The following is a 57,671-nucleotide window of genomic DNA, read 5'->3' as shown; positions in this document are numbered from 1 at the left end:
ATGATGTTTGCCTGATCGGTATTGTTAATCAGTCCTCGGAATTTTTCTTTTCCGGGGCCGTACGCGTATACTGGCACTTCTTCGCCGGTATGATCGGCACTCGTCCAGCCGCTGTTAGATCGTGTGTTAAAAATCTTGATGATGGCTTTGTAGGCGCCTTTGCTTTTGTCAGCCTGTGCAGCGGCTTCAACACTTTTGATTTCATCAGAGGTGAATTTCAGATTTGTATAGCGGGTGAGCACATCTTTGACCGGTTTGCCTTCACTGATTTTTTTGGCCATAAATTCAGGTGTTTTTTTTGCGGCGAGAATCGGCTCCGCGTGCCAATTCTTTTGACCATTTGCGCCGATGGTAAAGCCGCCGGTTGTATGATCAGCAGTTGCAATGACAAGCGTGTGTTTATCTTTTCTTGCAAAATCAATCGCGGCTTTATAGGCCTGTTCAAAGTCTTTAACCTCGCTCATGGCTCCTACTGTATCATTGTCATGGGCCGCCCAGTCAATTTGGCTGCCTTCGACCATCAAGAAAAATCCTTTTTTATTTTGGTTCAGGCGGTCAATTGCTGAAACCGTCATGTCTTTGAGAGATGGTGTTTTGCTGTCACGGTCGAGCGCTTTAGCAAGCCCTCCGTCTGCGAAAAGACCGAGCACCTGCTGATCTTTATTTTTCTTCAGCGCTTGTTTTGTTGTCACATAGCTATAGCCGGCTTGTTTGAATTCCTTCATCAAATTTCTGTCCTCGCGGTTAAAATATGATTTTCCGCCGCCAAGCAAAACGTCTATTTTTTGTTTGCCTTTTATTTTGTCATCCATATAGCTGTTGGCGATTTGGTCCATGTTTTTCCGTGATTCATTGTGGGCGCCGTATGCGGCAGGGGTGGCGTGGTTAATTTCAGAAGTTGCGACGAGCCCGGTCGATTTTCCTTGCTGTTTGGCTTCTTCGAGCACAGATTTCACTTTTTTTCCGTTTTTATCGACGCCAATTGCATTGTTATATGTCTTAACACCTGTCGCTAATGCTGTTCCGGCGGCTGCTGAATCTGTAATATTATAGTCCGGGTCATCAGGATGCGTCATCATCATGCCTGTCAGGTTAGGGTCAAATTGGGTCAACTTCGGGTTATTCGGTGTTTCCCCGTTATTCTTCATGGAACGGTAGGCGTTTATGTAAGGCGTCCCCATGCCGTCACCGATCATCACAATGACATTTCTGATCTCGGCTTTGTCTTGTTTTTTTGCGCTGGCCTTTTCAGTCTGCTGCAGTTCTGCACCGGCAAATATGCCGGCTGTCAGCACGGAAACAGCTGCGATTGGCAGCAGTTTAGATTTTATATTTTGAAACAAATTCATTTTTTGCATGCCTCCTTTAATGTATTTGTTTATCATGTTAGGGGAATTTTGTTAAACACGGCTTTTGATCGTGTAAACATTAAGTAAAGCATTGTAAGGAAATGAAAACATCTGTTTCGTTATCTTGTCTTTTTTCAATCAAAGCATTCATTTTTTCAGAAAAATCTTTACCCCTCTGCCCTTGCGTGATATGTTTGTTTAAATAAAAAAACTGCGGATAACCGCAGCTTTCCTCGAGTATGCTTTATGTCTCACTTTTCCACTATGTGAGTTGACCCCCGAAAGTTTGTCATTTATTCCATTTATAATTGAAAATAACCCAATAAACATGACAAAAGGACGCGTTTTTTTGTCACCTTTGAAACGAAAATGAAATATTTTATACCCTTAAAAACTTTTTTTAAGAACGAATAAGTAAGAAATTAGTCACATGAAGTCAAGACTATTTCTGTTGGGAATCTATCCTTATAATAGAAACCAATAAGATTAATTTAAAAATAGAGATCCATATATAGAGAGAGATAAACATTGGGGAGGAAAATATGAAAAAGCAAATCATTACAGCTACGTCAGCAGTGGTTTTAGGATCGACACTATTTGCAGGAGCGGCATCTGCACAAAGCATCCAGGTGAAAAAAGGCGACACGTTATGGGGACTTTCAAGAAAATACGACACAACGATCGGTAAAATTAAATCAGAGAACAGCCTTCGTTCAGACATGATTTACGCAGGGCAGACTTTATCAATTAACGGCAAAACTTCAAGTTCAAAAAGCAGCAGTTCTTCCAGTTCTTCATCTTCTTCTACATATACAGTAAAGAGCGGAGACAGCCTTTGGAAAATTTCGAAAACATATGGCATGACAGTCAGTGAACTGAAAAAAATGAATGGCTTAAAGTCAGACTTGCTTCGTATCGGACAAGTCCTGAAACTGAAAGGGTCAACAAGCTCTAGCAGCTTTAGTTCATCGAAGGTATCAACGTCTTCAACTTCGACTTATAAAGTGAAGCGCGGGGACAGTCTGTCTAAAATCGCAAAGCAATACGGCACGACGGTTAGCAAGTTAAAAAGCTTAAACGGCTTAAAATCAGATGTAATCTATGTCAACCAAGTGTTGAAAGTGAAAGGAACAAGCACAAGCTCAAAAACTGTTTCTTCCGGCTCTTCATCATCTTCAAGCAGCAAAGCATCATCTACTACATCACTTCATGTAAGCAAGCTGGTTTCTGATGCAAAGGCGTTAAGCGGAACGCCATACAAATGGGGCGGAACAACGACTTCCGGCTTTGACTGCAGCGGATTTATCTGGTACGTGCTGAATAAACAAACAAGTGTGGGCAGAACAAGCACTGCGGGATACTGGAGTTCTATGAAGAGCATTTCCAGCCCGTCTGTCGGTGATTTTGTCTTCTTCACAACATATAAATCCGGCCCTTCTCACATGGGGATTTATGTCGGCAACAACAATTTCGTTCATGCAGGATCTAACGGTGTTCAAATCAGCAGCCTGGACAACAGCTACTGGAAGCCTCGTTATCTCGGTGCGAAAAGATTCTAATTTTAAAAGGAAACCCGTTCATTGGAACGGGTTTTTTCATTAGACGGAGAAACTCCGATTTGGTTGCTCCTAAAAATGAAAATGTGATAAAAAGTCTAAGAATTTTTTTTCTTTCTTATTTTCATAAAGGGCGATTGCATAAGCGCCGGCATAGGGAAGCTGTACAGATTGATAAGGGATTCTGATCATCTGTTTCTCTGCCAACTCACGCTTTACTGTCGATAAGGGCAGAAATGAAACCCCGAGCCCTTCCTTGATAAACCGTTTCGTTATATGTGTTTGAGTGACTTTCATTGTTCTCACAAATGGAAATGTCACTCTGACTTGACGGAGCAAGTCGTCCCAGTAATCAGGATGATTGTGGGTCAAAAGCAGGTATTGCTCCAGCACCTCTTTGGCATCAATTTCTTTGTCTGCCATGAAACGCTGATCGGGCGGGGCAACAAGGACTACCGGGTCTTTATATAAGCAGTGGCAGGTTAAAGAGGAAGACTGTACCTTTAAACAGCTCAGCCCGATATCTGCTTCCCCTGCTTTAATCAGTGACGCGATTTCCGCCGATTCAAAAATCGTCACTGCCATTTCTGTTTCTGTATTCATTGCTGTGTACCGCTTCATGACAGAAGGAAGCACTGTATCTGCGATAAGCGGAGAAACCGCGAGCTGTAAGGTTTGAGAGTAGCCTTGTCTCACTCTGTGAAGCTCTGCCATGCTGTTTTCGTAATCATCAAGCAGCCTGAGCGCATACGGCAAATAAGCCCTGCCTTCATCAGTCAGCTGGATCTGCCTGCCTTTTCGTTCGAACAGTTTGCAGCTGATTTCTTTTTCTAATTGCTTGATATGGACGGTTACAGTGGGCTGAGATAAAAAAAGCGTTTCCGCTGTTTTTCGGAAGTTTTCATATTTCGCAGCAGTCACGAAGGTGTGAAGCCATTTGAAATCCATTTCTATTCTCCCTCTGATTAATATTTTTAATTAATTCCCTTTAAAATATTCAATATTTTTTAAATATTATATTTACTATAATAACAGAAAAGGATAGGGGGAATACAAATGGTACATTACGGATTAAAGGGAATTACATGTGTGGAAACATCCATCAGCCATATTGACGGTGAAAAAGGCCGCTTGGTTTACAGAGGCCACCATGCGAAAGACATCGCACTGAATCACAGCTTTGAAGAAGCCGCTTATTTGATCTTGTTTGGAAAACTTCCTTCATCTGAAGAATTGCAGACATTTGAAGGGAAGCTTGCTGCGGAGCGGCATCTGCCGGAACACATCGAACGATTGATTCAGTCACTGCCAAACAACATGGACGACATGTCGGTGCTGAGAACGGTTGTTTCAGCATTGGGGGAAAATGCGTACACGTTCCATCCGAAAACAGAAGAAGCAATTCGTCTGATTGCCATCACGCCTTCCATCATTGCGTATAGAAAACGATGGGCGCGCGGTGAACAAGCAATTACACCATCTTCCCAGTACGGACATGTCGAAAACTACTATTATATGCTCACAGGTGAACAGCCTTCAGAGGCAAAAAAGAAAGCGCTTGAAACATATATGATTCTGGCCATGGAGCACGGCATGAACGCATCCACTTTTTCTGCACGGGTCACATTATCTACAGAGAGTGATTTAGTGTCAGCCGTCACTGCCGCTCTCGGCACGATGAAAGGCCCGCTGCACGGAGGCGCTCCCTCTGCGGTGACAAAAATGCTTGAAGACATTGGAGAAAAAGAACATGCTGAAGCATACCTGAAAGAAAAACTGGAACAAGGAGAGCGCCTGATGGGATTCGGCCACAGGGTGTACAAGACGAGGGACCCGCGGGCAGAAGCTTTGAGACAGAAAGCAGAAGAGGTGGCCGGCAATGACCGCGATCTTGATCTTGCGCTGCATGTAGAAGCAGAGGCAATTCGTTTGCTTGAAATCTACAAACCGGGACGCAAGCTGTACACAAATGTTGAGTTTTATGCGGCTGCTGTGATGAAGGCCATCGACTTTGACGATGAATTGTTTACACCAACCTTTTCAGCAAGCCGAATGGTAGGGTGGTGCGCCCATGTGCTGGAACAAGCAGAAAACAATATGATTTTCCGTCCGTCAGCGAAATATACAGGCACCATTCCTGAAGAAGTTCTTTCATAACATATTTTGCCGTTTATTCGCTTCTATGGCGTGGTAACGTTCAGTATCAACCACATGTCTAGGAGTGATGAATATGAACCCAATGGACAGACAAACAGAAGGGCAAGAGCCACAGCATCAGGACAGACAGCCGGGCATTGAGTCAGAAATGAATCCGCTGCCTCTGTCAGAGGACGAGGATTATCAAGGAAGCGGAAAGCTGAAAGGGAAAGTTGCCATCATTACCGGGGGAGACAGCGGCATAGGGAGAGCCGCAGCTATTGCGTTTGCTAAAGAAGGGGCTGATGTATCCATTCTTTACTTAGATGAGCATTCGGACGCAGAGGAAACGCGTAAACGGATCGAAAAGGAAAATGTCCGCTGCCTGCTTATCCCGGGAGATGTCGGGGACGAGAACCATTGTGAACAAGCTGTGCAGCAAACAGCGGATCACTTTGGCCAACTTGATATCTTGGTGAACAACGCTGCTGAACAGCATCCGCAGGACAGTATTCTCAATATTTCAACAGAACAGCTGGAAAAGACATTTCGCACAAACATTTTTTCCATTTTCCATATGACGAAGAAAGCTTTGCCTCACTTGAAAGAGGGAAGTGCCATCATTAATACGACATCGATTACCGCTTATGAAGGGGATACGGCGTTAATTGATTACTCCAGCTCAAAGGGTGCGATTGTCTCCTTTACGCGATCCATGGCGATGTCGCTTGCGGATAAAGGCATCAGAGTGAATGCGGTGGCGCCCGGTCCGATTTGGACGCCGCTTATTCCGGCGACATTCCCGGAAGAAAAAGTGAAACAGCACGGCTTGGACACGCCAATGGGAAGACCGGGGCAGCCGGTCGAGCATGCAGGTGCATATGTCCTGCTGGCGTCTGACGAATCGTCCTATATGACAGGGCAGACCATTCATGTAAATGGCGGCCGTTTTATTTCAACATAATCAACGAAAAACCAGCGTGATAGCTGGTTTTTTTATGTGAGGAGATATTTTAAGGTGAGAATTTGTCGACTTTTCTGACAATTAAGTTTTCATTTTTGTGATTTTATATATAATAAATATTGTTAGGAGAAAGGAATGATTCGTTCACCGGTACAAATAGAGTGGAAAAACAGAAAATTGGCCATTATCGCTCATGAATTCTGAAAATTCAAATAAAATATATAAAAATAGATAATTAGTCTAGGAGCTGAAGGGGAATGAAAGGGAGCGTATTTAGGAAGAAAAGCATTCAGGATTTAATCGCTGCGACGAGCGGTGAAAAATCTTTAAAAAGAGAATTAGGGGCATTCGATTTAACATTGCTTGGAATCGGCGCCATTATTGGCACAGGGATTTTTGTCCTGACGGGAACAGGTGCAGTCACGGCCGGCCCCGGGCTGACCATTTCATTTGTTGTGGCGGCGCTGGCTTGTTTATTCGCGGCCCTGTCTTACGCAGAATTTGCGTCAAGTGTGCCTGTTTCAGGTTCGGTGTATACATTCACGTATGCGACATTGGGAGAGCTTTTGGCCTTTATTATCGGGTGGGATTTAATTTTAGAGTACATGCTGGCGGTAAGTGCGGTGTCAGTCGGCTGGTCTGGTTATTTCCAATCGTTTTTATCAGGGCTCGGCATTCATCTTCCGGTTGCTTTAACAGCAGCACCGGGGGCGGTGGAGGGCACATTTACCATCTTTAATCTGCCTGCCTTTGTGATTGTGATGGCGATAACGTTTTTGCTTTATTTAGGCATCAAAGAATCAAAAAGAGTCAACAACATCATGGTGATCTTGAAAGTGCTGGTCGTTTTGCTGTTTATCGCGGTGGCAGCCGTTTATGTGAAGCCGCATAACTGGCAGCCGTTTATGCCGATGGGCTTTGGCGGCGTATTCAGCGCAGCGGCGCTCGTATTTTTTGCTTTTATCGGATTTGACGCTGTATCCTCTGCTGCGGAAGAGACAAAAAATCCTGCGAAGGATCTGCCTAAAGGCATAATATTCTCTTTATTGGTTTGCACGATTTTATATGTCACTGTATCAGCCATCATGACAGGGGTTATCCCGTTTGCACAGTTTGCGGGCGTGGATCATCCGGTTTCTCTTGTTCTCCAAAGCGCCGGGCAAAATTGGGTGGCAGGCATCATTGATATTGGCGCCGTTTTGGGAATGACAACAGTTATGCTCGTGATGCTTTATGGGCAGACACGCGTCATGTTTGCTATGTCGCGTGACGGACTGGTGCCGGGCTCACTTTCTAAGGTCCATCCAAAGCACAAAACACCTTATGTGGCCACTTGGTTCTTCGGCACAATGTCGGCGCTCCTCGGCTCACTTGTTCCGCTGGATGAACTTGCAAAACTGGTAAACATCGGAACACTGTCAGCGTTTGTGCTTATCTCTGTGGCAGTGATCGTTTTGAGAAAGAAACAGCCTGATCTACCGAGAGCCTTTACATGTCCGGGGGTTCCAGTGATCCCGGGTCTGGCGATTCTGTTCTGTCTGTTCTTAATTTTAAATCTTGGATGGGTGACGATTGTCCGCTTCCTTGTGTGGCTGTTAATCGGATTGGCAATCTATTTCTTGTATTCAAGAAAGCATTCAAAATTAAATCAATAATCTTGTGGTTAAGAGAGCGGTCATTCAGGACGCTCTCTCTTTTGTGTTCTTGGTAAATGAATCTATAGAAATGAAGACAAAAATAAGAGATAATATAGGGTGGAAAGGAAGTGACGTTTATTGTCTGAGCAAAAACCAGTCCAATGGGCTTCGAAAATCGGTTTCGTCATGGCAGCCGCCGGCTCGGCTATCGGCTTGGGCGCGATTTGGAAGTTCCCTTATGTAGCAGGGACCAATGGGGGAGGCGCCTTTTTTCTTATCTTCGTGTTATTTACCATTCTCTTAGGCTATCCGCTTTTAGTAGGAGAGTTTATTTTTGGAAGACGGAACCAGATGAATGCCATTGATGCATATAAAAAAGAAGCGCCGCGAACAGCTTGGTTTCTCACGGGATGGGTCGGTGTAGCCGCATGTTTCTTAGTGCTGTCGTTTTACAGTGTAATCGGAGGGTGGATTTTGCTGTATATCGTGAAAACAGCATCTGGTTCACTTTCCGGGCTTTCTCAAGAACAGTTTGGAACCCTGTTTGCTTCTATTATTCAAAATCCGGTGAGACGCTCGCGGCTCAGTTTGTTTTTATGGTGCTGACTGTCTTGGTCGTCGCCAGAGGGGTTCAAAAAGGGATTGAACGGGTCAGCGCGGTGATCATGCCGATTTTGTTTTTATTGTTTATTCTGCTCGTTCTTCGGTCGCTCACGCTTGATGGTGCGATGGAAGGCGTAACATTTTTGCTTGTGCCTCATTTCGGCAATTTGACTCCGGAATCTATATTATTCGCGCTGGGACAGGCCTTCTTTACGTTAACACTGGGGGTTTCGGTGATGGTGACTTACAGCTCTTATTTGCCGAAAACGCAAAATGTCCCTCGTTCGGCAGCCTCCATTGTCGTGATGAATATCATTGTGACACTCTTGGCGGGTCTGGCCATTTTTCCAGCGGTTTTTTCATTCGGTTTTCAGCCAAATGAAGGTCCGACATTGCTGTTTACAGTGCTTCCGGCCGTTTTTGAACAGCTTCCGTTCGGCACGTTGTTTTTTATCGGCTTTCTCGTTGCGTTTTTATTTGCAGCCTTAACCTCAGCGTTTTCGATGGTTGAAATTATTGTCGCCACAATCGGAAAAGGGGACGAAAAGAAGAGAAAAAAACTGTCATGGACAAGCGGGCTGTTGATCTTTTTGGTCGGAATCCCTTGTTGCTTGTCTTATGGCGTATTGAGCGATGTGAACATATTCGGTAAAACGTTTTTTGATATTGCCGATTTTACTGTCAGCAATGTTTTGATGCCATTAGGCGCTTTGTTAATTTCTCTTTTTATCCCGCTCAAAATTTCGAAGCGCGAGCTTTTAGCAGAAATGAGAAACGGATCAAATGCAGGTAAAGCATTCTTTTATACATGGTTTTATTTGCTTCGTTTTATCGTACCGCTGGCCATTATTATTGTATTCTTAAATTTAATCGGGATTTTATCATTTTAAACAACAGGCTCCGTTTCCGGGGCCTGTTTTCTTATTTAATAAGACGATATCAACGGTGCCCATGCCGTTTTCAGCTTTTGGATACCGAGCCTGATGTCCTCTTCTGACAAACCGCCATAACCGATTAAAACAGAAACAAATGGCGGCTGTCCTTTATAAGAGGGGGATACGGGATAGATGGTTACGCCATTGTCGGCAGCAGCACTAATCGCTTCTTCTTCACTTGCAGGAAACAAAAGCCGCAGGAGGATATGAAGACCGGAGTTTTTTCCGAGAACCTCAACGCTGTTCCCTAGTTCAGACCGTATGGCTTCTAACAGGACAGCGTGTTTTTTTCGGTATAAGGCTCTCATTCTGTTTACATGCTTTTGCCACTCTCCGCTTTCGATGAAGTCTGCCAGTGCCATTTGAGAGTGGGAAGAGACCGTTTGTTTCATTAAGTGAGCGTTTTTTCTGACCGATTCCATGAGTAGAGGGGGCAAGATCATGTAGCTGAGCCGCAAGGAAGGCAGCAGTGACTTTGAAAAAGTGCCGAGATATATGACTCTGCCATTTGGATCAAGACCCTGCAAAGACGGAATGGGCTGGCCGCTGTAGCGAAATTCCCCATCGTAATCATCTTCTATAATGAACGAGTTTGCTTCCTTTGCCCATGCCAGGAGCTCCTGTCTTCGGGTTATCGTCATAATGCTCCCGAGCGGAAACTGATGCGAAGGAGTCGTATACACGAGAGATGGATTCTGCGCTTTAAGCTCACCCGGCAGGACGCCTTCTTCATCAGAATAAATCGGAATGACATTCATGCGATTTGCTTCAAATAATCTTCTTGAACGGTGAAAACCTGGTTCTTCAAAACCGATTTTTGTGCCGTGCTTAAGCGTAAGACAAAGAATTTGCAGAAGCACGGTCGTTCCTGCGCCAATCATGATCTGGCCGGGCTCGCAAATGACACCCCTTGACAGCCTGACGAAACGGGTAATCATGCGCCTGAGTTCAGGCTCTCCTTGAGGGTCTCCAGAGGTGTGGCCGGAATAGCGGTCCAGACTTTTTACGATACTTTTTCTCCATGCGTTAAAGGGGAAGCGGGCCGGATCAACATTGCCTTGATGAAAGTCAATGGCAGGTGCGTTCTCTTCAGGTAAGACCTTCTGCATAGACTGCTGAAAATGGTCAGGAGCCGCTGGGAAATCTGCTTCTACTCCCGCCGCGAACCAGCCGATTTTTGGTTTGCTTTTGACATAGCCCTCAGCAGTTAATTGCTCGTATGCATGTTCAATTGTTGCCGTACTGACACCGAGCAAGACAGAGAGTCTGCGTTTTGACGGAAGTTTTGTTCCTTTCGTAATTCTCGCGTGTGAAATTTCTTGTTTGAAAAAGGTATAAAGCTGCTCATACAGCGGTGTTTTGCTTTTTTTATCAAGAAACGGCGTGATATCCATCTCGAGTCTCCTTTATATCTGGCATGGTCATGTTTTTTGATATTGGCTATTTGGTAAATGCCATTTATTAGCTATGATCATTGTAACGAAAGGAAAGGGGATTGAGAAGATGATTCATATGAAACAGTTAACCACGAAAGAAGAATGGGCTGAATCGTATCCGGTTATGAGTGAATTGAGAACAGAACTGGATGAAGAAACGTATTTACAAAGGCTTGACGCCTGTGTGCAGCAAGAATCGTATATGCTGTTTGCCTTATATGAGGATACGGCAATCAGGGCGCTGTGCGGCGCGCTGCCGAGGGTTTCCATTCACAAGGGAGAGCATTTATGGATTGCGGATCTTGTGACAACCGCGCCTTGCCGATCAAAGGGATACGGCAAATTACTTTTGGATTATGCCGCAGACTGGGCAAGAAAAGCCGGACTTGGCTTTGTCAGTCTTTCATCTGGCCTTCAGCGTAAAGACGCACACCGATTTTATATAGACAAAATGGGTTTTACGATAGAAAGCTACTTGTTTAGAAAGCCGCTGTAATCAAAAAAGACGCCTCTTCAGGCGTCTTTTTTTTAAAAGCCAAACTGTAAATTAGTATCTACAGATACAATGGTATACACACAAATAATCACAAAGAGATTCAGGATGACGCCGAGCAGGCCTGGTCCGGTGCGCCCTCTCTTGATGAAGAGTTCAATTATGCCAAACGGAACGGCGGCCATGGCGAACGGAAGCATTTGATAGGAATAAATTGTGACATTGCTGATAATCGCCAAATTCAGCAAGAGCAGGGACAGAATTGCTGTCCCGACTGAAATCCAGCCGAATACATTGTGTTCTTTAAAAATTCTTACCAGTTCCATAATTCCACCTCGCCGACATTCGCTGATTTTACAGATTTGTTCTTCAGCATCCGCTGGATTTCTTTGGTTGGGCCTGTAACGACCGAACCGTATACATTGACACCGTTTTTCTCTACATAATCCAATCGTTTAACCACATTCAGATCTTTTCGTTTTGAAATAACCTGCGCCCATTTTTCGTGCTTGGACATGAATGTCAAGGCGTTGATAAACTGATCGCCATTTGACTTGCCTTTTGTATTAAGCGCAGCCAAGAACTTTGAATCTTTCCCTGGATAGCCAAGCGGCTCTGCGTATACTTTCTCATTGTTGTTGTTCTCTGTTTCAATTGCATTCCACAAAAAGCTCACATCATACCCTTTGAACTTGTTATATATTTCTTTTGTCGGGTATGCACGGTCATATGAAAGGTAGACCTCGGAAACCGTTCCTTCGGGCAATGTCTTTAACGTTTGGTCAGCTTTTGCAGTGGATTGTTCAGACGCATTTGATGGGTGTGTAAAGTAATGGCCGGTTTTATGCACTTCTAAATCATAGTAGTTAACGACAGGCGCTTTCACTTTATTATAAAACATTTCAACTCGTTCATTCCCCACTGCGACTGTCTTCGTACCGATCTGCTTTTGCAACGGGAATTCGGTATTCATGCCAAACAGCTTCACTTGGCTTTTCAGTCCGGATGTATCGACAAGAACATTTGGCATGGTCAGGGCTACAGTGACTGCCGCGGTTTCCATAAACTCATTGCCGGTGCTTTGTTTTCCTCCCATTCCGTAATAGAGGTAGCTTCCCAGCGTACAAAGCGGCAAAATCATCAAGGTCGAAATAACGGCAAGGACAGAAATTCGTAAATAAGACTTGCGTTTCCCATAGGCTAAAATCGCTTTTTGTTTTTCTGGACTGATGCTGACATCCCAATCGTTATCGTCCTCTAGCTCGCTATCAATCAGTTCCTGATACACTTCGAGCTTCTCTAGTTCTTCCTCAAATGCGGTCATTTCCCGGTCGCTCATTTCCCCATTTTTATATTGATCAAAACGCTTTTTAAATTCTTCATTCATCATTAACACCTCTATTATAAAGTGCTTTCAGCCGCTGTCTGGCGCGAAATAAAACACTTTTAAAATTCGCCTCTGAAATATTCATAATATGGGATGCTTCTTTGTAATTTAGCTCTTTTAAATAATATAGCGTTAAGGCCTCCCGATAATTATCGGGGAGCTCGGACATATAACCAGTCAACACTTCCTTTATCTCTACCTGATGGGCAGGGCTCTGAACAGCACTTTGAAAGAGGCTTCCGATTAAGTCATCAGAAATGGTTACTTCTTTCTTATGCTTTCTGACGTAATCAATGAAGGCGTTTCGCGCCACTTGAAAAAGCCAGGGCTTTACTTTGCTGTGATCATAGGAGTGAATGTGTATGTATGCCCGCATAAAGGTTTCCTGCAGCAAGTCCTCGGCAAGATGCTTGTCTTTTGTCATGGAGAGCAGGAACCTGTAAACATCATTCATGTACATTTGATAAATTTCATCGATCGTCACTGCCTTTTCTCCCCTCTATGTTATACACGCATAAGAAAGGTTTAAAGTTGCACATTACATGCAAACGGCTTTTTATACCTCATCAAACACCATTCCTATATAGTACCTAAAAATGGCCGCGAAAGATAGTACCGAGAAATGTTTAACATGTTTTCCAGTGGGGAAAAGAGAGTGAAAAAAGAAGGAGTGGCACAATGGAATATACCAGTATAGCAGACACCGGAATAAAAGCCTCCAGAATCGGCCTAGGCACATGGGCGATTGGCGGAACCATGTGGGGAGGCACTGGCGAAAAACAATCAATCAAAACCATCCGCGCCGCTCTTGATCAGGGGATCACACTGATTGACACCGCTCCGGCCTACGGCTTCGGGCAGTCCGAGGAAACTGTAGGGAAGGCGATCAAGGAGCACGGCAAAAGAGATCAGGTGATTCTCGCAACGAAAACGGCTCTGGACTGGAAGAACAACCAGCTGTTCCGCCATGCGAACAGAGCGAGAATCATAGAGGAAGTCGACGCTTCTTTGAAACGGCTTCAAACGGATTATATTGATCTTTATCAGGTGCATTGGCCCGATCCGCTTGTGCCAATTGAAGAAACGGCGGAAGTCATGAAGGAATTATATGATGCCGGCAAAATCCGGGCGATTGGCGTCAGTAACTTTTCAGTTGAACAAATGGATACATTTCGCGCCATTGCACCGCTTCAAACGATTCAGCCTCCATATAATCTGTTTGAAAGAGAAATTGAAGAGAATGTTCTTCCATATGCGAAAGACAAACAGATCACAACGTTATTATACGGCAGTTTATGCAGAGGGCTGCTAACAGGTAAAATGACCGAAGAGTACACGTTTGAGGGCGACGATCTGCGAAATCATGATCCAAAATTCCAGCAGCCCCGTTTTAAAGAGTATCTTTCTGCTGTTCATCAGTTGGATGAGCTGGCGAAGACACGTTATGGAAAATCAGTGATTCACTTGGCCGTCAGATGGATCTTAGATCAGCCGGGAGCGGATATCGCTCTTTGGGGGGCGAGAAAGCCTGAGCAGGTTGATGCGGTATCGGAGATTACAGGCTGGAAGCTGAGCAGTGAAGATCATAAAGACATCAATACGATATTGGAAAATACGATTTCAGCCCCGGTTGGGCCCGAGTTTATGGCACCCCCGACCAGGGAGGAAATATAACAAAAGCTGAGGGCGATCCTCAGCTTTTTGGCGTTTTAACCAGAGAAATCTTAAAAATTAGTACCAGGTAATAAAAAATATTGTTATAATAGATAGCAGAAAGAATCATTGATTACGACAAAGGAAGTGCGATATGTATAAGTTTTGTGCAAATGCTTTAAAAGTTATTCTTTCTCTTCGCGGAGGAGTGAAGGTGTATAACAAAGAAAACCTTCCGGCCGATTCAGGTTTTGTCATCGCGTGTACACACTCCGGCTGGGTTGATGTGATCACACTCGGAGTCGGGATTCTTCCTTATCAAATACACTACATGGCGAAAAAAGAGCTTTTTCAAAATAAATGGATCGGTTCGTTCTTGAAGAACATTAATGCCTTTCCGGTAGATCGTGAAAATCCCGGACCAAGCAGTATTAAAACCCCGATTAAGCTGTTGAAAGAAGGAGAGATCGTCGGTATCTTCCCGAGCGGAACAAGGACCTCTGAGGACGTGCCTTTAAAAAGAGGCGCGGTGACAATTGCCCAAATGGGGAAAGCGCCGCTCGTTCCCGCTGCATATAAAGGGCCTTCAAGCGGAAAGGGATTATTCAAAAAAGAAAAAATGAAGCTCATTATCGGTGAGCCGCTTCAGCAGGCTGATTTTGCCCACCTGCCGTCAAAAGAAAGACTTGCAGCCATGACAGAGGCTTTAAATAACAGTATTAAAGAGCTTGAAAACAAGCTGGAACAGCTATAATCCACCAGTGCCCGCACTCACCGAATTCCCGATTGTTTATAAGTTCCTTGGCAATTAGCTATACTATATAAGGAATTAATTATTGGGAAAGGTTACGGAAAATGATGAAAATTATCGTAGTAGGGGCTGGAATTCTAGGAGCGTCAACAGCGTATCAGTTAGCCAAAATGGGGGCTGAGGTTCTTGTCATAGATCGGAAAGATAAGGGACAGGCCACCCATGCAGCGAAAGGCATTATTTGTCCATGGCTGTCACCGAGGCGGAATCAGGCGTGGTATAAACTGGCAAAGGCAGGAGCGCACTTTTACCCCTGTTTCATAGAGGAGCTTAGAAAAGCAGGCGAGATAGAAACGGGTTATGCTCCGGTTGGTGCTCTTAGTATTCATCACGAGAAAGAAAAGATTGAAAAGATTGAAAAACGGGTGCAAGAACGCAAACAAGACGCCCCGGAAATCGGAGACATTTCTTTTCTATCTGAATTCAAAACCGCCGGCATGTTTCCATTGCTGGCTAAACGGTACCATTCAATTCATATAAGCGGAGCCGCCCGAGTGGATGGCGAGATGCTGAGAGATGCATTATTGCGTGCTGCTCAAAGAATGGGCGCCGTTTATTTAACAGGCGATGCCAAGCTTCAATATCATTCGAAACGAGTGACAGGCGTAACCGTCGGTGATGAATGTTATTCTGCTGACAAGGTAATTGTTTGTGCCGGTGTATGGGCAGACCAATTGCTGGCGCCTTTAGGTATTCGCTTCAAAGTAAGCGTGCAAAAAGCGCAGATCATATATGTACAGGTTCCTGACGCAAACCATATGGACAGTTGGCCTGCTGTCATGCCGCCTTCTAAGGAATATCTGTTAGCTTATGCTGACAAGAGAATGGCCATCGGAGCGACTCGTGAAGATGATATAGAAGGTCGTGATGAACGGATAACGGCAGGCGGGCTGCAGGAATTGTTGAACAAAGGATTGGAAATGGCTCCTAGTTTAGCAAACAGCACCTTTCAAGAAGCAAGAGTCGGTTTGCGCCCGATTACACCAGGGGATGTGCCGGTGATCGGACCTCTTCCCGGCTGGGAGGGGATCATAGCGGCAAATGGCCTTGGATCGTCCGGTTTGACAATGGGGCCTTATATGGGACAACAGCTGGCGAAGCTGGCTCTTAAAATGGACGTAGACATCGATTTAGAAGAATATGATATAAAAAAAGCAGCAGAAGTTCAATGAACATCCGCTGCTTTTTTGTTTTATATTTTGGATAATGAAAGCTGGTCCTCTGGCAGTGCTTTGAGTGAGCCGTCATTGTTTAATACAGAACGCCATGTATAACGGGGTTCATAACCAAGGGTCTTTTTCGCTTTATCGATCGCCATCAGTGTTTCATATCCTTTTATATCTCGCTTTAAAGAGACTTCTGGGAAAAATCGTTTTACCAAGTCTTCACTCGGTTCTTTCATGATGGTATCCGGCGCCGTAATGTGGAAGACCTCATTGCCGATATTGTTTTTTTCGATTGCAAGCAGGCAAGCGTGCGCAGCGTCTCTCACATCGCAATACGCCCATGCATTTTTCTTTTGGATATCCTTTTGCTTTTCGTTCCAATGCATGCCTGGAATTTTTTCATACTCATCAGGTTCATATATATTTGCAAAGCGGAGGGTGACAATTTGTGTATTCATCAGCTTTGAAAACATATCTGAAAGGATCTCGGTTAGACGCTTTGCCATTGCATAAGACGATTTTACGATGGTCGGATGCTCTTCGTCTACAGGAAGGTAGCTGAGCTCTTTCGGCACAAACGGATATCCCAGCACCGTCTCGCTCGAAGCCCATACAAGCTTACGCACTTTAAAATCTTTACAAGCCTCCAAAATATTGAAGTTGACAAGCATATTATTTTCAAATATCGCCTGAGAGGGATTTCTGACATCGGTCGGAATATTCCCAAGATGGACCACAGCGTCACAGCCCATAATAAGCTGGCATACTTGGCCGTAATCCCGCAAATCGGCTTGGATAAATGTTTTTGATGCTGATTCCTCTGTTAATACTCTATCTGACGCTGTTACATCGTGGCCGGCCTCCAATATTGTTCTTACGGCCCACCGTCCTATTTTACCTGCTGCTCCAGTTACCACTACTTTCATCATTTCACTCCTTTTTCTTGTTTTTAAATGAGATCCAGTCCCCTGATTAGAATTCCCGAGGATTCAGTTTTTATAAAAGAATAGGGAGGTTAGAAACAAAACATAATAAAAAAGACACCTCAATAAAAGGTGTCTTTTTATATTATGCTTCTTTCGGTTCTCCAGCTTCAACCAGCTCTTCTGCCGCGAGTTTTTTGACTTCAATATAAGCGACGTGGTGGCCGTCGATTTCGTTAATGATAAATTCGCAGCCTTCTTCGATGATAGAATCATCTTTTTCAACATCGTATTTTTGGGTAAGGAACCAGCCGCCGATCGTATCGACTTCTTCGTTCTCTAAATGAATGCCGAACAGGTCGTTTACTTGATCGATTAACACTTTTCCGTCAAGAATATAATGGCCTTCGCCGATTTTGCGGATTTCGTTAATTTCATCAATATCAAATTCATCGCGGATTTCGCCGACAATTTCTTCGATGATGTCTTCAACCGTCACAAGGCCGGCCGTACCGCCGTATTCATCAGACAGGATGGCCATGTGGACTCTGTCTTTTTGCATTTTGACAAGCAGGTCTTGGATCGGCGCGGATTCAATGACATGAATGATCGGGTTGACGAATTGAGAAATGGTGGAATCAACAGATACCTCGCCGCTGATGCAGGCGGTCAGCACTTCTTTAATATTAATAACCCCGATAATGTTATCTTTATCGCCCTCTTCTACAGGATAGCGGGTATATTTTTCGATCTGAATGATGTCCATCATTTCAGAAATCTTGATATCATGCGGAAGGCTGACAATTTCAGTCCGCGGAATCATAATTTCTTTCGCCAGCCTGTCGTCAAATTCAAAGATTTTATTCACATATTTAAACTCTGACTGGTTAATTTCACCGCTTTTATAGCTTTCAGACAGAATGATTCGCAACTCTTCTTCAGAGTGAGCCAGTTCGTTTTCTGAAACGGTCTCCAGGCCAAATGCTTTTGTCAATAACCGAGCGGAATTGTTCAAAAGCCAAATGAACGGGAACATGATGCGGTAAAACCAAATCAGCGGTTTCGCAAACAGCATAGACACTGCTTCCGCCTTTTGGATGGCGACTGTCTTAGGCGCAAGTTCTCCGACAACAACGTGCAGGAACGTGATAATGGCATACGCAAAAATAAACGATATGACATGTGAAAGGGAACCTGGCACATTCAATTGTATGAAAAGCGGGTGAAGCATCCTTTCAATTGTGGACTCGCCTAAAACCCCTAATCCAATGGAAGTCAATGTAATTCCGAGCTGACACGCAGATAAATATTCATCAAGATGCGTAGTCACTTTTTTTGCGGCTATTGCTGCTTTATTTCCTTCCGCGATCAGCTGATCGATTCGTGAGCCCCTGATTCTGATAATGGCAAACTCAGAGGCCACGAAAAATGCCGTCAGGGCGATTAAAACAGCAACTAAAATCAAATTCACTATGTCCAATTAGAACCTTCACTCTAGAATTGAGAATGAAGGTAACACCTCCTGTTAGATAAAATGGTTTTAACTTAACAGCAGCATAAATGATTGGAACACGGCGAGCTTTTCGGGTGGGAGCTTGTTTTTCAGCTTGTCACGATCCTCGGGCTTCAGCCGTTCAAACCGATGCAAGATTCCGGAGATATTTTGATTCATATGATCAATTTCTAATGCCAGTTTACCAATTTCATCATCAAGTTTAGCTGAAGAGGGAAACTGGTTCTCCAGTCGATCTTTAATATCGGACAGGGCCAATCGCTGCTTCTTGCAATCTACAATAAATATGAGTCGTTTAAGTGCATTTTCATCGTAGTAACGGTAATTTGAACAGGATCTGGCCGGCGTAAGCAGACCGATATTCGTATAATAATCAACTGTTCGTTTCGTTACTCCGGCAAGTTTTGCTAGTTCACTGATGCGATAAGTCTCAGCCCCATCTATATCCCTCCCAACCATCACGTTATAGTTATGAGAATAGTTTAATATATGAACGGTGTCTTGCACAAGTTTATTGTTTTTGATGAGTTCGCGAAGCTAATTTATGCAAGAATATAAATTTAGTGTGTTTTTTGAAAATATCATATAAAAGCATTGACTAAATGATACATATTTTGCATAATCAAGTGTGATACAGAACGAAACTGAAAAAGAAATAAGGGAAGCCATTCGATGTTGCGGCACGAGGGTGGAACATAGGGAACATAAGCAGAGATCAAGGGAAATGGAAACAATCTCACAAGATTTCACCAGGTTAATATCCTGGCGTGCTTAGCATTGATCTTGCGAACTTTATGATATACAATTTTTTATAGCTGTATATTTTATTATGTTGTTTTTATTTTTCTGAATATTGCGATTTTATTCCTTTGCACATAAAGGAATAAATGCTGAATGACCGCACTGTATTTATTTAGGTTTCTAATCAAGGCTCTCGTACTATCAGATGGATATAGATTTGCAATTCTGTTTACTGAGCTGGACGATAGGAGAGAAGAGAGTTCAGCGATGGTGCGGCTTGGAATTTGCGGTTTTGGCGGTTTGGCAGCCCTTTGCAAATGCTTCTTTAGTAATTCTCTTGGAAATGTATTACAGGAATTAACCTTTTATCAAGCTGTCTGTGACCAGCCTCATGTCCGCTTCGCAGATGAAATCATTGACTGTCGATTGAGAGTAATTAATGGTTTACATATATGTATGTCGAAATTAATCTTTTATGGTCTTCGGATAATTTCGCCACAAGAAATATTGGTCTCGCTCTGCTGTGGAATAATCAGACTTATTACAAAACAGAAAGGAAGACAAGAGATTGAAAGCATATGTTTTTCCGGGTCAAGGCTCTCAATATAAGGGAATGGGCAGCAACCTATTTGATGAGTTTTCAAACCTGACAAAACTATCAGATAATATTTTGGGATATTCAATTAAGAATTTATGTTTACATGATGAAAACCAAAAACTAAAACAAACTGAATATACTCAGCCGGCCCTTTTTGTTGTGAATGCATTATGCTATTTAAACAAGGTCAATAAAACAGGAAAAATGCCTGATTTTGTGGCTGGACATAGCCTTGGCGAGTATAACGCTTTGTTTGCCGCAGGTGTATTTGATTTTGAAACTGGATTGCGGCTTGTCAAAAAAAGAGGAGAACTGATGGGCAAGGCCGTTAACGGAGGTATGGCTGCGGTCATCGGTTTTTCTGTCCAAAAGATTAAGCACCTATTAAAAGAAAATAACCTGCCGGTTGATATTGCTAATGACAATTCACCGACACAAATTGTGATTTCTGGTTTGGAATCGGATATCCTGCAGGCGCAGCCTATTTTTGAAAAAGCAGGCGCAGCTGCTTTTATCCCGTTAAAGGTAAGCGGAGCATTTCATTCCCGTCATATGGCGGATGCGAAAAGAGAGTTTTCCAACTTTCTAGAAGGCATACAACTAAAGACTCCAAAAATTCCTGTTATTTCAAATGTTGAAGGAATGCCTTATGTCCGAGATGACATCAAAAAGAATATTACCATGCAAATTACCCATCAAGTCAAATGGACAGACAGCATAAGGTACTTGTCAGCAATTGGGGTGCAGTCCATTGAGGAAGTGGGTCCAGGTAATGTGCTCACGAAGCTGACGCAAAAAATTCAAAAAGAAGCAGAGCCTCTTCAGCTGAATCATAGGAAAGAACAGTCTGAGCCCGTCACAAAGATTACACCGAAGGCTCTTGGCAGCAATGCATTTAAAGAAGAATACGGCTTACAATATGCATATGTGACAGGTTCTATGTATAAAGGGATTGCGTCGGAACAAATGGTGGTACAAGTCGGAAAAGCGGGGATGCTTGGGTTTTATGGAACGGGAGGCATGAAAATTGAATCAATTGAACGAGCCATTCAATGTATCCAACGCGAACTGACAAATGCTGAATCTTTCGGCATGAACTTACTGTGCAGTCCGGATAAGCCTTATATAGAGGAAGAAAGGATAAAATTGTATTTGCAGTATGGGATAAACATTATTGAAGCAGCCGCCTATATCAGCTTAACCGCTCCGCTCGTGATGTATAGGGCTCGGGGTGCCAAACGAAATCAGAATGGAAAGGTTGAAGCGAAAAACCGGATTTTTGCGAAGGTCTCTCGGCCTGAGGTGGCAGAAGTTTTCCTGCGACCTGCCCCGAATCATTTATTAGAGCAGTTAACTAGAGAGGGGAAAATCTCTCAGGAACAGGCCGAATTAATGAGAGAAATTCCGATGGCTGATAATATAACTGTTGAGGCTGATTCAGGCGGACATACGGACAATGGTTCTGCGTACACTCTCATGCCAGCTATGATTAAGTTGCGGGATAAGATTCATGCTGAATACCGCTATCCCAAAAAAGTACGAATCGGCTCAGCGGGGGGGGTTGGAACGCCAGAAGCGGCTGCTGCTGCATTTATGCTCGGCGCTGATTATATTGTGACAGGCTCCATTAACCAGTGTACTGTGGAAGCCGGGACAAGCGATGCCGTAAAGGATTTGCTTCAGCTCGCGAATGTACAAGATACCGATTATGCTCCAGCTGGAGATATGTTTGAAATCGGGGCCAAAGTCCAAGTACTCAAAAAAGGATTATTTTTTTCTGTCAGAGCTAATAAGCTTTATGACTTGTATCGGAATTATAAATCAATAGATGAAATAGATAAAAAAACGAGAAAAATGGTAGAAGATAAATATTTTCACCAGACATTTAAAGAAGTTTATTCAGACATAAAAAAATATAGGTCTCCGTATGAGATAGAAAGAGCGGAACGTCAGCCAAAATACAAAATGGCACTTATCTTTAAATGGTATTTCGGAAACGCAACGCGGCTTGCACTAATTGGGGATGAAGAGCAAAAAGTAAACTATCAGATTCACTGTGGTCCTGCTCTCGGCGCTTTTAACCAATGGGTCAAAGGATCAGAACTGGAAAATTGGAGAAACCGCCACGTCCATAAAATTGGAAAAAAATTAATAACGGAAACTGCCGATTTATTGAATCAGCGTTATCTCGCGATGGTCAATTAAAGATAGAATTTTAATTTTTAAGTGCGGAAGGGACAGATAAAATTGGCTGGGTTATCCCGGGAAATTGAAGAAAACTTAAATAAAGGATCATGGATCCGCAAGCTGTTTGATGAAGGCGCAAGGCTGAAGAAAGAGTTCGGGGATGACCAGGTATTTGATTTTTCAATCGGAAATCCGGTTGTTGAACCGCCTGAAGCTTTTAAGAGAGAATTAATAGAGGAAGCTGCCAAAGGCAATCACGGATACATACAAAATCAAGGGCTTCCGGCAGCAAGAGAAAAAGTAGCGCAATTTTTAGGGGCCCGTTTTGAATCCGAGTTCTCGGCGGAACGCGTCGTCATGACGGTAGGCGCAGGCGGTGCATTGAATGTCGCGTTAAAAAGTATCGTAAACCCGGGTGAAGAGGTTATTATTCTCGCACCTTATTTTGCCGAGTATAAATTGTATATTGAGAACTACGGGGGAAAAGCTGTAAGCTGCCCGTTGACGTCCCGGTTTGAGATTGATATTGAGGCGGTGAGACAATCGATTACCTCAAAGACGAAAGGGCTGATCCTCAATACACCTCATAACCCGACAGGCACTGTTCTCAGCCAGAAAAATATAGATGATTTAGGCGCTTTATTAAAAGAAATAGAAGAGAAGAGCGGACAGACGATTTATGTGCTGTTTGATGAACCGTACAGTCAATTAATCTATGATGAAGAGCTGGCAAATCCTTTTCAGTCGTATCATCGTGTGATTTTGGCGAGCTCATTCAGTAAGGATCTCGGCATAGCCGGAGAGCGGCTCGGGTATATCGGATTAGACAGCAAGCTGCCGGATGCCGCCCTGTTGATCAACGCTATTGTGTTCTGTAATCGAACGCTTGGATTTGTGAATGCGCCTGTCATGATGCAGCGGGCTGTGGCAAGAATGGATGATTTAAGAGTAGACGCAAGCGCTTATAAAGAGCGCAGGGATTTAATGGTCGGCATTTTAAAGGAAGCAGGTTTTGAATTTGAAATGCCGAAGGGCGGTTTCTTCATATTTCCGAAATCGCCAATTGAAGATGAGGTCGCATTTTGCGTGCATGCCGCCCAAAAATACAAATTATTAATCGTGCCGAGCAGCGGCTTTGGAATGAAAGGGCACTTCCGTTTATCCTTCAGTGTGCCGATAGAACAGATTAAAAACTCACGGGATATCTTTATTGCCTTATATAAAGATTTTGTGTAAAGAGTGAAGCAAGTGGAGCCTTAAAGGGAGCGTGCCTGTCATATATTTGTTTCCTCGATACAACTGGCTGATGAGATTTGAAGAAGATATCCAACACATGAATAAGCTAGCTAGAAAGCTAACAGTGCGTGCTGTTAGCTTTTTATATTTGTTTGATTCTCCAAGCCTTTGCCAGCTTTTTTATACCGTGCTTTATCGTTTCTTCAGATAATGCACCAAATCCTAGCAGAACGGCAGCGGGTGATGCCGATGACGGTTCCAGATGATAAATGGATGATGGGTACACGTTGATGCCCTCTTTTTTCGCGGCAAGAATCAATTCATTTTCAGTCATACCATTCTTTACTTTCAACAAAATATGTAAGCCTGACCCCTGCCCGGAAATGTCTGCTTGATCCTGAAAGAAATAATTTACCGCATCAACTAAAATATCATGTTTCTTTTGGTATAAATGTCGCATTTTCCGCATGTGCCTTGCAAAATCATTTGATTCCATAAACAATTGGAGTGTCTTTTGCAATATAGGGGACACAATCTGATTATAGCTGTGTGTCTGCTGCTGAAAGCGGTGAAACAAAGAGCGGGGTAGGATGAGATAACTGATTCTGAAAGAAGGTGACAAAATCCTCGAGAAAGTACCGGTATAAATCACCCTATCATGCTTATCTAGACTTTGGAGCGCCGGGAGCGGACGTCCGTTAAAACGGAATTCGCTGTCATAGTCATTTTCGATTATGTAAGCGTTTTTTTCATAAGCCCACTGCAGCAACTCCATTCGCTTTTTAATCGAAAACGTCATACCAAAAGGAAATTGATGAGAGGGGGTTACATAAACGGCTTGAGCCTGGCTATTATATAAATCTTCCATACTAATGCCATCAGACTCCAGAGTTATTGAGCGGTAGCTGAAGGATGAGTATTGTTCGAATATTGCTTTTACTCCAATGTTCACAGCTTCTTCAGTACCTACTATTTTGACATCATCCTTCAGTAGATGAAACAAAAGCTGAAGTGAATGATAAGTTCCTGCACTGATTATAATTTGATCTGGTGAACAGCACACCCCCCGTACTTGATGCAAGTATGAAGCAACTTCCTTTCGTAAGCCATATTCACCCTGCAAGTCTGGGTTTTTTTGGAGCAGATGAAGGTTTTCAGACGTTAAATATAAACTGCTCCATTTTTTCCATTTTTTAAAAGGAAAATGATAGAGATCGACATGGTCATAATGAAAGTCGAAACTCGCAATTTGATTTTTGGGATTCTCTTCTTTGGGTTCTCTGGAAGCTTCAGTTTGCAAATCCGATATGTTTTCCGGTGAAACAGCGTAAAAACCGCTTCTAGGCTTGCTTCTGATGAATCCCTCTTCTAGCAATAGTTCATAGGCATCAGCGATAGGCGTTCTGCTGATTTTTAAATATACTGATAGATTTCTGATTGATGGAAGCCTTGTATCCTGTTTGATTCTCCCCGATATGATTTCCTCGCGTATGTATTGGTACAGTTGTATGTACAAAGGGATATTCGATTTTTCATTCAGTAGCGGCATGAGTTCAATCACTGATAGTACTCCTTTATTAATAAACTGACATCCAAAAGTAAGCAAAAACTGACCATTTAACATTTTCTGAAATTTTGATACGGTAATCATAACATTTTTTCAAACTTATGTATATAATTGCTAGATTTTAATAGTTAAGGATTGTAAGACATGTCTGTCACTTTACCTCATATCAAACTGACGACCCGTATCTGCAAGCCAGCCCATAAAAGGTAGCGCCATCAAGCTGAATCTGAGTAAAAATTCATATCCGCATCCAGTTTTAGTCAGGGAAGTACTGAGAAGAGAACATGCGATTATATCCGACATCAAATGTTCCGACAGTGCTCCTGCAGCCATCTTCAGAAGCAGAAAGACTGGCCCGTATGTTCTCCGGACTCGTCTTCATAGATGAAGTTTATAAGGATTTTGCAGTTTCAAATACATCAGAGATACCTTTGATTTAAGATATGACAATATGATAGTGGTGTGAACAGTTCTAATACTTTTTCATTTTGTGGTGCCCGTGCTGGGCCGCTGTTTTGCTGATAAAGAACTTATCCAGAAATTGATGAGGGTTATGATAATATACGTAAACTGGCTCAGGCAAAAGCTGGCGCTGGCAGCACTGTGTGATCAGGAGGATCTTAAAGCTTAGATCGTGGGATCAGAAGCACACGCCGCTGCTTAACGGAAAAATAAAAAAACATCGGCTTTGTGTTCTACCATCGCAGACGAATTTTGTTTTATGCATTCTCCCTCCCCGATGGTATAAAGGCGGAACAATTGAATTAAAATCTGCTTGAAAACGAATCCATGTCCGGTACCTCAGTGAAAATTTTTGTTGAAAAACAAGGCTGCGCATCTAGATTGGGACAGATTAAATCCAGATGCTGTGCACAGTAATCGAGCAGCTGCTGTTTTGCCGATCAAAGAGATGGCGCCGACATTAAAATGAGATATTTCTATTTTACTTGGAGGATAATATCAAATGAACTGGTATGCAATCTTTGTTGAAAGCGGAAAAGAAGAAATTGTCCAAAAGTATTTGAACATGTATTTTGATACGGATACACTTTATTCAATGGTCCCGAGAAGGGTTGTGCCCGAACGGAGAAAAGGGAAAATTTATCATGTCATGAAAACATTATTTCCGGGCTACGTACTTATCAAAACAAGGATGAATGGCAACATGTTACATAAAATTCGTTCAATTCCTGACTTCTATCGATTTGTAAATAATGGCAGCTGTTACACTAAAGAAACCGGGGAATATTATTGTCAAATAAGAGAAGAGGAAATGAGCGTTTTATTTAAATTGATAGAAAAAGGCGACATTATCAGTTATTCGAAGATTAAAATAGAGGAATCCAAAGTTTATGTGGTCTCAGGACCTCTTCACGGGCTGGAAGGCACCATTAAAAAAATTGATAAACGCAAAAAAAGAGCAAAAGTCCAGCTAAATTTGCTCGGTAAAGAACAAACGGTAGAACTCGGGATTGAACTGAGCGTTAATGATTCCGTCCGCTCCTAAAAGTCTAAAAATTAAAAATCATTTTTGGAATGAGTTGTGTTACAATAAAATATACAATTTATAATCAAACTTTGACTTGGAGGTGGTATGATGGGGCCCTCTGCTTAGGCAACAATACACCGCGTACCTCAATGTTAAGGAAAAATGATTATATCAGGAGGTGACTCCTTATCCTTGTATGAGAGGATAAGGTTAAATGGACGATATTGACAGTCTGATTTTAATTGGTGTGCTCATTGCTTTAACCGCGTTTTTCGTTGCGAGCGAGTTTGCGATTGTTAGAGTAAGGAGATCCAAAATTGATCAGCTTATAACGGAAGGAAACAAACGGGCGATACTCGCAAAGCGTGTCATTACAGATTTGGATGAATATTTATCTGCATCCCAGCTGGGCATTACATTGACATCAATCGGGCTCGGTGTACTGGGGGAGCCGGCATTTGAGCGGCTGCTGCATCCATTGTTTGAACCGCTCGGCCTGCCGGAATCGGTTTCTCATGCGGTCTCTTTTGCGGTCGCGTACGGTTTGATCACGTTTCTGCACGTTGTAGTAGGTGAACTGGCCCCGAAAACGGTCGCGATCCAAAAGGCAGAACAGCTGACCTTGCTGATAGCGGGTCCATTGCGTTTATTCTATTTGCTCCTGTTTCCGTTTATTTGGATCCTCAATGGATCTGCGCGGCTTTTATGCGGCTTGTTCGGTTTAAAGCCTGCGTCAGAACATGATGGTTCCCATTCTGAGGAAGAACTCAGAATGCTGTTGTCTGAGAGTTTAAAAAACGGAGAGATTAATCCGTCTGAATATAAATATGTAAATAAGATTTTTGAATTTGATAATCGGATCGCCAAAGAAATTATGATACCGCGGAAGGAAATGGCCGCTGTGTCAACAGAGATGACGATGGCCGAGATGCTTGAAGTCATGCTGAAGGATAAATACACACGCTGGCCTGTGACAGACGGGGACAAAGACAGTGTCATCGGTTTGGTCAATACGAAGCATTTGTTTTCTGATTTGTTGTTTATGACAGAAGAGGAACGAATGAAGATGACGATCCATCCGTATGTGCGGCCGGTAATCGAAGTGATTGAAACCATCCCGGTTCATGACTTGCTGATTAAAATGCAGCGCGAACGCATTCATATGGCCATATTGTCCGATGAATACGGAGGAACCTCGGGACTTGTGACGACAGAGGATATTCTTGAGGAAATTGTCGGCGAGATCAGAGATGAATTTGATGAGGATGAACAGCCGCTGATCCAACATCTTGGCGACCGCCATTATGTCATGGATGGAAAGGTTCGGATCGATCAGGTGAACAGCCTTCTTGATGCATCGATTCAAGAAGACGTCGATACGATCGGCGGGCTGATATTAAAAGAAAACATCGATGTTGAGGCTGGTGAATCCATCCGCATCGGTTCATACACGATAAAGGTGCTGAAGATGGACGGCCGATTAATCAAGCAAATTGAGATCAAAAAAGAAGCTGGCAGCACAACCGGGGTTACGGCGCACCACACGATGCCGTTGCCTGAGCCTGTGATGCTGAACAGTGCGACCTTGAGCGAGAAATAAGCTCAAGGTTTTTTACGTTGCAATTGTCCAGCCGCACCAAAACGCCAAAAGCGACCCGCAAAGCGTTAGGGTGATGTACAGAATGCTTTCCATAACGCGTTTGGCCAGCAGGAGCTGAACACTTTCAACGCTGAAAGTGGAAAAGGTCGTAAAGGCGCCAAAAAATCCCGTGCCGATGATGAGGGAGGCCGAAGCATTTGTGACGTGGAGCCCTGTAAACAATCCAAGCCCGAGAGCCCCAAGTATATTGACTGTTAATATGCCAATGGGCAGGCTGGGACCTTTGGTTTTGGCGGTGATGACATTGCCAAGCCAAAAGCGCAGCATCGCGCCAAGGCCGCCCGCTATAAAGATACCCGCCAGTGTCATCTTGCCTGCAGCTCCTTTCTTTGCTGAATGCCTGCTATGACGCGGCCCGCCAGTACGCCAACCAGCGCAAGAACGATTCCTGATATCAATGAGAGTGCCATATATAAAACAGCTAATGAGGGTTGTGCTTGCAAAAGCATCACCGTTTCTTTAGAAAACGTAGACATTGTTGTAAAGCCGCCGCAAAAGCCGGTACCTAAAAAAACCGGCAGCAGAGGCCGTTTTGCCTTGATCATAAAAAAACCGGTCAGAATGCCTAATAGAAGGCTTCCAGCCGCGTTTTCCAGCAAGGTTGCAGCGGGGAACTGATCGGTCTGTATCCACATGTTTAATCCGTATCGGAGGCAGGCGCCAAGCGCGCCTCCGACAAACACCGCGCTATATCTTTTCATGTTTGCCATCCTTTTTGATGAAATCCGGGTAGTCTGTTACGATGCCGTCCACGCCCATGGCTTGTAATTTTGCGGCTGTCTTTTGATTCTTGACAGTCCATGCAAACACTTTTAAGCCGTTTTTATGGCCGGAAGCGATCATCAGCCGGTTGAGACGTGTGTATTTTATATTGACATAGTTTGCGAGAGATTGGCAGGCCTTCAGCTGATATCTGGACAGCATACCAAAATTGGGCCTCATAATGACCGCTGTCGGAAACGATGGATAAAGCTCATGGAACCTCTGGACGGAGCGGAACTGAAAGGATTGGACAATATTGTTGATAGAAAAAGAAAATTGCCCTAACAGCTGTCCCACTTCTTCTTCAATTCCGATTTGAGATGGATGGCCTTTTAATTCAATTAATAGGCCGATTTTTTTGTGGTAGCGCTTGAGCACCTTTTCCAAGGTAGGAATACGCTCTCCCTGAAAAGCAGGGCCGTACCAGCTTCCTGCATCGAGTTTCTGCAATTCCTCCAATGTAAAATCTTTAACAAAACCCGATCCGTTTGTTGTACGGTCAACTCTGTCATCGTGTATCACAACAATCTGCCTGTCTTTTGTAAGCTGGACATCCAGTTCGATCATATCTGCATTCATTTCCGCCGCAAGGTCAAATGCGGCAAACGTATTTTCCGGAGCGTAACCTGATGCTCCGCGATGGGCAATGGTGTACAAGCTAAGTCAGCTCCTCATATGGGCATTTCTGTTATTGTATCAAATCCATATATGCACGGCGATACAAACTGGTGAATTTTTTCTGCCATATCGGAATGGTCCTGGCTGAGAACCGCGTATATCTAAATAAAGACACTTAGCGTATCAGAACATATTTCGTCAGGGAATCAGGCCTTTCGACATATTCACAAAACATTCTGTTACTTTATAATAGCAAAAAAGGAGGCGAGATCATGGGAAAAGGGAGAATCAGAGTGGAGGAAAGAATTAAAGCCGAAACGGATGCTGAAATGCAAAAAGCAACTCTCCTAGATCAGACACAAACGAAAAAAAGTAAGTGACTGTTCCTGTTGAATCTGGCTGAATAGATGAATTGAGAAATGGCCCCGGCGTTCCGCCGGGGTTTTGTGCTGAAATAAGACATTTAGATGAGCATCTTTACGAATCTTTTAGTATAATAAACATTTGATTTAAATAGAAGGGAGACTGTCATGCTAGATTATCTGCAACAATACTTCACACTTGATAAAATGATACAAATCGGCATCAGCTTGGCGATTTTGCTGGTGTTTCTTATACTCAGAAAACTGTTTACAAGATATTTCTTTCAGTTGCTTTTTAATCTCACGAATCGGCGGAAAACAGAAATTTTCAAACAGGTGGTTGTGGCGTTTGAAAAACCGGCCAGATGGTTTTTTGTTGCTTTAGGGCTGTTTTTAGCGATCCGGTATTCACCGTTTTTAGACGAACAAATGCCTGTCATCAGCAACATATACCGCTCGCTGATTGTGGCGCTTTTGTGCTGGGGGCTTTGTAATTTGACCGCAGCGTCTTCGTTTATCTTCCATAAGGTGAATCAGCGCTTTGAGCTGGAGATGGATGACATTCTGGCGCCGTTTTTATCCAAATTGCTTCGTTTTGTCATCATTGCGCTCAGTGTCAGTGTGATCGCTCAGGAATTCAATTATGATGTCAATGGATTCGTGGCGGGCTTAGGTCTTGGGGGACTCGCTTTTGCGCTTGCAGCGAAGGATACCATCAGCAACTTCTTCGGCGGAATCATTATTATTACAGAAAAGCCGTTTACCATCGGTGACTGGGTGGAGACGTCGACGGTAACGGGCTCAGTAGAGGATATTACCTTCCGAAGTACGAGGTTCAGAACCGCACAGGGAGCGCTTGTAACAGTGCCGAACTCTACGCTGTCGATGGAAGCGATCACGAACTGGACAAGAATGACCAAACGCCAGATCACGTTTTCCATCCATGTGTCCTACGCTACGCCGGTTGAGAATCTTGACCGCTCTATTCGTTCTCTCAGAACAATGCTCTTAGAGCACGAGGGCGTTGATAATGAAACGATCATGGTCAACTTTGATACGTTTGCCGACAGCTATTACAATTTATTTTTCAACTTCTATACAAAAACAGCGGTTTGGGCTGAAAATCTCGATATTAGAGAGGATATCAACTATAAAATCATTGAAATCCTTGCCGCAGAGGGTGTCGAGTTTGCATATCCCGGCCAAATGGTTTTTGTGAAGCAAAAGCACCAAAACGATCCGTTCCAAGTGAATGTAAGTAAAGAGGAAAAGGAACGGGCTTAAAAAGGGAAAGACTTCGTCTGACAGAGGCGGAGTCTTTTTCGTGGTAAAATAAGAGAAAAAAGGCGGTGTTAAGTTGGAAGCATTCGAAAACATTTTAAATGAAGCGCAGCGAATTGTCGTGCTGACCGGAGCGGGAATGAGCACAGAATCAGGAATTCCCGACTTTCGTTCGGCAGGAGGCATCTGGACGGAGGATGCCTCAAGAATGGAAGCGATGAGTGTTGATTACTTTTTAAGCCACCCGCGTCAGTTTTGGCCCAAATTCAAAGAATTGTTCCAGATGAAAATGAGCGGCAGCTTTGAACCGAATGAAGGGCACTTGCTTTTGGCTGAGCTGGAGAAGCAAGGGAAGCAGGTCGATATCTTTACGCAAAACATTGACGGCCTTCATAAAAAAGCCGGGAGCAGACATGTGTACGAATTGCATGGGTCTATCCGGACAGCAGCCTGCCCGGCATGCGGAGCGCCATATGATCTCCCTCATTTGCTGGAGCGGGAGGTGCCGGAGTGTACGGCGTCCGGAAAAGATGGTGCCATTTGCAAAACAGTATTAAAAACCGATGTGGTTCTCTTTGGCGATGCCGTCTTGCACTTTGAGACCCTTTATGAAAAGCTGGATCAAGCAGATCTTTTATTGGTCATAGGCACATCTCTCGAAGTCGCTCCGGCAAGATTTGTGCCTGAGGACGCAAGCCGGATTCCCGGCATGAAGAAAGTCATCATTAACCTAGAACCGACGTATTGCGACAGCTTGTTTGACATGGTTATCCATCAAAAAATTGGAGAGTTTGCCCGAAGTTTGGGAATAAAAAAGTGAGGCCGCACTCATGCGCCTCACTTTTTTTATTCGTGCACAGGAACCATTGTGTCCTCTAATACTCCAAAGGAATAGCCTTTTTCTTTTAGTTTATTGATTAATACCGGCAGCGCGTTCACTGTAGCCGGAAGATCATGCATGAGAATCACATATGGCCGGCTTGAATGGCTGTGTTCCATATTCTCCAGCTGCTGTAAGACGGCCGTCACATATGCTGAATTCCGGTATTTCCAGTCCATGCTGTCGATGGTCCAATCCCAGTACACAAAACCGTTTTTCTCAAGATTGCGGATTTGTGAGGAGGTCAATGACGGCTTGCTGCCGTATGGCGTTCTGACAAGATCGGTTTTATATCCTGTAATGTCTTGCAGCGTGTCACGCGCCTCCCGCATTTCTTTTAACGGGGATGTCGGTGTTTGGTAGAATAGTTTATTATTATGGGTGACGCCGTGTAAACCGAGTGCATGGCCTTCCTTTTCTGATCTTTTCACAGCTTGTTTGAATTCATTCATCCGCGGTGACAGCATAAAAAATGTCGCTTTTACATCAGTGCGCTTCAATACGTCGAGCAAGCGGTTTGTATAGGCTGACGGGCCGTCATCGAAGGTTAGGTAAACCGTCTTATCTCCCATGTTCTGTTTCGTCTGCAGATGTTTTATCAGCAGATCGGGGGAGTCGTTTTTCAGCTTCAGGCTTTCCTTCTCATTGCGAAGCTCGCCGTTTGTTGTGACAGTGACTTCCTTTGCTTTCGTTGAGCTGTTGGAATAAACCAACATCACCATAATCAAAAGCAGCACACATAAAACTGCTAAACTTGCAAATTTAAAGGCAAGCGAAACTGCAGAAGGAGAAGCGTCTTCTCTCGTTTGTCGCATAACAATCTCTCCATTGGCATAAAATCTCTACATAACGCTGTACAGCAGGCAGCTTATCAAGATGCATAAGTTTACAACTTATGTATTACGAGTCAAGTATACAGGAATAAAAAAGGGAAGAACATAGAAAAAATGTCGAAATGTCAGATTTTAAGGAAAAAATAAACTCCTTCCCGCTATAGATCTCTTGTTCTTTCTGTTTTTCAGCTCATCCAATATGGTAGAATAAGTGACAATGACAGCTAGAAAAACTTCAGGGAAATCTCGAAAAGGGAGGGCTATTATGAAGGTTTTAGTCAACGGACAGCTGATCGAACGCAGCGAAGCATCAATCGATTTGGAAGATCGCGGTTATCAGTTTGGCGACGGTATTTATGAGGTTATCAGGGTGTACAAAGGGGTATTGTTCGGCTTGCGCGAGCATGCGGAGCGTTTTTTCAGAAGTGCGACTGAAATCGGAATCTCACTCCCGTTCAGTATAGAAGATCTCGAGTGGGATCTGGAAAAGCTTGTTCAGGAGAATGCGGTCAGTGAGGGAGCGGTATACATTCAGACGACAAGAGGTGCGGCGCCGCGAAAGCACCAGTACGAAGCTGGACTTGAGCCGCAGACGACTGCTTACACATTTTCTGTGAAAAAACCGCAGCAAGAACAGGTGTACGGAGTGGCAGCCATTACAGATGAGGATCTTCGCTGGCTGAGGTGTGACATTAAAAGTCTGAATTTACTGTATAATGTCATGGCGAAGCAAAAGGCCTATGAAGCTGGAGCTTTTGAGGCCATTTTAATTAGAGACGGTGTTGTTACGGAAGGTACATCCTCTAACGTTTACGCCGTTATCAACGGGACTGTGCGAACGCACCCGGCTAACCGGCTCATTCTTAATGGCATTACACGGATGAATATTTTAGGGCTGATTGAAAAGAACGGGCTCAAGTTTGATGAGAAGCCTGTCAGTGAGGAAGAGCTGAGACAGGCAGAGGAAATCTTTATCTCGTCAACGACGGCAGAGATTATTCCGGTCGTGACGCTCGATGGGGACTCAATCGGAAACGGCGAACCCGGACCGGTGACAAAACAGCTTCAGGCTGCTTTTCAAGAAAGCATTCAGCAGGCAGCAAGCATTTCGTAATGAAGCATAAAAAAGAGCCCGCTTTGCAAGCGGAGCTCTTTATTTTTTAATAAATCCAACCAAAATTGAGATCATCGGCGATATATAGAGGAAGAATGTAAACGGGATGTAGTCTATGACGGGAACGCCAAGCGCGCTCGCCATAAAGGCTCCGCATACTCCCCAAGGGATCAATGGATTCATTAATGTACCGCCATCCTCTAAGGATCTGGAAAGATATTTTCGCTGGATGTTTTGTTTGTCGTATAAGGTTTTAAATGATTGTCCCGGTATTAATATTGATAAATACTGTTCACCGGTTGCCAAATTGACGCCGATGCTTGAACAGACAGTCGCCGCAATCAGCTGACCTTTCGAGCGGATGCCTTTCATGACACCATCCAATAGTGCGGAAATTAACCCGATTTTCTCCATCAATCCGCCGAGTGCAAAAGCGATCATAATGAGCGAGACTGAGCCCATCATGGATTGCAGTCCGCCTCTGTTGATAATTTTAGCGGCAGCCTCATTGTCTGTTTCGAACGTCGTGCCATGTTGCAAAGCTGTCATAAATGCTTGCATGCTGCTGTCAGGTACAAAGATAGCAGTCAAAATTCCCGAGGAAATAATTCCTGCAGTCAGAACGGGAATCACGGGCACACGCTTAACCGCCAGCAAAACGACTAAGAGCGGTGAAAGAAGCGCCCATGGCGTCACATTTGCTGCATCCTTGATGCCGGTTATGACATGTTGAATATCATCGGTTGAAGCCGTGTCCGCTGATACTGATAAACCGAGAAAGTAAAACAGCACGACGGTGATGAGCAAAGCCGGAATAGTAGTGCCCATCATATGCCGAATGTGTTCAAAGATCGGTATTTCGCCTATGCCGGCGGCAAAATTGGTTGTGTCCGACATCGGCGACATTTTATCACCAAAGCATGCGCCGCATATGACCGCGCCTGCCGTCCATTCAAGCGGAACGCCGGCCGCGCTCGCCACGCCAATCAGTGCGACTCCAATCGTGCTCACAGTTGTCAGGCTTGAGCCGACAAGCGTGCTGATGATCATGCAGGAAAACAAAGCCGTCAAAAGAAGGTGGCTGGGTTCAATAAAGGACAGGACGTAAACTGTTACGGACGGTATTGCGCCGCTGTACATCCAAGCGCCGATTAAGATGCCGATCAGCGCCAGTACGATAATCGGCTGTACGCCGTTCTTGATCCCATCTGTAATCCCTTTTTCTAGGGTCTTCCAGGAAAAACCGAACCATAAACCGGCTGCTGAAAGCATGACAACACATAGAAACAGCGGGATATGCGGTTCTGTATGAAGCAAGAATAAGCAAGAAATAATGATGCCTAACATAAATATAAATAAACCGACGGCTAACGGAAATGTCAGCTTTTTTTGAGAATCCAAAATAACACCCCATATGATCTTTAATGCTTTTGTGCTTTTGGGCACGAAAGCATTATAACAGAAAAAAACGAAAATCTATGTTTTTTCACAATTATGACTTTAAAAAAGCGAGCACTGGGCGTGCTCACTTTACAATCAGGACGGGTATATCCGATTTCGCTGAAAGTTTTTCACTTACACTTCCGAATAATAACTTTTTCAGCTTGTTTTGATCTCTGCTTCCGGTTACGATCATATCAGCAGAAATGCGGTTCGCATACTCGATAATGGATTCAGCCGGATCGCCTTCTACTATATCTATATCCCCATTGGCCTGCTGGTCATTGAGCATCATCCTGGCTTCGGCGATGACTTCTTCCGTACGGTCCTCGTAGATGATTGGCTCAGTTGGTGCGACATCTGATATCAGCGGATCAGGAACACTCGTCATGCCTCCGCCCATATAACTTGCTCCTGCTTCGGGCCTCGGCGGGTCGATGATGGTCTGAGTGTCTTTCATATCATGTGAATGGGCGACGGTAATGGCGGCATCTACGGTTTTAGCAAGATCAATGGCTGTCTGAAGCGCTCTCTTACTATTTTCACTTCCGTCAAACGCAACGATAATACGGTCAGCATGAAACATCATTTTCACCCCTTCAAAAAACGTCTTACAACACAATACCCGGATTTGAGAACCATTAACCTTTTCCTTATCAAGTGAAGATTGATATAATTTGTTATTCTTTTATCAAAAGGTTCTAAGATGACTGCTGGCTCGTCCCAGAATGTCAACATGATAATTTTTTCAAAGCCTTTCTCATTTCATTCCCTAGACAGACAAGTGAAGACCACGTAACTCTTCATTTTCAGATAAAGTAAAATTCATTCATACAACATCAACATCTAAAGAATCATTTTTTTGAGCTTCTTCTTTGATACCGGTCTCTTTTTGAACCAAATCAGATATACATTTCAACTAGACTGAATCATCCTCAATCATCACTCTAATTTTATCCATAACATTCCCCTTGCAAATTGAATGTTTTTACGAGTTTCATAGAATGGAACTCATTAACCAAAGCAACGCAGTGAGTATAAGCATCTTAATCTACCTTTTTATTTGATTTCGAATGAAGGAAAGCGTATCATTTGCCAGTTTTTTGCGACAAAGAACAATACCGGAATGACCACAATTATAGACATATCTTTTGGGTTTCTCCCAACTTTCCCATAAATCATCTGCATCTTTTAAGTCAATATATTGATCATGTTTAGCAGAAATCAGCAGAATGTTATCTTTATTAACTTTCGGCAAGGCTTGGCTAGGATCTGTGATATTCCAATAATTAATTAAATCTTCATAGGTCACACCATTTTGTTCTAATTCTTCTCTTATGAATTTACCTGGGATCGTGTTCCATATCGAATAAGAAAGGCGATTGGCATAAAAGATTGATACCACTGCATCAATTTTAGATTCTAGGGTAGCAATTAGATTAGTAACCCATCCCCCTAAGCTTACTCCCACTATGATAACAGGCCCTTTTTTATTTGCTTTTATCCAGTGAATTAACGCACGTAAATCTACAATGGCCTGTCTTGTCGACTCAATTGTTCGATCAATATTTGCACTTATCATCAATTCGCCACTATACAGTGAATTTTCCGGTTCTCTTTCAAAATGGTATGGAAGAGAATAATAATACATATTCCAGCCTAAACCGTTCATGATACGATTATGAAATATTTTTTTGATCCTATTGTACGAAACCATGCGCCAGCCGTGTACAAAGATGACATTGGGTTGATCTATATCATTTTCATTTAAAAAAACCTCCCCTTTTAAAGTATCATTAACAAGATTCCCAGATTGAATTGAGGATTCATAACTAAATGTTCCAACCCTATAACTTTCTTTAGATTCATTCAAATCAATGGAAACATCAGCTATATTTGCACTGTAAAATTCCTCTCTATTATCTATATCGGCTGTAAAAGCAGCAGAAAAATGTTTATCTTTGCTTCTTTTCCTGTGTAAATCATATAGGGCAAAACGATCTATCATTTCTAAAAAATACACTTTTAAGTCCTCCTTGATTATTAAAAATATGGTGTTTCTCTTTTATGTTTTTATCCCTCAAAGCTGCTTAGGCATTTAAAGCCAGCCGCAGCATTTTTCCTAATTTGGTTGTTTAAACGAGTGAACCAGCGAAGGAGCGCGCGCTTGGACGGGTTGAATTTCGTGATGTGTCATTTGCCTATTAAGATGGTGAAGAGATATTAAAATATATTTCCTTTGCCGCGCAAAAAGGCGAAACCGTAGCCCTCGTCAGTCATACCGGATCAGGAAAAAACTCGATTTTGAATCTGCTGTTTCGTTTTTTATGATCCGCAAAAAGGGGATGTTCTGATTGATGGGAGAAGCATTTACAACATGTCAAGACAGGTACTTAGAGCTCATATGGGCATTGTGCTTCAGGACCCGTACCTATTCTCGGGCACAATCGGTTCTAACGTAAGCCTCGATGATGAAAAAATGACCGAAGAAAAGTCAAAAAAGCACTGAGACAAGTCGGGGCCGAGCCGTTTCTGAAAAAACTTCCGAAAGGCATCGATGAACCCGTGATTGAAAAAGGAAGCAAGCTATCCTTTGGAGAGCGGCAGTTCATTTCTTTCGCAAGAGCTCTGGCCTTTGATCCCGCTATTTTGATTTTAGATGAAGCAACGGCGCATATTGATACAGAGACCGTGATCCAGAAGGCGCTTGATGTCGTCAAACAAGGGCGTTCCACCTTCGTCATCGCCCATCGGCTTTCAACAATCATTAAACGCGGATCAGATTTTTGGTCCTTGATAAAGGAGAAATTGTTGAAAGAGGGAACCATGAGGAATTAATGGCGGTCAAAGGACAATATTATTAAATGTATGAGCTGCAAAAAGGCAAGAAACCTTCCATTGCATAATGCTCACAACCCCAAAACAATCGTGTTTTGGGGTTGTTATGTAGTTAATAAGCCAGTCCGGCACGATATCCGGCATACTCGCCTGTAATGAGCTCATGATATAAAAAATCAGCTGTATCGCCGACCGTAATGCTTGTACCGCCCTCCGGCAAAACGTTACGCTCCACACGGTAATCGCCGGTTGCTGCTCGGTCCGGGAGGTAAGTGGGGCAGATGATTGTCCAGTCTAAAGAGGATTCTTTTAGCATTTCGTATACTTTTGCATGCTCCTTGGCTGCTCGGGTTAGCTTTCGTTTCGATTCACTTGTTTCAAACCGGTACTTTCCCGGTTCATATCGGGAATTAAGAATGCCTGCGGTGCCGATCGTAATCACCCGTTTGATATGCTGTTCTTTCATAATGGCGATTATATTTGCCATCGCTACAGACAAGGTATCATCACCATCTGTCCCGAGACAGCTGATTGCGATCTCAGCATCCTTCATCACTTTTTTTACATCTTCCCGGCGGCGCGCATTCCCTATGACGATCCGGTCTTTTGAAAGGGGGAGCTCAGCATGATGAGATCTGACCAGAGCGTATATATCAAATTGTTCATCTGCGGCAGCTTGTTTTAAAAAAGCTTGTCCGACACGGCCGCTGGCTCCAAATAAAGCGATTTTCATCAAAAAACCTCCTCGTCCCTCATTATAAAAGGATGTTCTCAGTTTGAACAGCGCGGGAAAGAATACCTGTACAAATAGACAGAACGATGGGAAACATATTCATGAATCATGGATATACTTACAAACTGAACTAGCTCCCAATTCACAACGGCGATGAATGCCACCCTTATTTCCTCCCTTTTTTTCTAGGATATGTGGAGCAGGAAAAAAGGGTGACAATATAAAGAGAGCACGGAAACCGCGCCCTCTATAGCCATATATTGAATTGTTATTGTACGTTGCCGCCCATTTGCTGCTGAGCGAAAGATACTAAACGTTTAGTGATTTCTCCTCCGACAGAACCATTAGCGCGGGAAGTTGTATCCGCTCCAAGGTTAACGCCGAATTCAGAAGCGATTTCTAGTTTCATTTGATCGATAGCCTGAGCTGCGCCAGGAACTACTAATTGGTTTGAAGAGTTTTGGTTAGCCATGTGTAAAATCTCCTTTTTGTTTAGTATGGTTGGGTTAACTGGAGTTGCACCAGTCTGTGGACCCGTCTCGGGTGTCACTGCCGCCTCGGCGTAACCCAATGCTTTGCCGGCTTGTTACTAGTATTATGTTAAAGTGGCCGGATACGCATACGGAAAATTGAGTGGTAAATGTTGAGAAAGCATAAAAAAAGCTTAGCCGTTCAAGCTAAGCTAGTCATAAATATGAAAAAGCATCAGTTGATGTATTTCGTTCATAAGAGCAGGCTCGTCAGCGCGGGCGGGAAACAAATCTCTCCATTCAATTTCACCGCTTTTATGATAGATGCCCTCATAATGGGTTCCTTTATAATAAAACGAAATTCTCCACCCCGGAAGCTTTTCTTTTTGGAACAAAGGTTTCCAGCTGAAATGAGAAATCATGACGGCCACGCTCCTTAACATTGATATCAATTGACCTGATGACGAACGAATTATTTTCATTGTATCACTGTTTTAGAACATCATTAAGGTCTTTGTGATGCAGTTTGTCCCAGCGATGGATAAAGATAAGCCCGCTTTATCAAAAAAGCGGACAGATTACGAAGGCCATAGCGCTTCAGGGGAGGTAATCGCCTTCTCGGATAAATATGACGCGTATTCAAAGCTTCTTCGTTTTGTCAGAGAATCAACATGATGCAAATTCGGATGAGAAAAAATACTGCGGCCCGGACGCGAATTCGCTTCAAACATCCATACTTTACCGCTTTGATCAATGCCAAAATCGAAACCGATCTCCCCGATAAACCCCTCGATATGATCGTGAAGCACATGGCTTGCCGTCAGTGCGGCCGCGGAAAGCTTTTTAATGACCTCAATTCTTTCAGCGGGAACATCGTATACTTCTGCAAGTGTTTTTACGATTCCGCCATTAGATAGATGTGTTGTAATGCTGTTTTCTCCGGAAATTTTTACTGCTATTGCAGTCACTGTCCATTTCCCTTGTCTATTTTTATTGGTATGGACACGGAAATCCGCTGGTTTGCCTTGAAATTCAATCAGATCTACACCTTGCTGAATGAGAAAGTCAGACAGGTCGTGCTGTTTTTGAAATTCTGCCAGAAATGAGGCGGCGTCGGAATAATCGATAGAAGAAAATGTTTTGGCGTCATTCGTATGTTTCACCGTCAGGCCATCGTCTGTTTTTGTCAGCTGGTAAATGCCGGTGCCGAGTGCTCCGTTCGCCGGTTTGATATAGACTTTTTTGTATGCATCACAGAGCTCATCAATCCGCTCCTCAGATGGTGTAAGCTCGGATTTCGGCAAAAAAGGGGCTGTTCTCGGATCTTTTTCGAGCAATTGATGAACACTCCATTTATTAAAAAATGTTTTATTAAACCATGGAATTTGATATTCATCGATCAGTCTCTTTTTTGTATGCTGCAAGAGAAGTGAATCTTCAATTTTTCGGTTTGGCAAACGGTCATAAACGACGTTCGGCAGCGGGACGATTTTTTTCTCCCAGCCATTTTCCCTGTAAAGGAGCCCCTCAATCGTGCCTTCCTCCCAATTGATTTGGTGAGCGCCAAAAACGAAGCAGTAGCCTCCCGCTTGCTCGTGTAATGTGACAAGCTTAGAAAAAAAGAGGGAACGATCTTTAAAAGGGCGTTCAAGAGATACGGTAAACCCCGCCGTAAAAATGCCGATTAACGGCCCGATATGTACCGTATGATCATGAATCAGAATGTCAGCCCTGCTTCGATGGGGAAGAAAAAGCTCGTGAAATAGATTTTCAGAGAGAAGTACGGTTTGTTCTAAATGCCGCTTGTAAGAAACGTGGCATCTGACAACCTTCGTCCCGAACGCGGCATGCAAGAGACCGTCTCGCTTCAGCGAAGAGGGCAAAAACAAGGTATTTTCACTCGTTTTGTCTATGCCGATCAAAAACCGTTTATGATTCACGCGGAAGAACTCCTTTCTGGCGTTGCTCAGAAAACAGATATTGGCAGCGCTTTAGGGGACAAGTGTACAGCTGATCTTTTTGCTCGGGAGAGACACGCAGAATTGACTTCCTGCCTGGTTTGGAATTAATATCCAATATCCAGATTCTCCCGTCCTTCGCAAGGCATATATCGAGACCAAGTTCAAACAGCGGCCCATAGCGCTCGTCAAGATAATACGGAACCGACTGGGTAATCGAGAACACGTCATCAAGTAAGACTACTTGCTGCTTTTTCGGTATATTTTCAAACCAAGAATCGAATGTCAGCGCATCAGACCCGCCTGACAAATTGGCCAGCAGCCCGTGTTTGTATCCGCGTCTCACGGCCTTTCCGACTGTATTCCATTCACCTGCTTCGTTTTTTTCCATGAACAGGCGAATATCACACGGGTATTGTTCTTTATCTTGAATATTTAAATAAGGCTGAAGCAAATAGTGATGCTGAAGCACTTTTTTGCACCATGTTTTAAAAGAAGCATGGTTGGAAAAGGTTTTTGTCTGCTTATCCTTTCCGATGTGATACGTGGCGGTTATGTTTTTCTTACCGAGATCCAATAGAATAACGCCTCTGCCTCCTGCGCCGAACGCCGGTTTTAAGATGCAGGCTTTTTCCTTGGATAAAAAGGAATGGATTTGTTCATAGCGGCTTACTTTCATCGTCTCCGGAATATAAGGATTGATCACAGCGTGCTGCTGCAAATCATGAAGGACGGTCCATTTATCCGGAAGACCCCGCCCGATGAATTCCGTTTTCGGATATTTTTTGAGCCACTCAACAATCGGCTTCGCTTTTTGGGATTGTGAATCCTTTCCATAAAAACAGCGGTCATAAATATAATCTGGAATCGCCAATTCAGTTTCGTTCCAAGTGCCGCTGGCCGAATGATAGACCGATGCTTTGACACGCAAGGTGTCAGGTGAAATATCAAACGGTGTAAAGCGGATGAATCGTATGCCGAATTCGGGTGCTCTTTCGGCCAGTTCTGCGGAATAATCCGCTTCATGCTGGCGGGATAAGGACATAAAACCGAGTGTTATCATGATGAGACTCCCCCTTTTATTCAAAAGCTGCCGGCGGGTGTCAGCAGCTTTACGGTAAAAACATTCAGGACGAACGCAGCTGACGGTATTCTACTTTACAGATTACGATTCTTCACCTTGCCCTATTCCAGATGTACAAGCTGATTTTCTGACAACATGAATTAGTCTCCTCGTTTGCTAAGTGATTGCATCAGCCTCTATAATACGAATAGGTACATGATCTATTTGAAAAAAGATGAAGCACAGATGGAGGAAGATGAATAGGAATGGGTATTGCAGGAACCTTTATTTTTATGATTGTGATCGGCGCTGTCATTGGCGCAGTGACCAATCATTTAGCGATTCAAATGCTATTTAGGCCATATAAAGCGTACTATTTGTTTGGGAAACGAGTTCCTTTTACCCCCGGACTGATTCCGAGAAGACGGGATGAACTCGCAAAACAAATGGGACTGATGGTCGTCAATCATCTCTTAACCCCTGCGGGTATTAAAAAGCGGCTCGCCTCCGATACAGCCAAAAAACAGGCTCTTCAAGTTGGGGAACAGCTGATTCAAAAGCTGTCACTTTCTAAAATGACAGTAAAAGAAGCGCTTGAAAAAGCCGGGGTTAAGCGTCCCGATGAAGCGGCAGACGCATGGATCAGCAGCTGGACGGATGATAAGCTGAATGAGCTTTTCCGCCAATACGAGCACCAATCATTAAAAGAGCTGGTGCCTTTGGAAGTGCAGGAAAAGCTTGAGGAAAAGATTCCGATGATTTCAGGATATATATTGTCACGCGGTGTTCATTATTTTGAAAGTGATGAAGGGAAAATCCGTCTCGGCAATATGATTGATGACTTTTTAAAAGAGCGCGGCATGCTTGGAAGCATGGTGCAAATGTTTCTAGGCAATACAAGCCTTGCAGATCGCGTACTTCCGGAGCTTCTCAAGTTTTTACGGAATGAGGAGACAAAAAAACTGCTTTCTGATCTCTTGAAAAACGAATGGGGCAAGCTGAGGGAGTATACGTTTCATGAAGCAGACGAAAAGTGGAATGCCAAAGCGCTCATTTTCAGCCTGAAACGAAGAGTGCTGCAAACATTTTCGACGGCTCCTTTCTTCGACAATACGATTGGCACCCTTACCCTCCGTTATGAATCTGAGCTGACCCAGCAAATGCTGCCAGCACTGTTAGATCAATTGCTTGAAGGGGTTTCGGCCAATCTTGAAAGTGTCTTAAAACGGATGCGCCTGGAGGAAATCGTTAAGGAGCAGGTGGACCAGTTCCCGGTGCAACGTCTTGAAGAAATGGTCCTGTCCATTTCAAAAAAAGAATTTAAAATGATTACCTATTTGGGAGGCCTTCTAGGTGGAATCATAGGTGCGGTTCAGGCATTGTTTGTCACCCTTTTTTAAGAAGAAATGATTGTTGATTAATGAAAGGTACTCCATAGTCTGTTATAGTGGAGTGGTATGTCAAACGGCAACGATGAAAGGAGCTATTCACAATGGCTAGTAATTTTTATGATGTAGCGTATGAACTGGAAAAGTCATTACGCGGGAGCGAAGAGTTCACCCGTTTAAAAAACCTTTATGATGAAGTAAACGCAGATGAATCTGCAAAAAGCATGTTCGAAAACTTCCGTGATGTGCAGCTTAGACTCCAGCAAAAGCAAATGGCAGGAGAAGAAATTACAGAAGAAGAAGTGACGCAGGCTCAAAAAACAGTTGCGCTTGTACAGCAGCACGAAAAAATTTCTCAGCTGATGGAAGCGGAGCAGCGCATGAGCGTGCTGATCGGTGAATTAAACAAAATCATTATGAAGCCTTTAGAAGAGCTATACGGCAGTGTCGAAGGCTAATCGGCAAAATCCCTTCTTGGAAAAGAAGGAATTTCAGCGTGTCGACAAACCCTCGCATTCGTTGTCAAGGCTGCGCTTCGGTACTCAATACGGAGTGGAACGGCGGCTTAATTCTCAGGCGTCCTGCCTAAACACCGCCGTCATCACATCCTGTGAAAGTCGCTCCGATGCTCGCCTTTCCTAGACTTCAAGGGTTTGCAATCACGCTGAAAAGATGACAAAATCCTAAAACGAAAACCGTTTTAGGATTTTGTCAACAATCTGAAATCCCTTCTTGGAAAAGAAGGGATTTTTTATTCATTCAGCAAACTTGGAAATTCAATGAATCTTTTACTTCTCCATTGATGATCACTGATAATGTATGGATTCCTTTGTAATGCTTTCTGGTTGTCAGATCCTTAAAGGATTGAATTCTTGTGTATGACTTAGTTTCATTTTTTCGTATATTTGTTTCTGAAATTTTAAATACTTTTTGATGACGCTGACCCCTTGCTTTTATAAAATCAATTGCATACTCAATTCTTACTTTTTGATCCCTTTCTGAATGAATATAGAAAGAGAATTCGAGGTTTTCTCCAATGGGTATACGGCTGGATTGGCATGTTAAATCATGTAATTGGATCGAATCAGCATTTTCATAACCAAAAAGCTGTAAGGCCTGTTTATCGCCCTTTTTTAATAAGGTTCGATAGGCGTGTTTGATGATCCAATCGGTGTAGGGGTGTGTTCCGTGCCATTGATCTGCGATTTTTTTCAGCAAATGAGGATGCGTTTTTGATATATCATTAAGGCTGTTGGCCACGCTTTTCCTTACATACAAGGACTCGTCCTGCATCAGTTTCTCAAGGATCGGCAGAACGGGGGAAGGGTCCGATTTTAAAGCGGGTATCGATTTTCCCCATGGCAGGCGGGGCCTGCTTCCTTCGCTCGCAAGTCTTCTCACGTGTTCATTTTCATGCTCAGACCATGCAAGCAATTGTGCGATCATTTTTTCTTGATCTAAAAGCAAAAAAGGCCTCACAGCAAATTCTGAGGTAGAATAGTGTGTAAAGTATTCCAACGCCTTTATAGATTCTTCCCAATGCGCTAACCCGTACTGTTCCACATAATCAGGAAATAGAATTCCGCTGAGTCCTTTGAAATGAGGGGCTGCATTCCGTAAAATTGCGAGCGCTTCACCGTAATGTTTTGGAAGCGTTTCGTATAAGGAAGCTGTAATGCGGCGCATCCGCTCTTTTAAAGCGAGTTCAGGCCAGTCTTCCTGAAGCAATTGTTCTTCGAATTTGTCTTTGTTAAAATCAGGATAGGAATCCATTATACGATGTATCAATTGAAATATCAGTTCTTCATTATATATTTCTTTTAAATCAGCCATCTGATCACCGCTTTTTTGTTTATTATATATATTATATGGGAATGTATGTTCCGAATCAAGTGTTCGATTCCAAAAAATAACAATAAATCCTACCTCAGGAATACAACATTTGGTTGATTTTTTTAGTTAAAAAAACCCTTGTCATTGGCAAAGAAAACTGAGATAATAGCATTGAAAGCGCCTACACTTACCTGGTTTCAATTGGATACGGTCGCATATCATGCCGTTATAAAGAGGGGATAAGCAACAGAGAGAGTAAGTGTTCGGAGCGCGTCATTGGTCAAACAAGGGGTTCCTGATACATGATTTTTCGTAAATCGAAATAACGATATTAGGGAGAATGGCAGCTTCGATCGTATCCTATCATCTTGCCATACATAAAGTCTGCTGAGTCAGGCTTTTTTTGCTTGGCAGAAAAGGTTGTTCTAAACACAGAGACAGGGTCATATCCTATACACAAGTACAGTCATCAAGGAGGGGGACATCTCTGTGTCAAAACAATTGCTTGCCTTAAACATAGATGGAGCGCTGCTTCGGTCTAGCGGGAAGATTCATCAGGCAACGAAAGACGCGATTGAATATGTAAAGAAAAAAGGGATTTACGTCACACTTGTGACGAACCGCCATTTTCGTTCAGCGCAGAAAATAGCGAAATCGCTTAAGTTGGATGCCAAGCTGATCACCCATAGCGGAGCATATATCGCTGAGAAAATAGACGCCCCGTTTTTTGAAAAAAGAATTTCTGACGACCATACCTTTAATATTGTTCAAGTGCTGGAGAGCTATCAATGCAATATTCGGCTTCTTCACGAGAAGTATTCCATCGGAAACAAGAAAAAGGTGAATTCAAATTTATTGGGGAAAGCACTCATTCATCCGTCTGATCCGATCTTTTATCCAGTCCAGTTTGTAGAATCATTAAGCGATCTTCTCATGGATGAGCCGGTGAGTGCGCCTGTCATCGAGGTGTACACGGAGCACGACATTCAGCTTGACATTACAGAAACGATTACGAAAGCCTTCTCTGCGGTTGACGTTATTCGCGTAAACGATGAGAAGCTGAATATCGTCCCGAAAGGTGTCTCGAAGGAAGCGGGTCTGGCCCTCGTCGCTTCAGAGCTGGGCTTGACTATGGAAGATGTGGTGGCCATCGGGCATCAGTATGACGATCTCCCGATGATTGAACTTGCCGGTCTTGGGGTAGCGATGGGAAACGCCGCTCCGGAGATCAAGAGAAAGGCTGATTGGGTCACAAGGTCCAATGACGAGCAGGGTGTCGCTTACATGATGAAGGAATATTTCCGAATGCAGCAGCGAAAAGGATTTCTTGATAAGTTCCACATGAAACGTGTGTAAATAAAGCCGCTCGCGCCCTGACAGGTGCGGCGGCTTTTTTGCCGGATTGATTTTAGCGGTCTATTTCTGTAAACTAAAGAAAGTTTTGAATCTGATAAATTAGGTGATGAAGTTGCAAATTAAAATAGAAGGCATACATGATGACCGCCTGCATCGGCCTCTGCAAAATATTGCAAATTTGTTTTATGAAGAGTGCGAGCTTGTGTACGGCGGAGAGGAGCCCGCAGGTTTTGTTATTTCGTTAGACTGCTTACAAACGGATGAGCATGTGACGGTTTCGGGAGAGGTGAAGGGAACTGGCCTAACGGAACAGCATACAAAATCTTTTTCTTCAGGCATGAATGAAAAAGAAGCTTTCAAGCAAGTGAAAAACACGATTTCTTATGTGTATCTCAATCTTCTTCAAGCGCACACGGGCATCACGCAAAAGTGGGGAATCCTCACAGGAATCCGGCCAACAAAGCTGCTTCATAAAAAGCTGCAAAGCGGAATGCCGAAGGAGCAAGCACACGCTGAATTGAAAAAAGACTATTTAATTCATGATGAGAAAATCCAGTTAATGCAGGATATTGTTGACCGGCAACTGGCGGCAGTGCCGGATTTGTATCAAGTAAAGGATGAAGTCAGTATTTATATCGGCATTCCGTTCTGCCCGACAAAATGCGCGTATTGCACATTCCCTGCGTACGCCATCCAAGGGCAAGCGGGCAGAGTCGGTTCATTTTTATGGGGGCTGCATTACGAAATGCAGAAAATCGGCGAATGGCTGAAGGAACATGATGTTAAGGTAACAACCATTTACTTTGGCGGCGGGACGCCGACAAGCATTACAGCGGAGGAAATGGATCTGCTGTATGAGGAGATGGTCCGCTCCTTCCCGGATGTGAAAAACATTCGTGAGATTACGGTGGAGGCCGGCCGCCCTGACACGATTACAGAAGAAAAACTTTCCGTTTTAAACAAATATGACATTGACCGAATCAGCATCAACCCGCAATCCTATGAAAATGAAACGCTAAAGGCGATCGGACGGCATCACACGGTTGAAGAGACCATTGAGAAATATCATCTGTCACGCCGGCACGGCATGAATAATATCAACATGGACCTGATTATCGGTTTGCCTGGGGAAGGCGTGAAGGAGTTTAGACACAGCCTTTCAGAAACGGAAAATCTGATGCCGGAATCCCTTACCGTTCATACTCTTTCCTTTAAACGGGCGTCAGAAATGACAAGAAACAAGCATAAGTACAAAGTCGCCGGCAGGGAAGAGGTTTCTCAAATGATGGATGACGCGGTAGTCTGGACGAAAGAGCATGGGTACGTGTCTTATTATTTGTACCGCCAGAAAAACATCCTCGGGAACCTGGAGAATGTCGGATACTCTTTACCGGGACAAGAAAGCATCTACAACATTATGATTATGGAAGAGGTGCAGACGATTATCGGCATCGGCTGCGGCGCGGCAAGTAAATTTATTGACCGGGATACAGGGAAAATCACACACTTTGCCAATCCGAAAGATCCGAAATCGTACAATGAGCGATTTGAGCACTACACGGACGAAAAAATCAACTATTTAGAGCAGACTTTCGCAGGATGCGGTAACAGGGGTGTTTGAGCAGGACGCTTTAGCTTTTAGCCGCTGATCTTTTTTACATGAGCACCGATGCGCAGGTCTGACAACGAATGCGAGGGTTTGTCGACACGATGAAAGCAGCACTGATCACAGTGCTGCTTTTTTTATCCCTGTTTTCTTGCAGGCTGAACCTCTGGCTTCCATTTAAATACCTTGTTCAGCAGGTGGTAGATTCGTTTTGATTCCTTTGTTAAAAGCGGTCCTAAAATCGCCAGAATGAGAACATATAATGCGGCAAACGGCTTTAATGTGGCTGACAGGCCGCCGGCTATCCCGAGATTCGCAACAATAATCGAAAACTCTCCCCGTGATACGATTGTCAGTCCGATATTCGATGACGCCTTATGAGAAAGCCCTGCGCGCCGTCCGGCCGCCATTCCGGCGATAAAGTTTCCGAGAATGGTCAGAATGACTGCTCCTAAAGCAAGCCAAACCGCTTCACCTAGCGAAAACGGATCAATGCTGAGGCCGAAGCTGAAAAAGAACATCGCACCGAAGAAGTCGCGAAACGGAACGACAAGGTGTTCAATCCGGTCGGAATGCTCTGTTTCGGAAAAAACCAAACCGAGCAGCAGCGCGCCGATCGCTTCCGCTACATGAATCGTCTCTGAAAATCCGGCAATAAAAAAGAGCGCGGCGAAAATGACGATAATAAACACTTCATTTGAGCGAATGTCCAACAGCTTATTCAACAGAGGCGGGAGCTTTCTGGCTGCGATAAAAAACAGCAGCATATAACTGAAGGCGATCAAAATGGACAAAAACGCACTCCCGACTGATGTCGCATCACCTAGTACAAGACCGGAAACAACGGACAAATATACGGCAAGGAAAATATCCTCAAACATGATAATACCGAGGATCAGCTCGGTTTCCGGATTGGCCGTTCTTTTTAAATCAACGAGCACTTTTGCGACAATCGCACTTGATGAGATCGTGATGACGCCTGCAAGGACGAGGACTTCCAGAAAAGAAAACCCAGTGATAAACCCGTAAAGCAGCCCGAGGCTGAAATTAATCAAGATATAAATCGTTCCGCCGGCCGCGATTGACTTTCCAGATTTGATTAATTTTCCAACAGAGAATTCGAGTCCGAGATAGAAGAGGAGGAACAGCACGCCCATCCGCCCGAAAAACGCGATGATTTCACTGCTTTCTATAAATGTAAGGTCAATAATCCCCGCTTTCGGAGCGTGGGGTCCAAGCAGCATGCCCAGCACAATCAGAAACGGAATAATCGAAAATTTAATTTTATTGGCGATCACACTGGCAAGCGCCACAAGCACAAGCGCAGTCCCGACTTCAAATACAAGATGATCCATCGGCCGATTACACGCCCTCTCCAGAAAGAAAATCGTGAATCAGTTTCTTCAGATGCTTTCTTTCACCTGAGAGGACAAGTGTGTCATTTTCTTCAATAACCGAGTCTGCCCCAGGGTTTAAAAGTTTTTCCCGGCTGTGCTTGATGATGGCGATCACAGTGACATCGCAGTTCTGGCGGACATCAAGCTCCCCGAGTGTTCGCCCGATCGACTTGGCGCCTTTTTCAACCTTAAACCATTCAATAATGAGATCGCTGAAGGCCATTTCGATCGACTCCAGTGCTTGTGGTTTATAGACCATGCCACCGAGAATAGCCGCAATTTGCCTTGCTTCGGAATCATCCAATGAGATATTGGAAAGAAGCTCATCCGGGTCCCGGTCATGAAACCGGTAAATTTCTCTTCTTCCGTCATCATGAATGATAATGGTCATCTTTTCGTGACTTCTCGTTTCGATTTCAAATTTTTTGCCGATGCCCGGCAGATCGTTTTCTTTAATATTCAATGAAAATCCCTCCGAATGTAGTGTGGGCTAAATGGGGTGAGTTACAAACAAGAACATTTATATTCGGAGGTAATTAGACTGGTATTTGACAGGGACGGCGCAAACCTTTTCCAGCCTGTTTATCAGCGGTTCGTCAAGGGGTTTGACAGACAGCTGCCTGACAGACAGCGCCAGCGGACTGTATTCTTTGACCAGCTCTGCGATGTACAGGCTGCCCGGCGACGGCGTTTTGGCCGACTGTGTTTCCTGCGGATATGAGGACATAGGCACATAGCTGTCAGTGGTTTCTTCAAGCTGGGAAGGCAGAACGACGTCCGAAGGGGGAAAGTAAACCACAAATAAACTTAACAGTAAACTGACAAGCAATTTATCCATGCTTCCTCTCCTCCTTTCGAATAGCCCTCTTTCACTATATAAAACTTTATGTTTCCACTCAAACAATATGCATTTTTCAGTATCTATTGATCTTGAAAAATAAAGAGGTTTATTGGAGGATGGCGGGGAATGTATAGGAGAAAGAAAAAAGCAAACGCATACATGGAGGTGCTTCACATGGAGTTTATTCAATATGAATCGAATGGAACCGTTGCGGAGATTATCTTGAATCGCCCTGAAGCCCATCACGCCCTGAATGAACAGATGCTGTCTGAACTGAAGGAGGCGGTTGAAAAGGCAGCTGCAAGCGAGGCGCTCATCGTTCTCCTGAGAGGAACCGGGAAAGGCTTTTCAGCCGGCGGAGATATTCGGATGATGACATCAGAGCATGACCCTGATGAATTTAAGCGGCTGATGGATACGATTGAGGCTGTCACTCTGTCATTATATCAGATGAAGAAAGTGACAATTGCAGCTATTCACGGCGCTGCTGCGGGACTGGGTCTGAGTTTAGCGCTTTGCTCTGACATTGTGCTCGCGGAAAAAAATGCCGTTCTCGCGATGAATTTTATCGGCATTGGGCTTGTTCCGGACGGCGGAGGGCATTATTTGCTGAAGAAAAGAATTGGGGAAGCGAAGGCGAAAAAGCTCATTTGGAGCGGGAAAAAAATTTCCGCCGCGGAAGGCACCGATATGGGCCTCCTTGACGGGACATTTGCCGGAGACCCTGCGGAAGGCGCAAGACCCTTTATTGAAACCCTTTTGGCCTCGCCTCTTTTGGCGATGATCGAAACAAAAGCCATCTTTCAAAGCCTCCAGCTTGAAGAACTGCAAAAGGTGCTTGCACTTGAACGCAGCGCCCAAGAGAAAATGAGAAGGACCAAGGATCACCAGGAAGGAATCCGTGCCTTTTTGGAAAAACGAGAGCCGAAGTTTCAAGCGTAACAGATCAGCCGGAAAGCTGATCATCTATGAAACAAAATCAGCTTTCCGGCTGCATTGACTACACGATGGGTGTGACTGTGCAGCTCTTTTTCTTTTAATAGGGCTTCACCACGCATTTTAGCCGTTTCTTCATTTTCTGCCTCAAATCGCTCGTTAACCAGTGTTTCCCCCGAAGGATCAAAAGCTGTAAGGAAATAATCAGCCATCAGGTTTCCCCTCCATTTTCAAGGTTTATCAGTCTTTCTTCATTTATAATTATATTCTAAAAAAGAATTCAAAATCCTTTATTAAGTTTGATCCAAAATTAGTATATAATGGGTCAGGGAAGGAGGAGATTTGGTGCTTAAGATTGATCACGTAACGAAGACATTTGGAGATTATAAAGCTGTTGACGGATTGGACTTAGACATTCCGGAGCAGCAAATGTTCGGTCTTTTAGGCGCAAACGGAGCGGGAAAAACGACGACGTTTCGCATGATCCTTGGTTTATTAAGCATTACGGAGGGCTCAATCAGCTGGAAAGGCCGTCCTGTGAATTACAATATCAGCAACAAAATCGGTTATTTGCCGGAAGAGCGGGGCCTTTATCCGAAAATGAAGGTGAAAGATCAGCTTGTCTATCTTGCCAGATTAAAAGGGATGGAGAAGCAGGAGGCTGTAAAAGAGCTCGGCACATGGCTTGAACGCTTCAATATAACAGATTACGAGAATAAGAAGGTGGAAGAGCTTTCGAAGGGAAACCAGCAGAAAATCCAATTCATTTCGGCTGTTTTGCATAAGCCGGAGCTGCTGATCCTTGATGAACCGTTCAGCGGTCTGGACCCTGTCAATGTTGAGTTGTTAAAAGAGTCTGTGATTTCTCTTAAAAACAGCGGTGTTTCTATTTTATTTTCCAGCCACCGGATGGAGCATGTGGAGGAGCTTTGTGAGCACCTGTGCATATTACAGAAAGGAAAGCCGGTTGTGCAAGGCAGGCTGAAGGAGATCAAGCGTTCCTTCGGCAAGAAAAATGTCACGATCCACTCCGATGACGATCTGCGTTTTTTGCAGTCTCATGAAGGCATTCTCAAATGGAAGGAAACGGCTGGCGGCGTCAAGCTGCAGATCGCTAATGAAGATATTTCTCAAGAGATCTTTGCCATGCTCCAAGGAAAAGGGTTTATTAGAAAGTTTGAGCTTGAAGAGCCGTCACTGCACGATATTTTTATAGAAAAGGTGGGCGCCGTCTATGAATAAATTTTGGCTCATGCTTTCTCATACATATAAAAATAAAATAATGGCAAAATCCTTTATTATCTCGACTGTCATCACGGTACTGCTTGTTTTAGTTGTAACGAATATGGAGTCGATCATTTCTATGTTTCAAGGTGATGATACGAAAGAAAAAATCGCCGTTGTTGATGAAACAAACGAATTATATCCGATTTTCTCGAAGCAGCTGAAAGCGGTGGATACAGACGGCGGTCTAGATGTGAAGCAGTCGAAGCAATCGGAGGATGAGGTCACAAAGCAAGTCAAAGATGAAGCGCTCGATGGCATGCTCATCATCAAACGAGATGAAAAAGGGGCCATTTCAGGAACTTATAAAGCGTTAACGATTTCTGATGATAGCACGTACCATACGCTGCAGCAGGCGCTGACGCAAACCAAAACGGCTGTCGGAACAGCGGATCTCGGTGTCTCGCAGGAAACGATCAGCAGTCTTTATGCGCCCGTTACTGTCGGACAGGAGACGCTGAAAGAGGGGGCGAAGTCTGAGGAAGAGCTTGGCCAGACAGCGGGGCTTGTTTACATTATGCTGTTTGTCATTTATTTCTCAGTCATTATGTATGCCAGTATGATTGCGATGGAGGTCGCAACCGAAAAATCCTCGCGTGTCATGGAAATCCTGATCTCGAGCATGCCGCCGATCCAGCAGATGTTTGCAAAGCTGCTTGGCATCGGGCTCGTCGGAATGACGCAGCTTGCTGTCATCATAGCCGCTGGCTCATTGTCGCTAAAGCTGAACAAAACGAGCGAAACAGCTTCATCTGTCGGAGGATTCCTTAATCTGACCGACGTTTCAGCAGCCACTGTCATCTATGCTGTGATTTTCTTTTTGCTCGGATACTTTTTATACGCGACACTCGCCGCGTTTCTCGGCAGTGTCGTCAGCAGAATAGAGGACGTTCAGCAAACGATCACGCCAATGACACTTTTGGTTGTCGCCGGTTTTATGATCGCGATGTTCGGCTTGAATGCACCTGACGCAGGATTTATTACGGTAACCTCGTTTATTCCGTTTTTTACGCCAATGATTATGTTTTTGCGCGTCGGCATGCTTGATATTCCGTTCTGGCAGGCTGCTGCCGGTATCGGAATCACACTGCTCACCATTGTCATACTGGCTGTCATCGGCGCCAGAATTTACAAAGGCGGTGTGTTGATTTACGGCAATTCAAGCGCGTTCAAAGCGATCAAACAAGCGCTTCGTTTAGCGAAAAACTGATTGAAAAACAGCCTGGGCATGAGTTCGGATTTACAGGACTCATGTCTTTGAGTTTTACTTTTATTTGTTCTAGATTTGTAGTAGCCAATATATAATTCAAGGTTGTGGTCAAAATGTTATGTGCCCTTAAATTTAGGTGCAGAAATTCAGACCTTAAGATGCCAAATAGTGAAGTACGTCTAGCTTATAATGGTCTGGTTAAAATTTGTATTTGACTCCAATATTGAAGTTTACTTTTGTGAACTCCGATATGATTCGAGATCTCATTCAACTCTTGCTTCTATTTATGTAGCGTTTGACCACGTTTATTCATTTCACCTGTAAATTTATCCAAAAGAAAAGCAGTCTTATAAGCGTTTGACGAATTTTGATGTGCTTTTGCATCTGCAAGTTGAGGGTCTAAGTGCCTATTTGATTTTCATTTTGTGATTCTAATTTCCTAAAAAAGCATATAAGAATTATGTCGAAATTCGTAAACCCCTGTTGCAATTGTCGTTTTATAAATATTATAATCTTGATAGACTGGCAAAATTATATGAATCTGTTTTATTTGGTATGTCTATGGCGTATTTGTTATCTTTTGGGTGGTGGATAATTTAAAAAATAAAAATTTGTATTTAATTTTTTGTAGAAGTGTGGGGAGTTTTTTTGAAATTTAAAATTTTAATGATTACACAAAATTTTTATCCTGAAATCGGCAGTGCGGGTAACCGTATGAAGAACATGTTCCTCATGCTTAAACAAAAAGGATATCATGTAGAAGTTTTGACTACTGAGCCAACCTATCCTTCCAGAGAAATTTATTCGCAAGACTGTTTATGGAATGAACAAGAGATCGACTTTGATCAAAACATTACTCGATTGTCAGTACAAAACAAAAAATATTCTACCAACCTTTTCAGTCGTCTTTTTTATTATCTAGAGATTATGTTTAAGATGTTTTTTTATGTCACAAAGGATAAAAAAAAATTTGACATTGTGTTTGTTACTTCTCCGCCTATTTTTGTAGCCTTTGTCGGATTTGTTGCGAAATACCGGTATAAAGCAAGAATGTTGCTGGATGTAAGGGATTTATGGCCAGAATCTCTAAAAGGTGTGGGTGTATTTCATCATTCTTTAATCATTTGGCTTTTTGAAAAAATAGAGTCTGCTTTATATCGGAAGGCAGATCATATCATTATCAACAGTGAAGGATTTATAACTCATTTTAAAAATAAATCAGAAGATTTAATTAAAAAATTGATGTTTCTTCCGAATGCAGCTAGAAAAAATGAGATAGTGTTAAGAGAGCGTCAAGAAACTTCAACATTTCACGTAGTTTATGCAGGCAATATCGGCCTAGCCCAAGATGTCACAATCTTAAAGCAGCTTGCTGAAAAGCTTGATTATTATAATATTTCTTTAACTGTTATCGGTTATGGAGTTCACAACCAGAACTTTGCGGACTTCGTTCATCGTCATGAACTTAAAAATGTAAAACTTCTGAAACCGATGGGGAGGCAAGACTGTTTAAATCAAATGGCTCTCTGTGATGTTGGAATTGCCATACTAAATAATTCTAATGTTTTTGAAACCGTTTTGCCTGGAAAGATTATTGACTATTTAACTTGTAAACTTCCTGTTGTAGCTTCATTGTCAGGCTATCCTAAGAAATTGATTGAGGACAAAAAAATAGGATTTGTTACAAACAGTCAATCAGTAGATGAAATGGTAGATTATATTTTGAAGCTTCATCATAATTCTGTGTTGTTGCGAATGATGAAACAGAATTGCGGGAAATTTATAGAAGAAAATTTCTTGTGGGAAAATAATATTAATAAGTTAACAAATGTGATAGATAAAATTACCAAAGGTTGATAATAATGATGAGAACGAAAGTTTGTATGTTTGTCTGGAATCATTTCACAAATGACGCTAGGGTAATGAGAGAATGTATGGCATTATCTGAAAATATCTATGATGTAGACTTAATTTGTATCGACGATCCGAAAAACCCTGATCTGAAAGCTTTTGAAGAATACAATCAACATTTTCGCGTTCACCGTGTAAAAAGATACCCTGATAGCATGATGTTTTTTCAAAAAGTAAGACAATTCAAATCTCTGTTGCTTTTGGCTTTTCTTTTATGGTTGTTAGTGATTTATTTCCTGCCAATTCCTGCGATTGTGTGCACTCTATTTGCTTTTGTTGTTCTCAAAACGAAACTTAAAACAGCTATCGTCCGAGGAAGTATCATCCTAAGAATGATTTTAAAAGGTTTTAATAAAAAATATGATTTATATCATTCAAATGATTTAAATACCCTTCCTCAAGGCTACATTTGTTCAAAGTTTCGCCTAAAGAAAAAAAAGCTTATTTATGATTCACATGAAGTTCAAACTAGCAGAACAGGATACGATAGTAGTTTTTACGGAAAAATGGAAGCTTTTTTAATTAAAAAAATAGATGCCATGATTGTCGAAAACCATACAAGAGCGGAGTACAATGAGGTTCTTTATGGGTTTTATCCCTATGTCGTTCATAACTATCCTTTTAAGCAAATAGAGTCTATGGAAAAAATTGATCTCCACAAATTATTGAACCTCCCCCAAAATGAAAAAATACTGTTATATCAGGGGGGGATACAAACAGGGAGAGGGCTTGAAAATCTTGTCAAAGCGACTCCGCAGTTTAATGAAGGCACCCTTGTTTTTATTGGAGATGGCCGAATAAAGCCTGATTTAGAAAGAATGGTTGCGGAATTGGATATTGGAGATAGGGTTAAATTCCTGCCCAAAGTTCCATTAAATGACCTTCCTAAGTATACAAGAAATGCATATCTGGGTTTTCAAGTTTTAAATAATGTTTGTTTTAATCACTATTCTGCATCTTCTAACAAACTATTTGAGTATATGATGGCCGGAGTTCCAGTAGTCGCATGTAACTTTCCTGAAATCAGGAGGGTGACAGAAGGGGAGGGAACCGGCGTAATAGTAGATTCCCATGACTCGGATTCTATTGCCGAGGGAGTTAATCAGCTCCTGGGCAATCCTGAATTAAGAGAAGAGTTAAGGAAAAATAGCCTAAAAGCAAGAGATCTATATAACTGGGAACAAGAAAAAACCGCTTTTTTAAGAGTTTATAGTAATTTTTATAAAAATCGTTTAGCCTAGTTTTTATATCATAATTAGTTAATTAGTATCAAAAAGGAGCATATAATATATGAAAATCTGTACTATGGGTCTTGGTTATATTGGATTACCTACATCTATTATGTTCGCAAAGCATAATGTTGAAGTAGTAGGTGTTGATGTTAAGCAGGAAGTAATAGATTCTTTAAACGCTGGTACCATCCATATTGAAGAGCCGGGGCTTCAAGAAGCTTTGAATGAAGTGGTTCAAGCAGGCAATTTTAAGGCGTCTTTGATGCCGGAAGAAGCAAAAGCGTT

At 43.2% G+C, this 57,671-nt stretch carries 54 protein-coding genes and 3 pseudogenes (2 of these 57 running past the window's edge); 28 read left to right on the top strand and 29 right to left on the bottom strand.

The features are described from left to right. A protein-coding gene (phoA, locus tag V6D41_RS11985) for an alkaline phosphatase PhoA (protein WP_333518344.1) crosses the window boundary here: on the bottom strand, positions 1-1,358 show its 5' portion. Its footprint begins 28 nt before the window's first position; 1,358 of the gene's 1,386 nt are visible here — the first part of the coding sequence; its start codon is at positions 1,356-1,358; its stop codon lies beyond the left edge, outside the window. Positions 1,359-1,891: 533 nt separating this feature from the next. Here phoA and V6D41_RS11980 point away from each other — a divergent pair. Then, entirely contained in the window at positions 1,892-2,908 is a 1,017-nt protein-coding gene (locus V6D41_RS11980) for a C40 family peptidase (RefSeq protein ID WP_333518343.1), read from the top strand. Between the two features lie 69 nt (positions 2,909-2,977). Here V6D41_RS11980 and citR read toward each other — a convergent pair whose 3' ends face one another. After that, a complete protein-coding gene (citR, locus tag V6D41_RS11975) occupies positions 2,978-3,853 on the bottom strand; it encodes a transcriptional regulator CitR (RefSeq protein ID WP_087991192.1) in 876 nt (291 codons plus the stop codon). Positions 3,854-3,961: 108 nt separating this feature from the next. Here citR and citA point away from each other — a divergent pair, with 108 nt between their 5' ends. From citA to V6D41_RS11955, 4 genes and pseudogenes are all read left to right on the top strand, one after another. Continuing rightward, positions 3,962-5,062 (top strand): citrate synthase CitA, encoded by a 1,101-nt coding sequence (citA, locus tag V6D41_RS11970; protein ID WP_333518342.1) that lies wholly within the window; start codon positions 3,962-3,964, stop codon positions 5,060-5,062. Between the two features lie 73 nt (positions 5,063-5,135). Next, positions 5,136-6,005 carry an SDR family oxidoreductase gene (locus V6D41_RS11965; RefSeq protein ID WP_333518341.1) on the top strand — a complete coding sequence of 290 codons (870 nt, stop codon included), beginning with the start codon at positions 5,136-5,138 and terminating at the stop codon, positions 6,003-6,005. Between the two features lie 257 nt (positions 6,006-6,262). Then, a complete protein-coding gene (bcaP, locus tag V6D41_RS11960) occupies positions 6,263-7,660 on the top strand; it encodes a branched-chain amino acid transporter BcaP (RefSeq protein WP_087991195.1) in 1,398 nt (465 codons plus the stop codon). A 120-nt stretch (positions 7,661-7,780) separates the two neighbouring features. Next, a pseudogene (locus V6D41_RS11955) lies at positions 7,781-9,135 on the top strand (sodium-dependent transporter). 35 nt (positions 9,136-9,170) lie between these two features. Here V6D41_RS11955 and pdxR (V6D41_RS11950) read toward each other — a convergent pair. Further along, positions 9,171-10,574, bottom strand: coding sequence for a MocR-like pyridoxine biosynthesis transcription factor PdxR (gene pdxR / locus V6D41_RS11950; RefSeq protein WP_148964411.1), 1,404 nt, complete (start codon positions 10,572-10,574; stop codon positions 9,171-9,173). A gap of 109 nt (positions 10,575-10,683) precedes the next feature. On the opposite strand from pdxR (V6D41_RS11950), the gene V6D41_RS11945 reads away from it, so the two are divergent. After that, complete coding sequence (locus V6D41_RS11945; protein ID WP_087991198.1) at positions 10,684-11,112, top strand: GNAT family N-acetyltransferase; 429 nt, start codon at positions 10,684-10,686, stop codon at positions 11,110-11,112. Positions 11,113-11,144: 32 nt separating this feature from the next. On the opposite strand, the gene V6D41_RS11940 is transcribed toward V6D41_RS11945, so the two are convergent. The 3 genes from V6D41_RS11940 to sigM are packed head-to-tail and all read right to left on the bottom strand — an operon-like array spanning position 11,145 to position 12,980. Then, positions 11,145-11,435, bottom strand: a complete 291-nt coding sequence (locus V6D41_RS11940; protein ID WP_087991199.1) for an anti-sigma factor — start codon at positions 11,433-11,435, stop codon at positions 11,145-11,147. Continuing rightward, positions 11,423-12,499, bottom strand: a complete 1,077-nt coding sequence (locus tag V6D41_RS11935) for an anti-sigma factor (RefSeq protein ID WP_333518340.1) — start codon at positions 12,497-12,499, stop codon at positions 11,423-11,425. The genes V6D41_RS11940 and V6D41_RS11935 overlap by 13 nt, the downstream gene beginning before the upstream one ends. Then, the gene (gene sigM / locus V6D41_RS11930; RefSeq protein WP_087991201.1) at positions 12,489-12,980 is read right to left on the bottom strand and encodes an RNA polymerase sigma factor SigM; all 492 of its coding nucleotides are present in this window, start codon (positions 12,978-12,980) and stop codon (positions 12,489-12,491) included. The genes V6D41_RS11935 and sigM overlap by 11 nt, the downstream gene beginning before the upstream one ends. Before the next feature lie 194 nt (positions 12,981-13,174). On the opposite strand from sigM, the gene V6D41_RS11925 reads away from it, so the two are divergent. The 3 genes from V6D41_RS11925 (at position 13,175) to V6D41_RS11915 (ending at position 16,132) form a co-directional block, all read left to right on the top strand. Further along, complete coding sequence (locus V6D41_RS11925) at positions 13,175-14,170, top strand: aldo/keto reductase (RefSeq protein WP_333518339.1); 996 nt, start codon at positions 13,175-13,177, stop codon at positions 14,168-14,170. 133 nt (positions 14,171-14,303) lie between these two features. Further along, positions 14,304-14,903 (top strand): 1-acylglycerol-3-phosphate O-acyltransferase, encoded by a 600-nt coding sequence (locus V6D41_RS11920; RefSeq protein WP_333518338.1) that lies wholly within the window; start codon positions 14,304-14,306, stop codon positions 14,901-14,903. Positions 14,904-15,004: 101 nt separating this feature from the next. After that, on the top strand, positions 15,005-16,132 hold the full coding sequence (locus tag V6D41_RS11915; RefSeq protein WP_333518337.1) for an NAD(P)/FAD-dependent oxidoreductase: 1,128 nt from the start codon (positions 15,005-15,007) through the stop codon (positions 16,130-16,132). 20 nt (positions 16,133-16,152) lie between these two features. Here the strand turns inward: V6D41_RS11915 and V6D41_RS11910 are convergent, their stop codons facing one another. The 3 genes from V6D41_RS11910 to cueR all read right to left on the bottom strand — a co-directional run bounded on the left by V6D41_RS11910 (position 16,153) and on the right by cueR (position 19,021). Continuing rightward, entirely contained in the window at positions 16,153-17,052 is a 900-nt protein-coding gene (locus V6D41_RS11910; RefSeq protein ID WP_148964118.1) for an NAD-dependent epimerase/dehydratase family protein, read from the bottom strand. 142 nt (positions 17,053-17,194) lie between these two features. Further along, the gene (locus V6D41_RS11905; RefSeq protein ID WP_148964119.1) at positions 17,195-18,529 is read right to left on the bottom strand and encodes a hemolysin family protein; all 1,335 of its coding nucleotides are present in this window, start codon (positions 18,527-18,529) and stop codon (positions 17,195-17,197) included. Positions 18,530-18,589: 60 nt separating this feature from the next. Then, positions 18,590-19,021 carry a Cu(I)-responsive transcriptional regulator gene (cueR, locus tag V6D41_RS11900; RefSeq protein ID WP_289349051.1) on the bottom strand — a complete coding sequence of 144 codons (432 nt, stop codon included), beginning with the start codon at positions 19,019-19,021 and terminating at the stop codon, positions 18,590-18,592. Positions 19,022-19,871: 850 nt separating this feature from the next. On the opposite strand from cueR, the gene fabD reads away from it, so the two are divergent. Together fabD and V6D41_RS11890 are read left to right on the top strand one after the other, a co-directional pair. Then, on the top strand, positions 19,872-22,106 hold the full coding sequence (fabD, locus tag V6D41_RS11895) for an ACP S-malonyltransferase (protein WP_333518336.1): 2,235 nt from the start codon (positions 19,872-19,874) through the stop codon (positions 22,104-22,106). Positions 22,107-22,142: 36 nt separating this feature from the next. Beyond that, on the top strand, positions 22,143-23,324 hold the full coding sequence (locus tag V6D41_RS11890) for a pyridoxal phosphate-dependent aminotransferase (RefSeq protein WP_333518388.1): 1,182 nt from the start codon (positions 22,143-22,145) through the stop codon (positions 23,322-23,324). A gap of 142 nt (positions 23,325-23,466) precedes the next feature. On the opposite strand, the gene pdxR (V6D41_RS11885) is transcribed toward V6D41_RS11890, so the two are convergent. Then, positions 23,467-24,885, bottom strand: coding sequence for a MocR-like pyridoxine biosynthesis transcription factor PdxR (pdxR, locus tag V6D41_RS11885; RefSeq protein WP_333518335.1), 1,419 nt, complete (start codon positions 24,883-24,885; stop codon positions 23,467-23,469). A gap of 970 nt (positions 24,886-25,855) precedes the next feature. On the opposite strand from pdxR (V6D41_RS11885), the gene loaP reads away from it, so the two are divergent. Together loaP and V6D41_RS11875 are read left to right on the top strand one after the other, a co-directional pair. Then, positions 25,856-26,398 carry an antiterminator LoaP gene (gene loaP, locus V6D41_RS11880; protein WP_333518334.1) on the top strand — a complete coding sequence of 181 codons (543 nt, stop codon included), beginning with the start codon at positions 25,856-25,858 and terminating at the stop codon, positions 26,396-26,398. A 196-nt stretch (positions 26,399-26,594) separates the two neighbouring features. Then, positions 26,595-27,980, top strand: coding sequence for a hemolysin family protein (locus V6D41_RS11875; protein ID WP_333518333.1), 1,386 nt, complete (start codon positions 26,595-26,597; stop codon positions 27,978-27,980). 12 nt (positions 27,981-27,992) lie between these two features. Here V6D41_RS11875 and crcB read toward each other — a convergent pair whose 3' ends face one another. The 3 genes from crcB to V6D41_RS11860 are packed head-to-tail and all read right to left on the bottom strand — an operon-like array spanning position 27,993 to position 29,459. Then, positions 27,993-28,349 (bottom strand): fluoride efflux transporter CrcB, encoded by a 357-nt coding sequence (gene crcB / locus V6D41_RS11870; protein ID WP_087991212.1) that lies wholly within the window; start codon positions 28,347-28,349, stop codon positions 27,993-27,995. Further along, positions 28,346-28,741: a fluoride efflux transporter FluC gene (locus V6D41_RS11865; RefSeq protein WP_333518332.1), complete on the bottom strand. Its 396-nt coding sequence runs from the start codon at positions 28,739-28,741 to the stop codon at positions 28,346-28,348. Before V6D41_RS11865 ends, crcB begins: the two co-directional genes overlap by 4 nt. Next, a complete protein-coding gene (locus tag V6D41_RS11860) occupies positions 28,728-29,459 on the bottom strand; it encodes a glycerophosphodiester phosphodiesterase (RefSeq protein ID WP_333518331.1) in 732 nt (243 codons plus the stop codon). The genes V6D41_RS11865 and V6D41_RS11860 overlap by 14 nt, the downstream gene beginning before the upstream one ends. Positions 29,460-29,692: 233 nt before the next feature. Here V6D41_RS11860 and V6D41_RS11855 point away from each other — a divergent pair, with 233 nt between their 5' ends. The 3 genes from V6D41_RS11855 to V6D41_RS11845 all read left to right on the top strand — a co-directional run bounded on the left by V6D41_RS11855 (position 29,693) and on the right by V6D41_RS11845 (position 31,883). Then, the gene (locus tag V6D41_RS11855) at positions 29,693-29,800 is read left to right on the top strand and encodes a YhdX family protein (protein ID WP_003224203.1); all 108 of its coding nucleotides are present in this window, start codon (positions 29,693-29,695) and stop codon (positions 29,798-29,800) included. A 150-nt stretch (positions 29,801-29,950) separates the two neighbouring features. Further along, positions 29,951-31,066 carry a mechanosensitive ion channel family protein gene (locus V6D41_RS11850; protein ID WP_333518330.1) on the top strand — a complete coding sequence of 372 codons (1,116 nt, stop codon included), beginning with the start codon at positions 29,951-29,953 and terminating at the stop codon, positions 31,064-31,066. 73 nt (positions 31,067-31,139) lie between these two features. Next, the gene (locus V6D41_RS11845; protein ID WP_333518329.1) at positions 31,140-31,883 is read left to right on the top strand and encodes an NAD-dependent protein deacylase; all 744 of its coding nucleotides are present in this window, start codon (positions 31,140-31,142) and stop codon (positions 31,881-31,883) included. A 26-nt stretch (positions 31,884-31,909) separates the two neighbouring features. Here the strand turns inward: V6D41_RS11845 and V6D41_RS11840 are convergent, their stop codons facing one another. Next, positions 31,910-32,758: a polysaccharide deacetylase family protein gene (locus V6D41_RS11840; RefSeq protein WP_148964126.1), complete on the bottom strand. Its 849-nt coding sequence runs from the start codon at positions 32,756-32,758 to the stop codon at positions 31,910-31,912. Between the two features lie 283 nt (positions 32,759-33,041). Here V6D41_RS11840 and dat point away from each other — a divergent pair, with 283 nt between their 5' ends. Next, positions 33,042-33,890, top strand: coding sequence for a D-amino-acid transaminase (gene dat, locus V6D41_RS11835; RefSeq protein WP_333518328.1), 849 nt, complete (start codon positions 33,042-33,044; stop codon positions 33,888-33,890). 39 nt (positions 33,891-33,929) lie between these two features. Here dat and nhaC read toward each other — a convergent pair whose 3' ends face one another. The 4 genes and pseudogenes from nhaC to V6D41_RS11815 form a co-directional block, all read right to left on the bottom strand. Then, complete coding sequence (gene nhaC, locus V6D41_RS11830; RefSeq protein ID WP_333518327.1) at positions 33,930-35,291, bottom strand: Na+/H+ antiporter NhaC; 1,362 nt, start codon at positions 35,289-35,291, stop codon at positions 33,930-33,932. Between the two features lie 124 nt (positions 35,292-35,415). Next, complete coding sequence (locus V6D41_RS11825) at positions 35,416-35,916, bottom strand: universal stress protein (protein ID WP_253269155.1); 501 nt, start codon at positions 35,914-35,916, stop codon at positions 35,416-35,418. Between the two features lie 465 nt (positions 35,917-36,381). Continuing rightward, positions 36,382-36,981, bottom strand: a complete 600-nt coding sequence (locus tag V6D41_RS11820) for an alpha/beta hydrolase (RefSeq protein WP_333518387.1) — start codon at positions 36,979-36,981, stop codon at positions 36,382-36,384. A 210-nt stretch (positions 36,982-37,191) separates the two neighbouring features. Continuing rightward, positions 37,192-37,374, bottom strand: a pseudogene (locus V6D41_RS11815) (abhydrolase domain-containing 18); the annotation flags it as partial. 101 nt (positions 37,375-37,475) lie between these two features. Between V6D41_RS11815 and V6D41_RS11810 the strand changes: the two are divergent. Next, positions 37,476-38,194: pseudogene (locus V6D41_RS11810) on the top strand (ABC transporter ATP-binding protein); the annotation flags it as partial. 86 nt (positions 38,195-38,280) lie between these two features. Here V6D41_RS11810 and V6D41_RS11805 read toward each other — a convergent pair. From V6D41_RS11805 to spaC, 6 genes are all read right to left on the bottom strand, one after another. Further along, positions 38,281-38,901: an NAD(P)-dependent oxidoreductase gene (locus V6D41_RS11805; RefSeq protein ID WP_333518326.1), complete on the bottom strand. Its 621-nt coding sequence runs from the start codon at positions 38,899-38,901 to the stop codon at positions 38,281-38,283. Between the two features lie 38 nt (positions 38,902-38,939). Continuing rightward, positions 38,940-39,065, bottom strand: coding sequence for a hypothetical protein (locus V6D41_RS11800; RefSeq protein WP_148964131.1), 126 nt, complete (start codon positions 39,063-39,065; stop codon positions 38,940-38,942). 104 nt (positions 39,066-39,169) lie between these two features. After that, complete coding sequence (gene sspB / locus V6D41_RS11795) at positions 39,170-39,373, bottom strand: beta type acid-soluble spore protein SspB (protein ID WP_087991221.1); 204 nt, start codon at positions 39,371-39,373, stop codon at positions 39,170-39,172. Between the two features lie 210 nt (positions 39,374-39,583). Further along, positions 39,584-39,802: a YheE family protein gene (locus tag V6D41_RS11790; protein WP_333518325.1), complete on the bottom strand. Its 219-nt coding sequence runs from the start codon at positions 39,800-39,802 to the stop codon at positions 39,584-39,586. A 147-nt stretch (positions 39,803-39,949) separates the two neighbouring features. Further along, positions 39,950-41,311, bottom strand: a complete 1,362-nt coding sequence (yheD, locus tag V6D41_RS11785) for a spore coat associated protein YheD (protein ID WP_333518324.1) — start codon at positions 41,309-41,311, stop codon at positions 39,950-39,952. Continuing rightward, a complete protein-coding gene (gene spaC, locus V6D41_RS11780; protein WP_333518323.1) occupies positions 41,301-42,392 on the bottom strand; it encodes a spore coat associated protein SpaC in 1,092 nt (363 codons plus the stop codon). The genes yheD and spaC overlap by 11 nt, the downstream gene beginning before the upstream one ends. 266 nt (positions 42,393-42,658) lie before the next feature. Between spaC and V6D41_RS11775 the strand changes: the two genes are divergently transcribed. Both V6D41_RS11775 and V6D41_RS11770 read left to right on the top strand, forming a co-directional pair. Continuing rightward, positions 42,659-43,792 (top strand): DUF445 domain-containing protein, encoded by a 1,134-nt coding sequence (locus V6D41_RS11775; protein ID WP_333518322.1) that lies wholly within the window; start codon positions 42,659-42,661, stop codon positions 43,790-43,792. Between the two features lie 92 nt (positions 43,793-43,884). Next, positions 43,885-44,238 (top strand): YlbF family regulator, encoded by a 354-nt coding sequence (locus V6D41_RS11770; protein ID WP_087991226.1) that lies wholly within the window; start codon positions 43,885-43,887, stop codon positions 44,236-44,238. A 301-nt stretch (positions 44,239-44,539) separates the two neighbouring features. On the opposite strand, the gene V6D41_RS11765 is transcribed toward V6D41_RS11770, so the two are convergent. Beyond that, complete coding sequence (locus V6D41_RS11765; protein WP_333518321.1) at positions 44,540-45,613, bottom strand: DNA alkylation repair protein; 1,074 nt, start codon at positions 45,611-45,613, stop codon at positions 44,540-44,542. Positions 45,614-46,102: 489 nt separating this feature from the next. Here V6D41_RS11765 and V6D41_RS11760 point away from each other — a divergent pair, with 489 nt between their 5' ends. Together V6D41_RS11760 and V6D41_RS11755 are read left to right on the top strand one after the other, a co-directional pair. Next, positions 46,103-46,969 carry a Cof-type HAD-IIB family hydrolase gene (locus V6D41_RS11760; RefSeq protein WP_148964138.1) on the top strand — a complete coding sequence of 289 codons (867 nt, stop codon included), beginning with the start codon at positions 46,103-46,105 and terminating at the stop codon, positions 46,967-46,969. 112 nt (positions 46,970-47,081) lie between these two features. Then, a complete protein-coding gene (locus V6D41_RS11755) occupies positions 47,082-48,590 on the top strand; it encodes a coproporphyrinogen III oxidase (protein ID WP_333518320.1) in 1,509 nt (502 codons plus the stop codon). A gap of 122 nt (positions 48,591-48,712) precedes the next feature. Here the strand turns inward: V6D41_RS11755 and khtU are convergent, their stop codons facing one another. Genes khtU through V6D41_RS11740 form a run of 3 tightly spaced genes read right to left on the bottom strand, consistent with a single transcriptional unit; the run spans position 48,713 to position 50,810 of the window. Further along, positions 48,713-49,930, bottom strand: a complete 1,218-nt coding sequence (gene khtU / locus V6D41_RS11750; RefSeq protein WP_333518319.1) for a K(+)/H(+) antiporter subunit KhtU — start codon at positions 49,928-49,930, stop codon at positions 48,713-48,715. Between the two features lie 7 nt (positions 49,931-49,937). Then, on the bottom strand, positions 49,938-50,435 hold the full coding sequence (gene khtT / locus V6D41_RS11745) for a K(+)/H(+) antiporter subunit KhtT (RefSeq protein WP_087991231.1): 498 nt from the start codon (positions 50,433-50,435) through the stop codon (positions 49,938-49,940). Positions 50,436-50,492: 57 nt separating this feature from the next. Continuing rightward, positions 50,493-50,810, bottom strand: coding sequence for a hypothetical protein (locus V6D41_RS11740; protein ID WP_333518318.1), 318 nt, complete (start codon positions 50,808-50,810; stop codon positions 50,493-50,495). Between the two features lie 177 nt (positions 50,811-50,987). Here V6D41_RS11740 and V6D41_RS11735 point away from each other — a divergent pair, with 177 nt between their 5' ends. Further along, on the top strand, positions 50,988-51,755 hold the full coding sequence (locus tag V6D41_RS11735; protein ID WP_333518317.1) for an enoyl-CoA hydratase: 768 nt from the start codon (positions 50,988-50,990) through the stop codon (positions 51,753-51,755). 20 nt (positions 51,756-51,775) lie between these two features. Here V6D41_RS11735 and V6D41_RS11730 read toward each other — a convergent pair whose 3' ends face one another. Next, positions 51,776-51,961, bottom strand: a complete 186-nt coding sequence (locus V6D41_RS11730) for a YhzD family protein (RefSeq protein ID WP_148964143.1) — start codon at positions 51,959-51,961, stop codon at positions 51,776-51,778. Between the two features lie 133 nt (positions 51,962-52,094). Here V6D41_RS11730 and V6D41_RS11725 point away from each other — a divergent pair, with 133 nt between their 5' ends. The 5 genes from V6D41_RS11725 to V6D41_RS11705 all read left to right on the top strand — a co-directional run. Beyond that, positions 52,095-52,991 (top strand): ABC transporter ATP-binding protein, encoded by an 897-nt coding sequence (locus V6D41_RS11725; protein ID WP_148964144.1) that lies wholly within the window; start codon positions 52,095-52,097, stop codon positions 52,989-52,991. Continuing rightward, positions 52,984-54,243 (top strand): ABC transporter permease, encoded by a 1,260-nt coding sequence (locus tag V6D41_RS11720; protein ID WP_148964145.1) that lies wholly within the window; start codon positions 52,984-52,986, stop codon positions 54,241-54,243. The genes V6D41_RS11725 and V6D41_RS11720 overlap by 8 nt, the downstream gene beginning before the upstream one ends. Positions 54,244-54,891: 648 nt before the next feature. Beyond that, on the top strand, positions 54,892-56,100 hold the full coding sequence (locus V6D41_RS11715; protein WP_333518316.1) for a glycosyltransferase family 4 protein: 1,209 nt from the start codon (positions 54,892-54,894) through the stop codon (positions 56,098-56,100). Positions 56,101-56,105: 5 nt separating this feature from the next. Further along, positions 56,106-57,395, top strand: coding sequence for a glycosyltransferase family 4 protein (locus V6D41_RS11710; protein ID WP_333518315.1), 1,290 nt, complete (start codon positions 56,106-56,108; stop codon positions 57,393-57,395). A gap of 49 nt (positions 57,396-57,444) precedes the next feature. Continuing rightward, positions 57,445-57,671 carry the start of a nucleotide sugar dehydrogenase gene (locus V6D41_RS11705; RefSeq protein ID WP_148964148.1) on the top strand. It continues 1,051 nt past the right edge of the window, so 227 of the gene's 1,278 nt are visible here — the first part of the coding sequence; its start codon is at positions 57,445-57,447; its stop codon lies beyond the right edge, outside the window.

The organism is Bacillus sp. 0102A (genome assembly GCF_036765155.1).
In the GTDB taxonomy this organism is placed as follows: Bacteria; Bacillota; Bacilli; order Bacillales; family Bacillaceae; genus Bacillus; species Bacillus subtilis_G.
The sequence above is the reverse complement of the archived record's forward strand: the minus strand, read 5'-3'. Positions and strand labels throughout refer to the sequence as shown.

Bases quoted from the DNA above. Each gene is read 5' to 3' on its own strand.
- V6D41_RS11980 (WP_333518343.1), top strand. From the start codon at position 1,892: ATGAAAAAGCAAATCATTACAGCTACGTCAGCAGTGGTTTTAGGATCG.
- citR (WP_087991192.1), bottom strand. From the start codon at position 3,853: ATGGATTTCAAATGGCTTCACACCTTCGTGACTGCTGCGAAATATGAA.
- citA (WP_333518342.1), top strand. From the start codon at position 3,962: ATGGTACATTACGGATTAAAGGGAATTACATGTGTGGAAACATCCATC.
- V6D41_RS11965 (WP_333518341.1), top strand. From the start codon at position 5,136: ATGAACCCAATGGACAGACAAACAGAAGGGCAAGAGCCACAGCATCAG.
- bcaP (WP_087991195.1), top strand. From the start codon at position 6,263: ATGAAAGGGAGCGTATTTAGGAAGAAAAGCATTCAGGATTTAATCGCT.
- pdxR (WP_148964411.1), bottom strand. From the start codon at position 10,574: ATGGATATCACGCCGTTTCTTGATAAAAAAAGCAAAACACCGCTGTAT.
- V6D41_RS11945 (WP_087991198.1), top strand. From the start codon at position 10,684: ATGATTCATATGAAACAGTTAACCACGAAAGAAGAATGGGCTGAATCG.
- V6D41_RS11940 (WP_087991199.1), bottom strand. From the start codon at position 11,435: ATGGAACTGGTAAGAATTTTTAAAGAACACAATGTATTCGGCTGGATT.
- V6D41_RS11935 (WP_333518340.1), bottom strand. From the start codon at position 12,499: ATGATGAATGAAGAATTTAAAAAGCGTTTTGATCAATATAAAAATGGG.
- V6D41_RS11925 (WP_333518339.1), top strand. From the start codon at position 13,175: ATGGAATATACCAGTATAGCAGACACCGGAATAAAAGCCTCCAGAATC.
- V6D41_RS11920 (WP_333518338.1), top strand. From the start codon at position 14,304: ATGTATAAGTTTTGTGCAAATGCTTTAAAAGTTATTCTTTCTCTTCGC.
- V6D41_RS11915 (WP_333518337.1), top strand. From the start codon at position 15,005: ATGATGAAAATTATCGTAGTAGGGGCTGGAATTCTAGGAGCGTCAACA.
- V6D41_RS11910 (WP_148964118.1), bottom strand. From the start codon at position 17,052: ATGAAAGTAGTGGTAACTGGAGCAGCAGGTAAAATAGGACGGTGGGCC.
- cueR (WP_289349051.1), bottom strand. From the start codon at position 19,021: ATGGTTGGGAGGGATATAGATGGGGCTGAGACTTATCGCATCAGTGAA.
- loaP (WP_333518334.1), top strand. From the start codon at position 25,856: ATGAACTGGTATGCAATCTTTGTTGAAAGCGGAAAAGAAGAAATTGTC.
- V6D41_RS11875 (WP_333518333.1), top strand. From the start codon at position 26,595: ATGGACGATATTGACAGTCTGATTTTAATTGGTGTGCTCATTGCTTTA.
- crcB (WP_087991212.1), bottom strand. From the start codon at position 28,349: ATGACACTGGCGGGTATCTTTATAGCGGGCGGCCTTGGCGCGATGCTG.
- V6D41_RS11865 (WP_333518332.1), bottom strand. From the start codon at position 28,741: ATGAAAAGATATAGCGCGGTGTTTGTCGGAGGCGCGCTTGGCGCCTGC.
- V6D41_RS11855 (WP_003224203.1), top strand. From the start codon at position 29,693: ATGGGAAAAGGGAGAATCAGAGTGGAGGAAAGAATTAAAGCCGAAACG.
- V6D41_RS11850 (WP_333518330.1), top strand. From the start codon at position 29,951: ATGCTAGATTATCTGCAACAATACTTCACACTTGATAAAATGATACAA.
- V6D41_RS11840 (WP_148964126.1), bottom strand. From the start codon at position 32,758: ATGCGACAAACGAGAGAAGACGCTTCTCCTTCTGCAGTTTCGCTTGCC.
- dat (WP_333518328.1), top strand. From the start codon at position 33,042: ATGAAGGTTTTAGTCAACGGACAGCTGATCGAACGCAGCGAAGCATCA.
- V6D41_RS11825 (WP_253269155.1), bottom strand. From the start codon at position 35,916: ATGTTTCATGCTGACCGTATTATCGTTGCGTTTGACGGAAGTGAAAAT.
- V6D41_RS11820 (WP_333518387.1), bottom strand. From the start codon at position 36,981: ATGTATTATTATTCTCTTCCATACCATTTTGAAAGAGAACCGGAAAAT.
- V6D41_RS11805 (WP_333518326.1), bottom strand. From the start codon at position 38,901: ATGAAAATCGCTTTATTTGGAGCCAGCGGCCGTGTCGGACAAGCTTTT.
- sspB (WP_087991221.1), bottom strand. From the start codon at position 39,373: ATGGCTAACCAAAACTCTTCAAACCAATTAGTAGTTCCTGGCGCAGCT.
- spaC (WP_333518323.1), bottom strand. From the start codon at position 42,392: ATGATAACACTCGGTTTTATGTCCTTATCCCGCCAGCATGAAGCGGAT.
- V6D41_RS11775 (WP_333518322.1), top strand. From the start codon at position 42,659: ATGGGTATTGCAGGAACCTTTATTTTTATGATTGTGATCGGCGCTGTC.
- V6D41_RS11770 (WP_087991226.1), top strand. From the start codon at position 43,885: ATGGCTAGTAATTTTTATGATGTAGCGTATGAACTGGAAAAGTCATTA.
- V6D41_RS11765 (WP_333518321.1), bottom strand. From the start codon at position 45,613: ATGGCTGATTTAAAAGAAATATATAATGAAGAACTGATATTTCAATTG.
- khtU (WP_333518319.1), bottom strand. From the start codon at position 49,930: ATGGATCATCTTGTATTTGAAGTCGGGACTGCGCTTGTGCTTGTGGCG.
- V6D41_RS11740 (WP_333518318.1), bottom strand. From the start codon at position 50,810: ATGGATAAATTGCTTGTCAGTTTACTGTTAAGTTTATTTGTGGTTTAC.
- V6D41_RS11735 (WP_333518317.1), top strand. From the start codon at position 50,988: ATGGAGTTTATTCAATATGAATCGAATGGAACCGTTGCGGAGATTATC.
- V6D41_RS11730 (WP_148964143.1), bottom strand. From the start codon at position 51,961: ATGGCTGATTATTTCCTTACAGCTTTTGATCCTTCGGGGGAAACACTG.
- V6D41_RS11720 (WP_148964145.1), top strand. From the start codon at position 52,984: ATGAATAAATTTTGGCTCATGCTTTCTCATACATATAAAAATAAAATA.
- V6D41_RS11710 (WP_333518315.1), top strand. From the start codon at position 56,106: ATGATGAGAACGAAAGTTTGTATGTTTGTCTGGAATCATTTCACAAAT.